Origin of the sequence: Flagellimonas iocasae (assembly GCF_042682725.1) — a bacterium.
GTDB classification, from domain to species: Bacteria; Bacteroidota; Bacteroidia; order Flavobacteriales; family Flavobacteriaceae; genus Flagellimonas; species Flagellimonas iocasae.
This window is the reverse complement of sequence record NZ_JBHUHU010000005.1, coordinates 919,328-970,991: the sequence shown is the minus strand read 5'-3', so window position 1 is coordinate 970,991 and position 51,664 is coordinate 919,328. Positions and strand designations below refer to the sequence as shown.

The 51,664-nt window shown below is 42.0% G+C and carries 42 protein-coding genes and 2 tRNA genes (1 of these 44 only partly in view); 30 read left to right on the top strand and 14 right to left on the bottom strand.

From position 1 onward, the window contains the following. Positions 1-125: 125 nt before the first annotated feature. Both ACFSJE_RS18200 and ACFSJE_RS18195 read right to left on the bottom strand, forming a co-directional pair. Positions 126-1,061, bottom strand: a complete 936-nt coding sequence (locus ACFSJE_RS18200) for a hypothetical protein (RefSeq protein WP_379832296.1) — start codon at positions 1,059-1,061, stop codon at positions 126-128. 10 nt (positions 1,062-1,071) lie between these two features. Continuing rightward, positions 1,072-2,019, bottom strand: a complete 948-nt coding sequence (locus tag ACFSJE_RS18195) for a hypothetical protein (protein WP_379832295.1) — start codon at positions 2,017-2,019, stop codon at positions 1,072-1,074. A 339-nt stretch (positions 2,020-2,358) separates the two neighbouring features. Here ACFSJE_RS18195 and ACFSJE_RS18190 point away from each other — a divergent pair, with 339 nt between their 5' ends. Together ACFSJE_RS18190 and ACFSJE_RS18185 are read left to right on the top strand one after the other, a co-directional pair. Continuing rightward, positions 2,359-3,096 carry a LytR/AlgR family response regulator transcription factor gene (locus tag ACFSJE_RS18190; protein WP_379832294.1) on the top strand — a complete coding sequence of 246 codons (738 nt, stop codon included), beginning with the start codon at positions 2,359-2,361 and terminating at the stop codon, positions 3,094-3,096. Beyond that, entirely contained in the window at positions 3,089-4,627 is a 1,539-nt protein-coding gene (locus tag ACFSJE_RS18185) for a sensor histidine kinase (protein ID WP_379832293.1), read from the top strand. Before ACFSJE_RS18190 ends, ACFSJE_RS18185 begins: the two co-directional genes overlap by 8 nt. Positions 4,628-4,673: 46 nt before the next feature. On the opposite strand, the gene ACFSJE_RS18180 is transcribed toward ACFSJE_RS18185, so the two are convergent. The 3 genes from ACFSJE_RS18180 to ACFSJE_RS18170 all read right to left on the bottom strand — a co-directional run bounded on the left by ACFSJE_RS18180 (position 4,674) and on the right by ACFSJE_RS18170 (position 12,114). Beyond that, positions 4,674-6,140, bottom strand: a complete 1,467-nt coding sequence (locus tag ACFSJE_RS18180; protein WP_379832291.1) for a glutamate synthase subunit beta — start codon at positions 6,138-6,140, stop codon at positions 4,674-4,676. A gap of 8 nt (positions 6,141-6,148) precedes the next feature. Further along, positions 6,149-10,654, bottom strand: coding sequence for a glutamate synthase large subunit (gene gltB, locus ACFSJE_RS18175; protein WP_379832290.1), 4,506 nt, complete (start codon positions 10,652-10,654; stop codon positions 6,149-6,151). Between the two features lie 317 nt (positions 10,655-10,971). Continuing rightward, on the bottom strand, positions 10,972-12,114 hold the full coding sequence (locus ACFSJE_RS18170) for an acyl-CoA dehydrogenase (protein ID WP_379832289.1): 1,143 nt from the start codon (positions 12,112-12,114) through the stop codon (positions 10,972-10,974). Between the two features lie 233 nt (positions 12,115-12,347). On the opposite strand from ACFSJE_RS18170, the gene nhaD reads away from it, so the two are divergent. From nhaD to ACFSJE_RS18095, 15 genes are all read left to right on the top strand, one after another. Then, positions 12,348-13,733: a sodium:proton antiporter NhaD gene (gene nhaD, locus ACFSJE_RS18165; protein ID WP_379832288.1), complete on the top strand. Its 1,386-nt coding sequence runs from the start codon at positions 12,348-12,350 to the stop codon at positions 13,731-13,733. A 57-nt stretch (positions 13,734-13,790) separates the two neighbouring features. After that, positions 13,791-14,483: a MotA/TolQ/ExbB proton channel family protein gene (locus ACFSJE_RS18160; protein WP_379832287.1), complete on the top strand. Its 693-nt coding sequence runs from the start codon at positions 13,791-13,793 to the stop codon at positions 14,481-14,483. 9 nt (positions 14,484-14,492) lie between these two features. Beyond that, positions 14,493-14,879, top strand: a complete 387-nt coding sequence (locus tag ACFSJE_RS18155) for an ExbD/TolR family protein (RefSeq protein WP_379832286.1) — start codon at positions 14,493-14,495, stop codon at positions 14,877-14,879. Then, positions 14,879-15,763 carry an energy transducer TonB gene (locus tag ACFSJE_RS18150; protein WP_379832285.1) on the top strand — a complete coding sequence of 295 codons (885 nt, stop codon included), beginning with the start codon at positions 14,879-14,881 and terminating at the stop codon, positions 15,761-15,763. The genes ACFSJE_RS18155 and ACFSJE_RS18150 overlap by 1 nt, the downstream gene beginning before the upstream one ends. After that, entirely contained in the window at positions 15,763-16,974 is a 1,212-nt protein-coding gene (locus tag ACFSJE_RS18145) for a bifunctional folylpolyglutamate synthase/dihydrofolate synthase (protein ID WP_379832284.1), read from the top strand. Before ACFSJE_RS18150 ends, ACFSJE_RS18145 begins: the two co-directional genes overlap by 1 nt. Before the next feature lie 74 nt (positions 16,975-17,048). Then, a tRNA-Val gene (locus ACFSJE_RS18140) sits at positions 17,049-17,123 on the top strand. A gap of 159 nt (positions 17,124-17,282) precedes the next feature. Then, positions 17,283-17,591, top strand: a complete 309-nt coding sequence (locus tag ACFSJE_RS18135; RefSeq protein WP_379832283.1) for a hypothetical protein — start codon at positions 17,283-17,285, stop codon at positions 17,589-17,591. Between the two features lie 157 nt (positions 17,592-17,748). Then, a complete protein-coding gene (locus ACFSJE_RS18130) occupies positions 17,749-18,312 on the top strand; it encodes an RNA polymerase sigma-70 factor (RefSeq protein ID WP_379832282.1) in 564 nt (187 codons plus the stop codon). 110 nt (positions 18,313-18,422) lie between these two features. Next, positions 18,423-19,376: a FecR family protein gene (locus ACFSJE_RS18125; protein WP_379832281.1), complete on the top strand. Its 954-nt coding sequence runs from the start codon at positions 18,423-18,425 to the stop codon at positions 19,374-19,376. A 199-nt stretch (positions 19,377-19,575) separates the two neighbouring features. Beyond that, positions 19,576-22,779 carry a SusC/RagA family TonB-linked outer membrane protein gene (locus ACFSJE_RS18120; protein WP_379832280.1) on the top strand — a complete coding sequence of 1,068 codons (3,204 nt, stop codon included), beginning with the start codon at positions 19,576-19,578 and terminating at the stop codon, positions 22,777-22,779. A gap of 20 nt (positions 22,780-22,799) precedes the next feature. Further along, positions 22,800-24,545 (top strand): RagB/SusD family nutrient uptake outer membrane protein, encoded by a 1,746-nt coding sequence (locus tag ACFSJE_RS18115; RefSeq protein ID WP_379832279.1) that lies wholly within the window; start codon positions 22,800-22,802, stop codon positions 24,543-24,545. Positions 24,546-24,627: 82 nt separating this feature from the next. Beyond that, positions 24,628-25,761 carry an alkaline phosphatase gene (locus ACFSJE_RS18110; RefSeq protein WP_379832278.1) on the top strand — a complete coding sequence of 378 codons (1,134 nt, stop codon included), beginning with the start codon at positions 24,628-24,630 and terminating at the stop codon, positions 25,759-25,761. Beyond that, positions 25,754-27,523, top strand: coding sequence for an alkaline phosphatase (locus tag ACFSJE_RS18105; protein ID WP_379832277.1), 1,770 nt, complete (start codon positions 25,754-25,756; stop codon positions 27,521-27,523). The genes ACFSJE_RS18110 and ACFSJE_RS18105 overlap by 8 nt, the downstream gene beginning before the upstream one ends. 93 nt (positions 27,524-27,616) lie before the next feature. After that, positions 27,617-28,027, top strand: coding sequence for a 6-carboxytetrahydropterin synthase (locus ACFSJE_RS18100; protein WP_379832276.1), 411 nt, complete (start codon positions 27,617-27,619; stop codon positions 28,025-28,027). Positions 28,028-28,057: 30 nt separating this feature from the next. Beyond that, positions 28,058-28,132: transfer RNA gene (locus tag ACFSJE_RS18095), tRNA-Val, on the top strand. A 94-nt stretch (positions 28,133-28,226) separates the two neighbouring features. Here ACFSJE_RS18095 and ACFSJE_RS18090 read toward each other — a convergent pair. Further along, positions 28,227-28,388: a hypothetical protein gene (locus tag ACFSJE_RS18090; protein WP_379832275.1), complete on the bottom strand. Its 162-nt coding sequence runs from the start codon at positions 28,386-28,388 to the stop codon at positions 28,227-28,229. 153 nt (positions 28,389-28,541) lie between these two features. Here ACFSJE_RS18090 and ACFSJE_RS18085 point away from each other — a divergent pair, with 153 nt between their 5' ends. From ACFSJE_RS18085 to ACFSJE_RS18075, 3 genes are all read left to right on the top strand, one after another. Beyond that, positions 28,542-28,760 carry a helix-turn-helix transcriptional regulator gene (locus ACFSJE_RS18085; protein ID WP_379832274.1) on the top strand — a complete coding sequence of 73 codons (219 nt, stop codon included), beginning with the start codon at positions 28,542-28,544 and terminating at the stop codon, positions 28,758-28,760. A 137-nt stretch (positions 28,761-28,897) separates the two neighbouring features. Then, complete coding sequence (locus ACFSJE_RS18080) at positions 28,898-29,758, top strand: DUF6882 domain-containing protein (RefSeq protein ID WP_379832273.1); 861 nt, start codon at positions 28,898-28,900, stop codon at positions 29,756-29,758. 148 nt (positions 29,759-29,906) lie between these two features. Continuing rightward, on the top strand, positions 29,907-30,449 hold the full coding sequence (locus ACFSJE_RS18075) for a hypothetical protein (RefSeq protein WP_379832272.1): 543 nt from the start codon (positions 29,907-29,909) through the stop codon (positions 30,447-30,449). Between the two features lie 87 nt (positions 30,450-30,536). Here ACFSJE_RS18075 and ACFSJE_RS18070 read toward each other — a convergent pair whose 3' ends face one another. After that, a complete protein-coding gene (locus ACFSJE_RS18070) occupies positions 30,537-31,811 on the bottom strand; it encodes a UDP-N-acetylmuramoyl-tripeptide--D-alanyl-D-alanine ligase (protein ID WP_379832271.1) in 1,275 nt (424 codons plus the stop codon). 63 nt (positions 31,812-31,874) lie between these two features. Beyond that, on the bottom strand, positions 31,875-33,530 hold the full coding sequence (gene gldJ, locus ACFSJE_RS18065) for a gliding motility lipoprotein GldJ (RefSeq protein WP_379832270.1): 1,656 nt from the start codon (positions 33,528-33,530) through the stop codon (positions 31,875-31,877). A gap of 385 nt (positions 33,531-33,915) precedes the next feature. Between gldJ and porV the strand changes: the two genes are divergently transcribed. From porV to ACFSJE_RS18035, 6 genes are all read left to right on the top strand, one after another. Next, positions 33,916-35,061, top strand: coding sequence for a type IX secretion system outer membrane channel protein PorV (gene porV / locus ACFSJE_RS18060; protein WP_379832269.1), 1,146 nt, complete (start codon positions 33,916-33,918; stop codon positions 35,059-35,061). A 75-nt stretch (positions 35,062-35,136) separates the two neighbouring features. After that, positions 35,137-35,628: a cytidine deaminase gene (gene cdd / locus ACFSJE_RS18055; protein ID WP_379832268.1), complete on the top strand. Its 492-nt coding sequence runs from the start codon at positions 35,137-35,139 to the stop codon at positions 35,626-35,628. An 80-nt stretch (positions 35,629-35,708) separates the two neighbouring features. Further along, positions 35,709-36,707: a pyruvate dehydrogenase (acetyl-transferring) E1 component subunit alpha gene (gene pdhA / locus ACFSJE_RS18050; RefSeq protein WP_379832267.1), complete on the top strand. Its 999-nt coding sequence runs from the start codon at positions 35,709-35,711 to the stop codon at positions 36,705-36,707. A 4-nt stretch (positions 36,708-36,711) separates the two neighbouring features. Then, positions 36,712-38,358 carry a pyruvate dehydrogenase complex dihydrolipoamide acetyltransferase gene (locus tag ACFSJE_RS18045; RefSeq protein ID WP_379832266.1) on the top strand — a complete coding sequence of 549 codons (1,647 nt, stop codon included), beginning with the start codon at positions 36,712-36,714 and terminating at the stop codon, positions 38,356-38,358. Between the two features lie 107 nt (positions 38,359-38,465). Further along, positions 38,466-39,461 (top strand): M28 family metallopeptidase, encoded by a 996-nt coding sequence (locus ACFSJE_RS18040; protein WP_379832265.1) that lies wholly within the window; start codon positions 38,466-38,468, stop codon positions 39,459-39,461. 98 nt (positions 39,462-39,559) lie between these two features. After that, positions 39,560-40,243 carry an SDR family NAD(P)-dependent oxidoreductase gene (locus ACFSJE_RS18035; protein ID WP_379832264.1) on the top strand — a complete coding sequence of 228 codons (684 nt, stop codon included), beginning with the start codon at positions 39,560-39,562 and terminating at the stop codon, positions 40,241-40,243. A 2-nt stretch (positions 40,244-40,245) separates the two neighbouring features. Here ACFSJE_RS18035 and ACFSJE_RS18030 read toward each other — a convergent pair whose 3' ends face one another. Further along, positions 40,246-42,636 (bottom strand): alpha-L-rhamnosidase-related protein, encoded by a 2,391-nt coding sequence (locus ACFSJE_RS18030; protein WP_379832263.1) that lies wholly within the window; start codon positions 42,634-42,636, stop codon positions 40,246-40,248. Between the two features lie 97 nt (positions 42,637-42,733). On the opposite strand from ACFSJE_RS18030, the gene ACFSJE_RS18025 reads away from it, so the two are divergent. Genes ACFSJE_RS18025 through ACFSJE_RS18015 form a run of 3 tightly spaced genes read left to right on the top strand, consistent with a single transcriptional unit; the run spans position 42,734 to position 45,913 of the window. Then, entirely contained in the window at positions 42,734-43,357 is a 624-nt protein-coding gene (locus ACFSJE_RS18025; RefSeq protein ID WP_379832310.1) for a SprT-like domain-containing protein, read from the top strand. Between the two features lie 15 nt (positions 43,358-43,372). Further along, positions 43,373-44,452, top strand: a complete 1,080-nt coding sequence (locus ACFSJE_RS18020; protein WP_379832262.1) for a mannose-1-phosphate guanylyltransferase — start codon at positions 43,373-43,375, stop codon at positions 44,450-44,452. A 6-nt stretch (positions 44,453-44,458) separates the two neighbouring features. Further along, positions 44,459-45,913 carry a DUF389 domain-containing protein gene (locus ACFSJE_RS18015; protein ID WP_379832261.1) on the top strand — a complete coding sequence of 485 codons (1,455 nt, stop codon included), beginning with the start codon at positions 44,459-44,461 and terminating at the stop codon, positions 45,911-45,913. 44 nt (positions 45,914-45,957) lie between these two features. Here ACFSJE_RS18015 and ACFSJE_RS18010 read toward each other — a convergent pair whose 3' ends face one another. Together ACFSJE_RS18010 and ACFSJE_RS18005 are read right to left on the bottom strand one after the other, a co-directional pair. Then, on the bottom strand, positions 45,958-46,725 hold the full coding sequence (locus tag ACFSJE_RS18010) for an ABC transporter ATP-binding protein (RefSeq protein ID WP_379832259.1): 768 nt from the start codon (positions 46,723-46,725) through the stop codon (positions 45,958-45,960). Continuing rightward, positions 46,725-47,462, bottom strand: coding sequence for an MlaE family ABC transporter permease (locus ACFSJE_RS18005; protein WP_379832258.1), 738 nt, complete (start codon positions 47,460-47,462; stop codon positions 46,725-46,727). Before ACFSJE_RS18005 ends, ACFSJE_RS18010 begins: the two co-directional genes overlap by 1 nt. Before the next feature lie 120 nt (positions 47,463-47,582). Between ACFSJE_RS18005 and pafA the strand changes: the two genes are divergently transcribed. Continuing rightward, positions 47,583-49,259: an alkaline phosphatase PafA gene (pafA, locus tag ACFSJE_RS18000; RefSeq protein ID WP_379832257.1), complete on the top strand. Its 1,677-nt coding sequence runs from the start codon at positions 47,583-47,585 to the stop codon at positions 49,257-49,259. A gap of 16 nt (positions 49,260-49,275) precedes the next feature. Here the strand turns inward: pafA and ACFSJE_RS17995 are convergent, their stop codons facing one another. From ACFSJE_RS17995 to ACFSJE_RS17985, 3 genes are all read right to left on the bottom strand, one after another. Beyond that, positions 49,276-50,685, bottom strand: a complete 1,410-nt coding sequence (locus ACFSJE_RS17995) for a PKD domain-containing protein (protein WP_379832256.1) — start codon at positions 50,683-50,685, stop codon at positions 49,276-49,278. 185 nt (positions 50,686-50,870) lie between these two features. After that, the gene (locus tag ACFSJE_RS17990) at positions 50,871-51,374 is read right to left on the bottom strand and encodes a GNAT family N-acetyltransferase (protein WP_379832255.1); all 504 of its coding nucleotides are present in this window, start codon (positions 51,372-51,374) and stop codon (positions 50,871-50,873) included. 55 nt (positions 51,375-51,429) lie between these two features. Beyond that, a protein-coding gene (locus tag ACFSJE_RS17985) for a glycosyltransferase family 2 protein (RefSeq protein WP_379832254.1) crosses the window boundary here: on the bottom strand, positions 51,430-51,664 show its 3' end. 611 nt of this gene lie beyond the right edge of the window; only the last 235 of its 846 coding nucleotides appear in the window; the start codon falls outside the window, past its right edge; the stop codon is at positions 51,430-51,432.

The following is a 51,664-nucleotide window of genomic DNA, read 5'->3' as shown; positions in this document are numbered from 1 at the left end:
CCACACCAGGTGGGAGAGTAGGTAGCCGCCTTCCTCGAAAGCCCCTCACGATAAGTGAGGGGCTTTTTTTATGGCCAAAATTATGGCCTTGGTGTTTATAATTTCCTTTTGAGTGGCGGACAACTTTAGTTTTTAGAAGGATCTAATCCCATTTCAATAATATCTTGTCCTAACATTTTCTTTTCAAAGGCAGCAGGTAGATTCACTTCGCAGTCTTCATACATAAATTTCACATAACCTTCCCCTGACCCAAAGTTGGGATTGTCCTTCATGTTGATTTTGATTTCTGCCAAGCGATCTTCTCCATCAAATAGAATATAGCTTCCCTCATAACCTTCCGCGGTTACATTGAATTTTGTGCAATTGGCACTTCCGCGGCAAGGAGTGGTGAATTCTTCATAATCTCCATTTCCAAAATCATCTGGGGAATAGATAAAGGCAAATTCAACCAGCATGAAAGCATTGATTTTTAAATCTTTGTCTCTGAACTCTTCGGTCACCTCCATAAATCGGTCCATAGGAAGTTTATAAGCACTGATGATCATGGTGGGTGCCATCATGGACATGGCTCCAAGAGAAAGAAGGTTCGATTTTTCATAACGTCCCTCATGTTCATTATAGGAAATAAAATACCCCTCACTATCATTGAAGGCATGGGCAGGTTTACCTGTATTTTGATCGGTCCAAATCATTTTCATGGCCAACTCATCGGAATCAAAATAACTGGTTGTTGAGGATTGCTTCTCATCGTCATAAGTTTCCACAATCACATCGGCTGTGTAAAAGGCGCGTTTCGCCGCTGTGTTTATGCTTTTTGAAGGATTTTCGTAAGAAGTGACCTTTGGCTCGGCTCCATCATCATTGTTCTTAGAGCCATCTCCTTTGCCCGATATGGCGTCAATACTTTCATCGGTTCCCTTGGATACTTCTTCATCAGTCCGATTTAGTATGGTACGTTCTGCGGCTTGTTCTGCTTTCTTTTTGAGTTTTTTGAGAAATTGGGCCTGCGTTTGGGCTCCTAGAAATAACAGTAGAACGGTAATGATGTATCTGCTTTTCATCTCCTTGATTTTAAGGTTCTATGGTAAAAGTGTGCATCAGCTTTTTCTGGTCAACTGCTGGTACTTCGGAGATGAGCACATAATTTCCTGGGCTCAAATCTGCTTCGAAAAAGCCGTGTGATCCTCCAGAAAGATTATTCATGCCGCCCAAAAATGTAAATCCTTCAGGTGCAGGGGTACGTAATCCATCAGGGTTCATCCAGTTCATCCATTGAATCAGGGAATCCAATGAAGCGCCATCCTCGTATTTTACAAGGTTTATGTCATGACCCACAAAATGCTCCCAAATTTTTTGATCTAAAAAGTTGGTTCGGATAACTTGCTTTCCAGACATGATGCTATCGCGGAGTACAATACCGTCTATACTAGAAATTTCTACCGTAACCGTGGGTGTTGGAGGTTGTAGTTCAGTACTTTCCTCTTTTACAATTACCTCTTTTAACATGCCATGTGAGGTATGCCATTCCCCATTGAACATTTTCACATAACATTCCATAACGTAGGTACCGGGTTCCAGATACACTGTGCTCTTGGCGGTATATTGGGGAGAAATAAAACCAGTGCCTCCCATAAATGTTATCTGTTGAAACCACTCCGGCAACTTGCCAAAAGCGGCTACGGCATTCTCCATGTCGCCTTCCATGATCAATTTCATGCCCTCGTCAAAGGGAGGCAGTACTTCGGCCTTGGTATCCATGACCGTTTTGCCTTCTGGATACAAATCAAGGAGCACAAAATGTACTTCGGGAGATTGGTTCTCATAGACCAAGGTATTCCAGCCCGAATAAAGGGTGTCAGCAGAGAAGAATTCCATGCTTTTGGTCAAGATACTGACCTCTCCCATTTTTAAGGGTGAAATTTTGGCGGTTTCAAATTCTTCAGTGGAATTATTTTTTTCTTTTGGTTTACACGAGGCAATCAGTAAAATTAGTAGTGATAGTAATAGTGGTGTTCTCATAGGAATGCGTTATTAGTTGTTTTGGTTTCAATTGATTTGACAATTGTTCTATCATTCAGAATATTGCCAAGTCAATAGTTTGATTCAAATAGATTCTGGGGAGAACTATTCCAAATCTAAAAATGGAATGTTGGTTTTTGGAACAGATTATATCAATGTACTGAATTGGTATGTATTTGAAAAACAATATTTTATAATTGGTAAAATTTGAGTTATGGATAGAAAATATCCAATTCTTGGTTATATGTGCCCGGTTATGTGTCCAAATGGTCCAATTATGTGATTGCTTCAGGGATTGAGGGGTAAATGATTATCTTTAAAAGACTTAACTAAACCAAAATGATCAAGGCCATTATTGTTGATGATGAGTTTAATGCCATCAAGAACCTTAAATGGGAAATTGAACGATTCTGTACGGATGTGAAGGTATTGGACACTTTTACCGACCCTGTTGAGGCTATCTCCGCTATCAACTATTTAAAGCCAGATTGCGTGTTCCTTGATATTGAAATGCCTGAAATGGATGGTTTTGAAATGTTGAACATGCTCAAATACAGAAGTTTTGACCTGATCATTACCTCTGCGTACGACAATTATGCCATAAAAGCATTTCGGCAGCATGCTATGGATTACCTGTTAAAGCCTGTGGATTCGGATGATTTAATCGAGGCTATTGACAGGATTAGGGCCAACAAGCAAAAAAATATATTAGGCTCGGAGTTAAAGGGCTTGTTTGAAGAATGGCGGGATGCTGAGGAAAAGCGAATGGCGCTGCCCATGGCGGGAAAAACGCTTTATGTAGATCGTAATGATATACTGTACTGTAAATCGGATGGAAACTACACCGAAGTTTTCTTTGAAAATGGTGGAAAAGAGGTATTCAGTAAGCGATTGAAGGATTTGGAAGATATGTTGGGGAAAGGATTCTATAGGGTACATAATTCTTATGTAACACGGTTGAATGCCATCACGGAATTTGTGAATCAGGATGGGCAATACCTTGTGCTTTGTGATGGTACCCATGTACCCGTGTCCCGATCCAAAAAGGGAGAATTGTTGCAACTATTAAATGGCTGAGGGGGTATTGGAACAAAGTTATCTGGAATACTTTTATTATTATCCATTCCAAAATGGTTTCCTCACCTTTACCCTGGGGTTTCTTTTTAGTCTTACCGTATACCACTTTCTTTTGTATTTTCAACAGAAGGATACGTTGTATTTGTATTACAGTGGGTATACTTTTTTTATAATCCTGTCCCAATTAATTCACATTCCAGACGGATTTTTATTTCAACTCTTATACCCAATAGAAATTGTTGTGAACTATCCGATGGTCTATACTGAGGCCTATTATATTCTCTATTTTGTTTTTGCCTTTAAATTTTTGAATGTCAAGGAGCAGTTTCCCAAATGGCACAATACCTGCTTCAAGATTTTATATGTGGTAATTGGTTTTTGCGTGCTCAAACTGGTTATTTACATGTTCACTGGTGATTACTTTTATTTGGATTTTGGGTATTTGATATTCACAGTTTTGATGAGCATTTTGGGGATTATTACCTATATCCCATTTTTTAAGATGCGAAGCCCTGTCAAATATTATTTAATCATTGGGTCTATGATTTTGTTTGTTTTTTCTGTGATTTCATTAGTGATTTATGAAGGTTTGGAAGGAGCAGGTATGTCGATTGAGGCGGCTTATAGCATTTTATACACAGGTTATATTTTGGAGAATGTTCTTTTTTCTTTGGGATTGGGGCATAAACAAAAATTGATTTTGGATGAACGCAATCGTTCCCAAGAAAGACTGATCACCCAGTTTAAGGAGAATGAAGAGCTTCGGTTGAAGGTACAGACACAGTTGGAAGAAAATGTGAAGGCGATGGAAATTAAGGCCGAAGCAGAACGACTAAAGGGCCTTAAAACACAGTATGATAAGCAACTGGCCGAACTCAAACTGTTGGCATTACGAAGCCAGATGAACCCGCACTTCATCTTTAATTCGTTGAACTCCATTAAACGGTACATCATTGATAACGACAAGGAGAAGGCGGTTTACTATATGAACAAGTTTGCCAAATTAATACGGCGAATTTTGGCTTCAACCATGGAAAAGGAATCCAGTTTGGCCGATGAGCTGGAGACCATGGAACTTTATGTGAACATTGAAAATCTTCGGTTTAACCAAGAAATTGCATTTAGTATTCAGGTTGATACAGAAATCTCACCAAACGGATTAAAAATACCTTCACTGTTGTTGCAGCCCTTTTTGGAAAATGCCATTTGGCATGGATTGTCCCCAAAGAAGAACGATATGCAACTTCAAATAGCCATACACAAACCTAGCGATTCCCAAATACAAATTGAAATTAAAGATAACGGCATTGGACTGCTAAAATCCAGGAAAATCAAAGAGCGAAAAGTGCATAAAAATGACTCAGTCGGCATTTCCCTATCACGTGAACGACTGGAACATTTTTCAAAGAAATATTCGAGAAAGGGAACTATTAAAATCACTGATTTGTATGAGTTGCAATCCAATAGTTCCGGCACTCAGGTAGTCATCACTTTACCCATAAAGTTGAAAGGCATAAAAAAAACTCCCTAAACCAAAAGTTCGGGGAGTTCTGCGTTTGTTTAGGAGGGGATTTATCTTAAACTCGGGGTAAATCTCCGTCTCCCTTAAGAGGCAAATCGGATTTTCCCATTAAATAAGTGTCCACGTGGTATGCCGCCTGTCTTCCTTCAGAAATGGCCCATACAATCAATGACTGGCCTCTTCTCTGGTCGCCGGCCACAAATACACCGGGCACATTGGTTTTATAATCTGCTGGTGAAGCCTTGATGTTGGTTCTTGGATCCATTTCCAATCCCAATTGGTCAGAAATTGAGGTTTCGGAACCTGTAAACCCAAGGGCCAACAAGGCCAAATCACATTCCCATTCTTTTTCGGAGCCTTCCACTTCCTTTAAAACTGGACGTTGACCGGGCTTTGTTTCCCAAACCACTTCCGAAGTGACCAAACCTTTTAGATTGCCTTTGTCATCACCTACAAACTTTTTGGTAGAGATGCTAAAAACACGCTCGGCACCTTCTTTGTGTGAAGAACTGGTACGCAAACGCATCGGCCAGAAAGGCCATGGCTGTCCTTCAGGACGGTCTGGGGTTCCTTTGGGCATAATTTCAAAGTTGGTCACGGAAACCGCTCCGTGTCTAATGGATGTTCCAATACAATCCGAACCAGTATCACCACCACCAATAACAATTACTTTTTTGCCTTTAGCGGTCAATTCTTCTCCTTCATAGGGGATACCATCTACCTTGCGGTTGTTTTGTGGCAAGAAGTCCATGGCTTGGGTCACTCCTTTCAAATCTGAACCTGGAATGGGTAGATTTCTTCGTACAGTAGCACCACCACAGAGTACCAAGGCATCAAATTCTTTTTGTAAATCCTTCGCACTTACATCAACCCCAATATGGACACCGGTTTTAAATTGAATGCCTTCTTTTTCCATCACCTCAAGACGTCTATCGATGACATTTTTTTCCATTTTAAAATCGGGAATACCATAACGTAGCAGGCCACCAACTTTTTCATCACGTTCAAATACAGTCACTTCGTGCCCGGCACGATTAAGTTGTTGGGCAGCAGCCAATCCAGCAGGCCCGGAACCAATAACAGCAACCGTTTTTCCTGTTCTTTTGGCAGGTGGCTCCGGTGTGATCCATCCATTTTTAAAAGCGGTCTCAACAATATTTTTCTCGATGTTCTCTATGGAAACGGGAGGTTCGTTGATACCCAAAACACAAGCTTCTTCGCAGGGTGCAGGACACAATCTGCCCGTGAATTCCGGGAAGTTGTTGGTGGAGTGCAATATTTTAGCTGCCTTTTCCCATTTTCCTTGATAAACGGCATCGTTAAAATCTGGAATTAGATTGCCCAATGGACAACCACTGTGGCAAAAAGGGATACCGCAATCCATGCAACGGGCACCTTGGTTCCGTAATTCTCCTTCTTTAAGAGGTTTTGTAAATTCCTTATAGTTTTTGATACGTTCTTTGACCGGGGCGTATGCTTCGTCCTTTCTGTCAAATTCCATAAATCCAGTAGTCTTTCCCATGTCTCAAATTATAAGGTTTGCATTTTTTCTTGTTCCAATCGAATTAGCGCTTGTCGGTATTCTTCTGGGAATACTTTAATGAATTTTGGCAGGTATTCTTCCCATTTTTCCAAAATTTCCTGCGCCAATGGGCTCAATGTGGCATTGTAATGGTTTTCAATGAGCTCTTTCAATTGTTTTACATCATTATCTTCTTCAACAGGAAGCAGATTCAATTCTGCACCGTTGCATCGCTTCTCAAAAGAACCATCTTTGTTCAAAACGAAGGCGATACCACCACTCATTCCTGCTCCAAAGTTTCTTCCAACTGCACCTAGGATTACCGCCACACCACCGGTCATGTACTCACATCCGTGGTCTCCGATACCTTCAACAACCGCTTTGGCTCCTGAATTCCGTACACAGAAACGCTCACCTGCTTTACCATTGATGTACGCCTCACCCGAAGTGGCCCCATAAAGAGCTACGTTACCGATAATGATATTCTCCTCTGGCTTGAAGGTGGATTTAAACGGAACTTTCACGATCAATTTGGCTCCAGACAGTCCTTTGCCCAGATAATCGTTCGTGTTTCCATTTACGATCATGGTAAGTCCCTTGGTGGCAAACGCCCCAAAACTTTGTCCGGCAGAACCGGTGAAGTTTAATTTCAACGTATTGTCTGGAAGGCCTTCGGCCCCATAAATTTTTGAAATTTCGTTGCTGATGATGGCGCCTACCGATCTGTCTGTGTTATGAATTGGAAAATCCAAAGATGTCTTTTCCTTTCTAAACAATGCTGGGTGGGCCTTGGCTATGATATCAAACTCAATGGATTTACTGATATCATGCTCTTGCTTTTCCGTGTTGTATAGTTTGGTCCCTTCGGGAACATCAATTTGATACAAGATTGGACTCAAATCAATTCCAGCGGCTTTGTAATGTTCAATTGCCTTGTTCCTGTCGAGTTTTTGAACTTGTCCTACCATTTCATTGATGGTGCGGAAACCAAGTTTCGCCATAATTTCACGAAGTTCTTGTGCCACGAAGTACATGTAATTGACCACGTGTTCTGGCTTTCCTTTGAACTTTTTACGTAACTCTGGATTTTGCGTTGCGATACCTACAGGACATGTATTCAAGTGGCAAACTCGCATCATAATACATCCGGAAGCTACCAAAGGTGCGGTGGCAAAACCAAATTCTTCCGCCCCCAACAAACAGGCCACGGCAACATCCCGACCGGTTTTCAATTGACCATCGCACTCCAAAACCACACGGTTTCTCAAATCGTTGAGCACCAAAGTTTGCTGGGCCTCTGCGATTCCCAATTCCCATGGAAGGCCAGCATGTTTTAGGGAAGTCAAAGGTGATGCTCCTGTACCTCCATCAAAACCGGAGATAAGGATGACATCGGCCTTGGCTTTGGATACCCCGGCAGCAACAGTACCTACTCCAACTTCAGAAACCAATTTTACATTGATCCTAGCATCCCTGTTCGCTGATTTAAGGTCATAAATCAATTGGGATAAATCCTCAATGGAATAAATGTCGTGGTGCGGTGGAGGAGAAATCAAACCTACATACGGCGTTGAATTCCTTGTTTTGGCAATGGCAGGATTCACCTTTGGACCAGGCAATTGACCACCTTCTCCTGGTTTGGCACCCTGCGCCATTTTAATTTGTATCTCTTGTGCGTTGGTAAGGTAGTTGGACGTAACCCCAAATCTACCCGATGCCACCTGTTTGATGGCACTGTTTTTCCAATCGCCTGTTTGACTTCTATAAAAACGAACCGGATCCTCACCGCCTTCACCTGAATTGCTCTTTCCGCCAATTCGGTTCATGGCAATCGCAAGATTTTCATGGGCCTCCTTACTGATACTTCCGTAGGACATTGCGCCCGTCTTGAACCGTTTTACGATTTCGGTCCAAGGCTCAACTTCTTCAAGTGGAATGGGGTCATAGTTCGAAAACTCGAACAATCCACGGATGGTCATTAGGTTTTTAGACTGCTCATTCACCAATTGGGAATACTCCTTGTAAGTTTCCGGCTCGTTATCGCGCACCGATTTTTGAAGTTTGGCGATAGTCAACGGATTGAACATGTGCTTTTCGCCATTTCTTCTCCAACGGTACTCACCACCAATCTCAATATCCAGATTGGCCGCTAATTCCTGGGTTTTGAATGCTTTTTTGTGACGTTTGGCTATTTCCTTCTCAATTTCATACAGGCCAATTCCCTGAATACGCGTAGGCGTGTTGGGGAAATACGTGTCCACTACTTTGGTGTTGATACCAATGCATTCGAATAGTTGAGATCCCCGATACGAATTCAGTGTGGAAATCCCAATTTTGTTCATCACTTTAAGGATGCCTTTGCCAATGGCTTTGTTGTAATTTTTAATGGCTTCCTCAAAAGTGTATTCTGTAATATTGTTTTCTTGGATTTGCTCTCCGATAATTTCATTTACCAAATATGGGTTGATGGCACTCGCACCGAATCCAAACAATAAGGCAAAATGATGTACTTCTCTTGGCTCCGCAGATTCAATAATGATACTAAGCTTGGAACGCTTGCCTAACTTTCGCAAACCGCTGTTTACGTAAGAACAGGCCAGCAATGCTGGAATAGCAGCCATTTCAGTACTCACCATTCTATCGGATAAGATAATGATGTTGGCTCCTTCATCAATGGCATCAAACGCCTGTTGAAGGATAGACTCCAAGGCCTCTTCCAATCCGTTGTGGCCTTTTTCCACTTCATACAACATGGAAATGGAGACCACCTTATAATCTGGGCTGGAGTCGTAATTTTTTATTTTATCCAAATCCTCTTTGGAAATTACAGGATTTTGGATTTTGAGTTTTCTACAATGAAGTTCATTGATGTTAAAGATGTTCTGATCACTTCCCAATGTAAGACTGATGTCCGTAATCAACTCCTCGCGGATACCATCCAACGGTGGATTGGTCACTTGGGCGAACAATTGTTTGAAATAGTTGTAGATCAACTGTGGACGCTCAGACAATACGGCAATTGGCGTATCAGAACCCATGGAGCCAATCGGCTCTTTGCCACTTCCGGCCATGGGCATGATAATGGTGTTGATATCCTCCAAGGTGTATCCGAAAGCAGCCCTTCGGGTATCCAATGGAAATTCACCGAAGAACACGGGGCAATCATTATAAGGAATGTCCCTAAGATGTACCAAATTATTTTTTAACCATTTTTGATACGGATGTTTTTTGGCGATGGATTCCTTGATTTCCTCATCGTTCACAATTCGGCCCTCTTCCATATTCACCAAGAACATCTTACCAGGCTCCAATCGCCCGTGGAATTCAATATCTTCTGGATCAAGCTCCAAAACCCCGGTTTCAGAGGACATAATCACATATCCTTTTTTGGTCACGGAGTATCTTGATGGACGCAATCCGTTTCGGTCCAATACAGCACCAATGTAATTTCCATCTGTAAAAGGAATGGAAGCTGGACCATCCCAAGGCTCCATTAAACAAGAGTTGTACTCGTAGAATGCCTTTTTGGATTCAGACATCTCTGTGTTCTTTTCCCATGCTTCGGGGACCAACATCATCATAATTTCTGGAAGGGAACGGCCAGTCATCAGCAATAATTCCACTACCATATCCATACTGGCGGAGTCTGATTTTCCGGGCAGTACAACGGGCAATATTTTTTTGATGTCCTCACCAAACCATTCGCTTTTCATGAGCTCTTCTCTGGAACGCATGCGCGAAACGTTTCCTCTTAGTGTATTGATTTCCCCGTTGTGACACATGTAGCGGAACGGTTGGGCCAAATCCCAAGTAGGGAAGGTGTTGGTGGAGAATCTTTGGTGTACCAAAGCCAAACGAGTCACTACCCTTGGATCTAAAAGGTCTTCATAGTACCTGCTGATATCCTTGGGCATTAACAGTCCTTTAAAAATGATGATTTTGGTGGAAAGGCTGGGCAGATAAAAGAATTTGCTTTGGGAAAGCTTGCTTTCTATGATGGTATGCTCGGTAATTTTTCTAGCGATGAACAGTTTAAGATTGAACTGGAAATCGTCCAGTGACTCACCCCTGGCAATAAACACCTGTTTTAGATAGGGCTCAGTTTCCGCTGCGATCCTTCCGGGTACGGAACGATTTACGGGAACATCTCTCCAGCCCAAAAGCTGAAGTCCTTGCTTTGCAATATTTTCTTCCAGTACAGAGATGCAGAAATCCCTCTGGTTTTCTTTTTGGGGAAGAAAGACGTTACCTACGGCATATTCACCGGCTTCAGGTAGTGTAAACTTGCATACTTCGACAAAAAAATCATGAGGGATATCAATCAAAATACCTGCACCATCACCTGTTTTACCATCGGCACTAACAGCTCCACGGTGTTCCAATTTATCCAAAATCTCAAGAGCTTTGTGGATAATATCGTTGGATTTTTTTCCTTTTAGGCTACAAATGAAGCCAGCACCACAGTTATCGTGCTCAAACTCGGGTAGATATAAACCTTGCTTTTCCAATTTCATCATTATGGTATTTCTTCAAAAATATCAAATCTGATGAATAAAAAACAGGGTTTTCAATCAATCTCGTATAAAAAACCAACGTAATGATTGAAGGGTTAAAAAATATTCAATATCAGAATTTTACTAATGTTAAATTATGATTATCACAAAGTGAAGTTATGGAATTCCGATAACCCAGATTAAAATGAGGGGTGTTGGTTAGATTTGTCTTAAATTTTTCTTAAACCTCACTCTATTTTGGGGAGTACTTGCAAAAAATCAAAATTTTGGAGCAAGAGGTCCCTTTTTTGAGGGGGTGGTTGAAAATTGCTGATTTTTCAATCTTTTAAAACGCTTCTGGATATGACGATTTTTTGGATTTCCGAGGTTCCCTCATAGATTTGGGTAATCTTGGCATCCCGCATCAACCGCTCTACGTGATAGTCTTTTACGAACCCGTTTCCTCCATGAATCTGCACGGCTTCTATGGTGGTTTCCATGGCCACTTCCGAGGCATATAATTTTGCCATTGCCCCTGAAAGCGTGTAATCTTTTCCAGCATCCTTTTCACAGGCAGCTTGGTACACTAGATTTCGGGCTGCCTGAATTTTGGTATGCATATCTGCCAATTTAAAAGCGATGGCCTGATGATTGGCAATTTCAGTTCCAAACGTCTTTCGTTCTTTGGAGTATTTTAAAGCAAGTTCATAAGCGCCCGCAGCTATTCCCAGAGCTTGGGCGGCTATGCCAATTCGTCCTCCGGCCAAGGTTTTCATGGCGAACTTAAACCCAAAACCGTCTTCGCCAATACGGTTTTCTTTGGGTACTTTTACATCATTGAAAATAAGGGAATGCGTGTCGCTTCCTCGTATGCCCAGTTTATTTTCCTTAGGACCAACCTCAAAACCTTCCATGCCTTTTTCCACAATCAGGGCGTTGATGCCCTTATGTCCTTTTTCAATATGGGTTTGGGCAATGACCAAAAAGACCTCTGCGCTACCCCCGTTGGTAATCCAGTTTTTGGTGCCGTTAAGAATATAATGGTCACCTTTGTCAATGGCGGTGGTTTTTTGCGAAGTGGCGTCGCTTCCCGCTTCGGGTTCCGAAAGGCAGAAGGCGCCAATGATTTCGCCGGTGGACAGTCGACTCAAATACTTTGCCTTTTGGGCTTCCGTTCCAAAAGTTTGCAATCCCCAACAGACCAGAGAGTTGTTTACGGAAACCATGACTGAGGCAGAAGCATCGACCTTTGAAAGCTCTTCCATGGCCAAAACGTAGGAAAGAGTGTCGAGTCCGCTCCCGTTGTATTTTTCGTTGACCATCATGCCCATAAAACCCAATTCGCCCATTTTTTGAACCAATTCAAAAGGGAATTTTTGTGCATCGTCCCTTTCAATGACCCCCGGTAAAAGTTCGTTGCGGGCAAAATCTCTCGCTGCCTGCTGAATCATTAACTGCTCTTCGGAAAGTGTGAAATCCATAAAACTGAAAAATAACCAAAAATATAGCGCAAATATAGTTCTATGGTGGCAATTTTACATAAAAGTATGTCAATAAATGAGAATGATTCAAAGTTTTTCAAGAATTTAATAAACCCTTTTTTTTCTTTTAGAATAATTTATTAAGTGAAGATTATGCGGAAAAACTCATTTTGAATATCTTTAGCGCAATTGAGAACTACTTCAAAAAAAATACAAAATAAACCAAGCTTAACATGGAGACCCTTCTGATTGTCATTTTTGTCATTGGATATTTGGCAATAACCCTCGAACATAATTTAAAGATAGACAAACTTATTCCAGCATTGGCCATGATGGCTGTAATGTGGGCACTGATGTCCTTTGGGATTGATGGGTTTACCAGCTGGTTCGATTCTAGTGAGCATGCCTTGTTGGAAGGTTTTGGGAACTTTAACCATGCCGAGAAATTGGAGCTCCTTGAAGAGACCTTGTTGCACCATTTGGGCAAGACCTCAGAAATTTTGGTCTTTCTGTTGGGAGCCATGACCATTGTGGAAATCATAGATTACTTTGATGGGTTTGCTACCATAAAGACCTATGTGAAGACGCGAAGCAAAAAGAAAATCCTTTGGATTTTTTCCTTTTTGGCCTTTGTGCTTTCTGCTATCATTGATAACCTTACCGCTACAATCGTTTTGATATCGATCCTTCAGAAAATTATCAAGGACAGAGATACTAGACTTTGGTATGCAGGTTTAATAATTATTGCCGCCAATGCAGGAGGTGCTTGGTCACCAATTGGTGATGTTACCACAACCATGCTATGGATTGGTAAGAAAGTAACAACCGCTAACCTTATTGAGCATTTGTTGCTGCCTTCTTTGTTATGTATGGTGGTGCCTTCACTTATCGCATCGTTTTTGCCTGTTTTCAAAGGGGAAATTGATGTAGAGGATGAGGAACCTTCCAAGTCCAAATTTGGAGCGACGATGCTATATCTAGGTTTGGGAGCTATCATTTTCGTGCCTATTTTTAAGACGATTACCCATTTGCCTCCTTATGTGGGAATGATGCTATCCTTGGCGGTAGTGTCTACCTTTGCTGAGATTTATAGTAGCTCAAAATTCTCAATTTCCAATGTGGATGAGGAAAGTGATGCCGCATCGCACCACAGTCCAGTACATAGTGCATTGACCAAAATTGAATTACCCAGTATTTTATTCTTCTTGGGTATTTTAATGGCAGTTGCGGCTCTGGAATCCCTTGGGATGCTGTTCAATTTTGCAGAAGGATTGAAGCAAGGAATGCCTTTAATGGGTACCGAAATGACCAGTAGCCATGTTTCGGATTTGGTAATTTTATTGCTAGGTGTAGGTTCTGCGGTAATTGATAACGTACCATTGGTTGCGGCCAGTTTGGGTATGTTCTCTGAGCCCATGAACGACCAATTGTGGCACTTCATTGCGTACTCCGCCGGAACAGGGGGTAGTATGTTGATCATTGGTTCAGCAGCTGGGGTTGTGGCCATGGGTATGGAGAAGATAGATTTCTTCTGGTATCTCAAAAAAATCTCATGGTTGGCCTTGATCGGCTTTTTGGCTGGAGCCATTTGCTTCATGATAATGCGAAATTTGTTCTAAAAAATACTTTAGCTCAAAAATCTCCGTTATTATTGCATAATAAATTGGGGATTTTATATGATTATTTTTCAAGAAGTAGCGGAAGGTGTTGAGGCTGGGGCCTCTATTTCCGAAGAAAAAACACTTTCCGTAATAGATCTTATCGTTAATGGAGGTACAGGAAGCATTGTAATTATTTTAGTGCTTTTTGTACTTCTATTTGTAGCACTTTACATTTATTTTGAACGCATCTTTGCCATAAAGGCAGCATCCAAGATTGACAAAAACTTCATGAACCAGATTCGTGATCACATCATGAATGGGAAGTTGGAAGCAGCTAAAATCTTATGTGCCCAAACTGATTCTCCAGTGGCACGTTTGACCGAAAAAGGGGTTTCCAGAATAGGAAAACCGTTGACTGACATTACCACTGCCATTGAAAATGCCGGAACACTGGAAGTCTACAAATTGGAGAAAAACGTGAGTGTATTGGCTACCGTAGCCGGAGCTGCGCCCATGATTGGTTTCTTGGGAACCGTAATTGGTATGATTTTGGCATTCCATGAAATGGCAAGTAGCGGTGGACAGGCTGAAATGGGTTCGTTGGCATCCGGTATTTATACAGCCATGACCACAACAGTGGCAGGTTTGGTAGTAGGTATCATTGCCTATATCGGATACAATCATTTGGTGAACCGAACCGATAAAGTGGTGCACAAAATGGAGGCCAACGCCGTAGAGTTTTTGGATTTGTTGAATGAACCTATATAGGATTTCAATATGAAGTTGAAAGGAAGAAACAAAGTCAGTCCAGATTTCAGTATGTCGTCTATGACGGATATTGTATTTCTGTTGCTGGTGTTTTTCATGTTGACATCCAACGCGCCCAACGCTCTGGATTTGCTGTTGCCAAAGGCCAAGGGAAAATCCACCAATACGCAGAATGTTTCAGTCACCATAGACAAGAACCTGAAATATTTCGTGAACAACGAGCAGATTAACAAAGAATACATTGAAATTGAATTAAAAAAGGCACTTGAAGGTCAAGACAAGCCGACTATTATCCTACGGGCGGAAGAAAGCGTAGCCATAAAAGAAGCGGTCAACGTTATGGATATCGCCAATAGGAACAACTACAAGGTTATCTTGGCTGTGCGGCCAAAATAATGCCATTTTTAGACACGAGACACAAGAAAAAATCATTTACGCTCACCACTCTTCTGTTGAGCGTACTGCTCCTATTGCTTTTTTACATAGGACTCACCTATATGGACCCACCTATTGAAAACGGGATAGCCGTTAACTTTGGAACCATGGATTTTGGTAGTGGTGAAGTTCAACCTAAGGAAAAGGTACGTTCAGAGCCTCAAAAGGTAGTTTCGGAACCGGTAGAACAAGTTCCACAAGAGCAACCTCAGGAGAAAGCCGTTCAAGAAGAACCAGAACCTGTGGAAAAGGTCTTGACGAATGATAATGAGGAGTCCATCCTTATAAAGCAACAGCAAGAAGCCAAGCGCAAAGCAGATGAAGCGGCCAAAAAGGTACGGGAAGAAGCGGAACGTATTGAGCGTGAAAAAAGAGAAGCTGAAGAGAAAAAACGCCAAGAACAAGAAGCCAAAAAGAAAAGTTTGGACGCTTTGATAGGCGGAATAGGTCAATCTGATGGAACGACCACTGGCAGCGAAGGCGATGATGACAGGGCTGGCGATAAAGGACAACCTGATGGTGATCCTTATGCCACTAGCTATTATGGAACACCCGGAAGTGGCAGTGGAGGCGGAGGATATGGCCTCAATGGAAGGTCATTGGTCAATAGTGGCAAAGTACGCCAAGATTGCAATGAGGAGGGACGTGTTGTGGTTAGGATTACCGTTGATAGGTCAGGTAAGGTGATTGATGCCGTACCAGGCGTCAAGGGAACCACAAATACAGCACCATGCCTTTTGGAGCCCGCGAAAAAAACAGCACTTAGCCATCGATGGAATACTGATTCCAATGCGCCTTCGCAGCAAATCGGTTTTGTTGTGGTCAACTTTAAACTGGGGCAATAGTGACCTATAAGGAGACGCTGGATTGGATGTTCTCACAACTCCCCATGTACCAGCAGAAAGGTATTGTGGCATTAAATGCCAAGCTGGACAACATCATTGAATTCTCCACTCTTTTAGGAAATCCAGAGAAGAAATTTAAAAGCATTCACGTGGCCGGAACCAATGGAAAAGGTTCTTCGAGCCACATGCTGGCGTCCATTTTGCAGGAAGCGGGCTATAAAGTGGGGCTCTACACTTCTCCACATCTAAAGGATTTTCGGGAACGTATAAAAATCAATGGTCAAATGGTCAATGAAACGTTTGTGGTTGATTTTATTGCAGAACACAAGGCCTTTTTGGAATATAAAAAACTTTCATTTTTTGAAATGACGGTGGGGATGGCCTTTACCTATTTTGTAGAGGAAAAGGTAGACATCGCCATAATAGAAGTAGGATTGGGCGGACGACTGGATTCCACAAACATTATCACTCCCGAAGTTTCCCTTATCACCAATATTGGGTTGGACCATACCCATATTTTGGGCGACACATTAGAAAAAATAGCCTTGGAAAAGGCGGGAATTATCAAACCTGGGGTTCCCGTGGTCATCAGCGAGCGCCAACCGGAAACGGAGATGATTTTTACTTTAATTGCCCACCAACTCCAATCAAAAATAGTTTTTGCCGATACACTGGAAGTGCACAACTATAAGACGGATTTGCTCGGAGATTATCAAAAGCAGAATAGTAGAGGGGTGGTTGCTGCAATTCAACAATTGGAGGCATTTGAGGTTTCGGAAAAAGCAATTGAAGCGGGATTGCAGAAAGTTGTCCAAAATACAGGATTAATGGGGAGATGGCAGATTCTACAGGAAAATCCAATGGTTGTTTGCGACACGGCCCATAATAAAGAAGGATTGCATTATGTGCTGAAGCAGATAGCCAAACAGAAGTATGACGAACTTCATATGGTGCTGGGATTTGTAAATGACAAAGATGTTACGTCGGTATTGAAACTTTTTCCGAAGGAAGCCAAATATTACTTCGTAAAACCAAATATTTCCAGAGGAATGGAAGTTGGGCAGTTATCGGAGTTGGCTAAATCTCAAGGAATTGAAGGTGAAAGTTTCAACTCGGTAGAAGCCGGATTTAAAGCAGCTTTGGCTAAGGCAAACACCAATGATTTTGTGTATGTAGGAGGCAGCACATTTGTTGTAGCAGAAATAGTATAATTTTTTTCGATTTTTTCTTTTTTGTATCAGAAAAAGGATGCTATATTTGCACTCCATTTGAGAAAAATGGAATAGGGCGCTTAGCTCAGCTGGTTCAGAGCACCTCGTTTACACCGAGGGGGTCGGGGGTTCGAACCCCTCAGCGCCCACAGAAAAAGAAAAGGCCTTCGAGTAATCGGAGGCTTTTTTATTTGACACCCTTCACATCCCTGTATCCGTCCTTTTTTAAAGTTGCACCAATGTTAATTTAACGTTTCTTAATTGTAAAATAATCGGGCGGTTTACCTAACTTCGCAAAAAACGAAACAGTGAAAATCAATTGGAAATCCACTGAAGGAAGCAACAAAACAACGCCTCTACAACTACTTAACTTGGAATACGCTGTACAACTGCAGGTCATCAAGATATTGATTAAAGAAGTTGAGCATTTAGTGCAGTACCAATCACTGATTGTGGTGGAGGTTGACCCAAAAAATGGAGCTGTTGCCATAAATGAAGAAACACCGGAACCACTTTTCTCCATACTTCAAAGAAACTTTCATGGGTTCGATTCAAAAGTGGAAAAGGCTTTTTCAATCGGAGAAAAGGAAAAGCTGCCTTCTTTTATTTCTATTTAAGGGATTTTTCTTGTTTTCCAATCGATTTCATCCCATTCCCTGACCAAATACTGTCGATGCGCACAAGTGCTTTTAGCTAATTAAAAGCCATTTTCAACACGGAAACTTTACAATATCATAATATCTGTCCGTACGAATTTTTATGAAATTTGTGCTGATGAGAGAAGGCTATAACGAGAAGGTTTCTCTGGAGAAGCTCGCCAGGCAAATAAGCAATTCGGACAGGAACGCGTTCAATACCCTGTTTGATTTGTTATGGGAACCCATGTATACCTATGCCTCTGCGCTCATCATGGATGACTCCATTGCAAAGGATTTGGTCCAAGAAGTTTGGATAGATTATTGGCAACGCCGCGAAGACTTGGATATTCAGCGGATACGCCCCTACCTTTACAAGGCCATTCGCTACAAGTGCTACAATACCCTTCGTGATACAAAGTTCAACGAGACCCAAATTGAGGCGGCCAATTCCGTTTATGTGGCTTCTGAAGTTGAAATGGAGGAGGATTTGGACGAATTGTACATCCGAATTCATGATACTATTGCCAGTCTCCCCGCAAGGTGTCAGGAAGTTTTTAAACTGAGTCGGATAAACCATATCAACAACCGCGAGATTGCCGAAAAATTGAATATTTCACAGCGTTCCGTGGAAAATCAGATATCATTTGCCCTTAGAAAACTTCGGAAGGACCTTTCCATTGTTAAGTTTTTTTCCTTCTAAATCCCTGTTTCTTTACCTAAAGGTTAACAACATTAAGTAATCATCAACTTCACTTTTTTTGATGTGCGTAGGTGTGTGTTCCCGGTACTCTTAGGTGAAACGAGAACACAATGACCGAACAGGACATTAAAAGATTGATGAAAAAATACCTAGAGGGTACTCTTACCAAAAGAGAGGAATCCCTTTTGGAAAAGTTCGACAGCAATCTTTTAAAAAGAAATCAAAAGCAAGCAGTCCAAAGTGATGTCCAGAGGCGTCACATCAAAAGAAAACTTGCCAAGCAAATCCAGCAAAAACCAAAAAGCCGAGCTCAAAAATGGTTGGGGATGGCCGCAACCTTGGCCTTATTGCTGTCCGTAGGATATTTTACCTACAACCAGTTTCATCAGGAACCTGCTCCGCAACCTATTGTAGAAATGGTCAAAACCACGGAGTGGGGTAAAAAAATGAACATTACCCTGCCAGACGGCACCGAAGTACGATTGAATTCGGGGAGTACGCTCAAATTTCCAGATCGGTTTGAAGGAAATACGCGGGAAGTGGAGCTTATTGGCGAAGCCTTTTTTAACGTTACCAAGAATCCGAACAAGCCCTTCATTATAACCTCCGGAGAAGTGAGCACCACGGTTTTGGGAACCTCCTTTAATGTCAACACCTACCCTGAAAATCAACAAATAGCCGTTACGGTCGCTACCGGTAAGGTAAAAGTGGCCTCAAAGGATGCGGAAGTTCTATTGGGACCCAACGAACAGGGCGTTTTTGACAAAGGGACCAAGCGCATTTCAAAAGAACAAACCAATGTTGAGGCATTCCTGCATTGGAAAAATGGCGTGTTGCATTTTGAAGATGTTACCCTCAACAAGGTGATGGAATCCTTGGAGCGCTGGTATGGCGTAAGCTTTGTTTTTGAAAATCCAAATTTTGGCGGTTGCCATCTTACGGCCAGTTACGACAACGAAATGCTGTCAGCGGTATTGGAGAGCATCATATTTACCAAAAAAGGACTGGCATACGAATATGTGGGGGACAAAAAAATACTGATTAAAGGAAAATGCACTGACTAATACATAAACCAACTAAAAAGATGTAAAGCGTATGAAATAAACCTCTACAAAAAAAAGCAGTCTGCAACACTTTGGCGAGCGGAAACAGACTGCTGGCAGTTTAACAATTACAAATTCTTATAACCATTAAACATTATGTGAAATTATGAATTCACTGACTATTAAACAATTTATCAAATTGACTTTCCAAACATTTTGCTTGCTGATTGTCCTTGCACTGTTGAATCCAGTGCTTGCCGCTGATGCCAGAGGGCAGAAATTGGACAATTTTAAAGTTAACCTTTCGGTTGACGATGCCACGGTAATCGAGGTGTTGCAACAAATAGAGGAACAAACGGAATTTAAGTTTGTCTACGACCGAAAAGTAAAGAGGTTGCAAAAAACCTATGACATTGCCTACAATGGAGTTTCTCTTCGTTCCATTTTGGAATTGATGGCCAAAGATGCCAATCTAACCTTTAGAAGAATCAACCATACCATTTCCATCGACGTAAAACCCGAAGCTCCCAAAAGAGTTGTTGAAGTGGAGTTTGTAACCGTTACCGGTACCGTTACCGATGAGTACGGAGTTCCGTTGGCGGGAGCATCCGTGGCTGAAAAGGGAACTGCAAACGGTACCATTACCGATTTTGATGGAAACTTTTCCATTGATGTGGAAAATGATGCGGTTCTTGAAGTGTCTTACCTAGGATTCAAGCCGCAAGAAGTAGCCGTAAACGGTCGCACTACCATCAATATTCAATTGCTTTCCGATGCCACATTGTTGGATGATGTCGTCGTAGTTGGGTATGGTACGCAAAGAAAAACCGATGTAACGGGTTCCATTGCTTCTGTGGCCAGCGAAGATTTCAATAAAGGAATTGTGGCCAACCCAGGTCAACTTTTACAAGGTAAAGTTGTGGGTGTAAACGTTTCCAACACCAGTGGTGAGCCAGGTGCCTCGCAGGATGTAATCATCCGTGGTGTAGGTAGTTTGCGTTCCGGGACCACACCTCTTTATGTGATCGATGGATTTGCACTGGACAATACAGGTACAGGAATTGCTTCGAACCCATTGAACTTCATCAATCCACAGGATATAGAGAGTATTGATGTGCTTAAAGATGCCTCGGCCGCTGCCATTTATGGGGCAAGAGCCGCTAATGGTGTAATTGTGATCACCACCAAAAAAGGAAAAGCTGGAAGAACCCAAATGGATTTGAGCGTTACTACCGGTTTTTCAACCTTGGCCAATGAGGTCGATGTATTCAGCGCCGATCAATTCCGTAGGGAAGTGGTTGCTGCTGGAGGTAACTTGGATGACGGCGGTGCCAACACCAACTGGCAAGATGAATTGACCAGAACCGGTGTTTCCACCAACGTGAATTTTTCGGTAAGTGGTGCTTCTGATAAATTTTCATACCACAGTTCCCTTGGCGTAAATGATCAAGAAGGGGTATTGCGCGGAAGTAACCTAAAAAGATACTCCGGTCGTGTAAACTTGACCCAAAAAGCATTGAACGATCGCTTTAAAGTGGAGTTCAACATGACGGCCAGTAGAACAGAAAACCTAAGACCAGATTCTAGGGCCATTGTTGGTGATATGTTGCAACTCAACCCAACGTATCCAGTTTATGGGGAGAATGGCGAACCCGTTTTACTGGAGAACAGACTCAACCCATTGACACGTGAGCAGATTTATAGTGATGCTGCCGTTAACCACCGAATCCTGGCCAATATTGCACCTTCTTTGGAAATTGTAAAAGGACTGACTTACAAATTGAATCTTGGGGTTGATTATTCTTCAACCGAAAGAGATGTGCAGTACAAACCTTATTCTTTGTTGGAAGGATACATCAACGGTTCGTTGAACTCCATTTACACCACCAATAAAAACTCTTTGGTGGAAAACACCTTGACCTACAATTACGCTACCGATATGCACAATTTCACCATTTTGGCAGGACATACCTATCAAGAAACCTATGTGCACCAAAAGGCGTTTGATTTGGAAGGCTTTTCAGATAATGGTATTGACCCAAAATATCAAGATCAGATTAGTGGTGAGAACACACAGACCTACATGAACACTTTTGCTACGAAAAATGAGCTGCAATCGTTCTTTGGAAGGGTCAACTACGGATTCGATAATCGATATCTTTTGACCGCCACCATGCGTGCTGATGGTTCCTCAAAATTTGGAGGTAACAACAAATACGGATATTTCCCATCCGTGGCTTTGGGTTGGAACATTATGAACGAGGATTTCATGAGTTCAAACAATGCCATCAATAACCTAAAACTTAGAGCAAGCTGGGGTAAAACAGGAAATCAAGAAATCCCATCCAAGATTACCAAATTGAGCTACACGGATAGTAAGGATGGAAACGATTCTTATCCTATCAATGGGGACGAAGACTCACTTGAGGATTATCCATACGGAACCATCTTTACCCGTTTGGCCAACCCAGACATTCAATGGGAGGTTTCCACCCAAACTGATATAGGTCTTGATTTTGGCTTTTTCAACAACAGATTGTCCGGTACCTTGGATTATTTCAACAAGGTTTCAGAGAACATTTTGTTGGAGGTTACGCCCACCGACCCTGTTCAGCCTACAGATAGGTATTGGACCAACATTCCAGATATGCAGATTAAGAACAGCGGTTTTGAATTTGCCTTGGATTACCGAAGTGATGCCAGCGGTGATTTTACCTATAATATTGGTGGTAACATTGCCTACACCAACAACACCGTGGAAAATTCACCCTACGCGGTGTTGACTACAGGTGCCGCACAAGGTGCTGGGCAAACAGATGCAACGATCAACGGTAACATCAACGGAGAGGCCATCGGTTCATACTACATGCAGGAGTTTATGGGAATCGGAGATGATGGGCTTAGCCTTTTGTCTGAAGACCGCAGGGTTGTTGGAAGTGCTTTGCCAGATGTGGTGTACGCTTTTTACATCAATCTTAACTACAAGAATTTTGATCTAGGATTGAATTTTAACGGGGTGGCAGGAAACATGGTGTACAATCACACTGCAATGTCCATGTTTACCAAAGGTTTGTTGGCGTCCAATTTCAACACCACAAGCTTGGCTTCCGAGTTCCCCAATGAAGATATCACCAACTCAAACTCCGTTTCAACACGGTATTTGGAAAAAGGTGATTTCTTGAGGTTGAACAACGCCACATTGGGTTACAATCTTCAGCCCGAAGTAGTGGGACTGGGAGGTCTTGTGAATAATATCCGTTTGTCAGTGACCGGTCAAAATCTATTTGTGATCACGGATTACAGCGGATTTGACCCAGAAATCAATTCCAATTTGACCATAGATGGTATCCAAACCTTTGGAATTGACTACTTCAACTATCCAAAAGCAAGAACCCTTGTATTTGGGCTAAACGTATCATTCTAATCAAAAAAAACATGCTTCAAATGAAGAATAAAATAATAATCGCACTTTTCGGATTTGGTTTATTGGCAAACATAAACTGTACCGATTTAGAGGAAGAAGTTATAGATGAATCCCTGGAGGGCAGCGGACAAGCTGAATTGATCAGTGGTGCCATTGCCCCAGCTTACGGTCAAGTAGCATGGGTTTGGAGACATACCAACTACTACGGTTTGCAGTTGATTGCCGCTGACGAGGCTATTTTGCCCTACCGTGGTGGAACCGACTGGTATGATGGTGGTAAATTTCTGGAGACCCACAGTCATACCATTTCCCCAGCCAATGATTTGGTAGGAAGCTCTTGGAACGAGGTCACCAAAAACATTTCAAGAACGCTATCTGCAATCGAGGTGTTGCGCCCACTTGCCGAAGCTGGTGATGCAGAAGTGCAGGGAGCCCTTAATGAGATGATTGCCCTTCGGGCCTATATGAACATGCTTACCTTGGATGCTTGGGGATTGGTCTTCAAAAAGGAAACTTCCGAAGAGCTTTCCGAAATTCTTAGGGGACAAGATGCCATTGACTATATTGAAAGTGAATTTTTATCCGTGGTGGATGACATCAATACCAACAGAGCTCCAGGAAGAATTACCCAAGCTGCTGTTTGGGGCTTTTTGGCCAGATTGAATTTGAATGCTGCGGTATACCGTGATCCGTATGGTACACCAAATTTCACCACTGAGGATATGGATCGTGTCATTGAATACACCGATAATATAATTAATTCCGGGAATTTCTCATTGTCACCTGAATACTTTGATTTGTTCGATGATGACAACAATAGCAATCCAGAATTGATTTTTGCAGCGGACCAGCGCGGGGTAATGCGTAATGAACACAGCCGTTGGGCATACTGGTCATTGGCCGGTTCTTGGTTTCCAAGACCTGAGTGGCCCAGCGCCGACGGTACCGATGGTCCTGCCATCACTTCCGATTTTTACCAAACTTGGGTAGATGCCAATGAGGGTGTTGATCCTGCTGAAGCGGATTCTCGGTTCTTTAAAATGAATCAGATGATTCCTGCGGAGTTGCAAGACTTGACCGGAGTTACCCCTGAAAATGATGAAGATCATTACTATTGCATCGCTGCTGATGATTTTGAAATCAATCGTGGCATCATTCGAGGAACCATTTGGGGTCCCAGAAAGGATGATGGCGGTTCTTTTTATACCTGTGATGGAGGTTATCGCATCTATCCTGTGATTCAAACCAAAGGAAACGGTCCTGATAAAGATGTGGACTATGTGAGCCACACCTTGCAAGTGGATTTTTCCAACGAAGGTAGATTGCACCGAAACGGATACCGTGTTTCCAAATATCAGTTTAGCCATAGCTCGGACAATGGTAACAACTACAGCAGTGTCGATTTGGTTTTCATGCGTTTGGCTGAAATTTATTTGATGCGCGCTGAGGCCAAATTGAGAAAGGGAGACAATCCTGGTGCTTTGGTCGACTTGAATACCGTAAGAACCTCAAGAACTGCCCGTCCAGACCAAACCCCAGACGCTTTGGGGGCCATTGATTTGGACATTCTTTTCCGTGAGCGTGGTTTTGAATTGTACTGGGAAGGTTTCAGACGTACGGACCAAATCCGATTTGGCCACTACGAGGACACTTGGACAGAGAAAACAGATACAGACGTACATCACAGATTGTTCCCCATACCTCAGGATGCCATTGATGGGGCATCCAATTCACCAGGGTATTTGGAGCAGAACGAAGGCTATTAATCAGGTGTATTTTGCAGAGAACGCGGCAAGATGGTTTTACCTCTTGCCGCTCTCGTTTTAATTCATTCGTAAAATTGTATACATGAGATTTTCATTTCAAAAACTGATGTCGGTGGGGTTGTTACTGGGAATTATAGGTTGCACCACCAAGCAGGTTGAGGAAAAGCCGGCCCAAGACGAACCTGTAAGCATCATTCTAATGATTGGTGACGGAATGGGGGTGCCACAAGTGTCTTCAGCCTATTATTTTGGTGAGGGTGAGCCTAATTTTTCCCGATTCAAACAAATAGGGTTTCATAAGACCTCAGATAAAAGCCATAGAATTACAGATTCTGCGGCAGGTGCAACAGCTTTTTCCATTGGACAGAAAACGTATAAGCGTGCCATTGGAGTTTCTGTGGATACCATTCCACAAGAGACCATTCTGGAGCATCTTCAAAAGCAAGTTTACCAAACAGGACTCATTAGCCTAACCACGATTACCCATGCCACTCCGGCCAGTTTTTATGCCCATGTAAAAGATCGGGATTTGCATGAAGACATCGCGAAGCAGTTGACAACCGCCAAGGTGGATTTTATTGCGGGCGGAGGCCGAAATTATTTTAGAAATAGAACCGATGGCAAGAATCTTTTTGAAGAATTTGAGACGCAAGGTTATCATTTGGATACGCTTCAATTGTCTGAACCGGTCTTGGGTCAGCGCAATGCTTATATTTTGGCTGATGAGGGGATTCCTTCCAAAATTGAGGGGCGTGGCGAATTCTTGAGCGAGGCCACTTCAAAAGTGTTGCATTATTTTGAAGGGAACGACAAGCCATTTTTTATGATGGTGGAAGGTTCGTACATTGATTGGGGTGGGCATGCTGAAAATGCAGAGATGATGATTTCAGAAGTGCTGGATTTTGATAAGACCTTGGGCGTTGTCTTGGATTTTATTGAAGAACACCCCAACACCCTACTTGTGGTGACCGCCGATCATGAAACCGGCGGCGTCAGCATTGGAAAATATTATGATATTGATGAAAGTACAGGGCAACAAACCGAAGTTCCGGACAAGGTCACCGTATATTTTAACGATAGTCAACACAGTGGGGAGCTTATTCCTGTCTTTGCCCAAGGAAAAGGGGCGGAGAATTTTCAGGGAATCTATGAAAACAATGAAATTTACCATAAAATACGTAGCGTGTTGCATTCTAAAACTGTAGAAAATGAATAAAAGAATTCTGCTTATCCTTATCGCTTTTTTGGTATTGATGGGGGTTGGAGCACTTCAAGCCCAAGACTACAAAGTACATTCACACAACGATTATGCGCAGGAGCTTCCTTTTTGGTATGCGTACAGCAATGGGGCAGCCTCCATTGAAGCCGATGTTTTTTTAAAGGACAACGAGCTTTTTGTGACCCACAGCGAGGATGAAATTGTGCAAAATCACACCTTTGAGAAACTCTATTTGGATAGGTTGCAAAGCTTACTTCAATCTGGAGAGCTTCGGGAATTGCAATTGCTCATCGATGTGAAATCTGGAGCGGAAGAAACATTGAAAAAATTGGTTGAGGTCTTAAATGGATATCCCCAGTTATTGGAATCTGGTAAAGTCCGATTTGTGATTTCAGGAAACAGACCCAAACCAGACGCTTATAGAAACTATCCAGATTTCATTGGGTTCGACCATCAGAATCTGGATGAATTGAGTGCCATTTCACTTGAAAAAGTAGCCTTGGTCAGCGTGAGTTACAAAGACTATTCCGTTTGGAATGGTTATGGACGAATGACCGCTCCAGACTTGGAAAAGGTGAAAATAGCCATAGAAAAGGGCAAAAAAGTGGGAAAGCCATTCCGTTTTTGGGCCACACCAGATACCAAAACCGCTTGGGCGCGTTTGGCAAAGCTGGGGGTGGATTACATCAACACGGATGAACCTGCTCTGGCTAAGCAGTATTTGGACCATCTGGATAAAAATACTTTCAAAAAGGAAAGTCCAGTGGCAGTGTATCAACCAAAATACGAATACGACCCCAATGCAAAACCGAAGAATATCATTTTAATGATAGGTGATGGCAATGGGCTGGCCCAAATATCTGCGGCGATGATTGCCAATCAAGGGAATCTAACCATGGCAGGAATCAAAACTATTGGTTTGGTAAAAACCGCTTCGTATGATGATTTAATTACGGATTCTGCCGCAGGAGCTACGGCTATGGCCACTGGAACCAAAACCAACAATAGGGCCATTGGTGTCGACCCAAATGGTAAAGCATTGACCAGTTTGGTCGATATTACCAGCGAGCATGGGTTCAATACCGCCATTGTGACTACCGATGCTATTTACGGAGCCACGCCTTCTTCGTTTTATGCGCACCGAGTGGAACGCGATGACACCGAAGGACTTGTAGAGGATTTAAAACAAAGTAAACTGGATTTCTTCATTTCCGGGGGACAAAATCAGGAAGGGTCCATTAAAGATGCTTTTACCACCCAACCTATGGAGTCGTTTGATTCGTTTCAGGAACCGACCGCCATTTATTTGGGGGAAAACAAGGTGCCATCCGTTCAAAATGGACGAAAAGATGCTTTTCCAAATGCGGTGAAAAAAGCCCTTGGGGTATTGGACTCTGAGGAAAAACCCTTTTTCTTGATGGTGGAAGGTGCCCAGATTGACAACGGTGGGCATTCCAACAGCACTAGCGACATTGTTGAGGAAATGCTCGATTTTGATCAAGCCATTGCAGAAGCGTTGCGTTTTGCTGATACCAATCAAAACACTTTGGTGGTCATCACTGCAGATCATGAAACTTCTGGTTTTGGAATTGTGGGCGGAAACCAAAGCGAAGGTATGGTTCAGGGGGATTTTTTGACGGTAGATCATACAGGAATCATGGTGCCCTTGTTTGCCTACGGCCCCCAATCCCAAAATTTTGGTGGGATTTATGAGAACACTGAGATTTTTCAAAAGATAGTAAAGGCCATCCGTAACTAAGGGTGGCTTTTCCCTTTTATCAGTAACAGAATATCTGTCGATTTTTTCGTGGGGTCCTATTGTAAAAAGTATCTTTGCAAAAAGTTTGCTTTAATGATTGCCACGATTTGCAGAAAAGCTCATTTTAATGCCGCCCATAGGCTTCATAACCCTAATTGGAGTCAGGAAAAGAACATCGCCGTCTTTGGAAAATGCAATAGCCCCAATTATCATGGGCATAATTTTGACCTAGAGGTACGGGTTAGGGGCGAAGTGGACCCGGATACCGGTTTTGTGATGGACTTGGCGGTATTGGGAAGTTTGATTCAGGATGAGATTGAAGAGCGTTTTGATCACAAAAACCTGAATGAGGATTGCCCTGAGTTCGCTGATATATTTCCTACCACGGAATATTTTGTGAAAGTCATCTATGACATCCTTAAACCCAAGCTTGAAAAAGGCCAATTACTGCACATTACCCTGCACGAAACACAAAAGAATTCGGCAGAGTATGGAGATTGGTAACAAATTTCCGATATTGCACCGCTTTTTAATGGGATATTAGCTCAGTTGGTTTAGAGCGCTGTCTTGACAGGGCAGAGGTCACTGGTTCGAATCCAGTATATCCCACTACGGTAGTGGCTTTAGAGCGCTGCCTTGACAGGGCAGAGGTCGCTGGCCTGCCTGCCGTCAGGCAGGTTTGAATCCAGTATATCCCACTTTTCTACTCGTATTTAGCAATCTCTTTCCGTAGTTTTTGGTTACTGCGCTCCAAACGTTCGTTTTGGTGCCGTAAGTTACCTATTGCCTTTTGTAGGGCTTGTAGACTTTCTTGTTGTAGGCCAATGATTTGTTCCAGGTCTGATTTGGTGAAGCTTTTGCTCATAATTATGTTTTTAATCTCTAATAAAAACTTTAAAAGTTTATTTATCTCCTATAAAAGCATTTCAAAGTTATATAAAGATTTTTAAATCTCCCAATAAAGTATATTTTACTGCCTGTAACAGTTATTTTTCTTAATTATTTTTAATGCTCAATCATGGCATTTACAATGGATAAACCAGTTTACAATAGAATTAAAGCGGTTTTAGCCGAAAAGGGAAAAACGAATAATTGGCTGGCAGACGAATTAGATATGAATACAAATACTATTTCAAAATGGTGCCGGAATGATATGCAGCCACGGGTTGAAACATTGTTTCAGATTGCTAAAGCTTTGGATGTGGATGTACGTGAGCTTCTTGTGTCCACCAAATAAACGATCCCAATAAAGGATGATCAAATACATCGATTTTATTCCATTTTGGCGGTATATAGATGTATTTTATGCTCATATAAACAAGTTGTAGCTAATTATACGAAATGCACAAATTGACATTGACAATAATATTAACTATGTTTTCATTCATTTCTAAAGGTCAATCCGACTTGGAAGCTAAATTTTCAGAAGCCAACTCTGATATGAGTTTAAGAAATATGTACCATAGAATAGTCTGGAATATGCAACCGACAAATGAGTACTTATTTGACCAAACAAGAGGAGAAGTAAAGTACATAATTGAGGAAAACGGATATGAAGTAATTGCTAAACCAAAAGTTATTGGAACCTTTAACCTTGATGACAAAACGTTTCTATGGTCGGACAAAAATCCTTCAATAAATGTCAAACTAACCGATAAAATAGATTCGTTTAGAAAAACGTTGCCAAAGCAATATCAGAAGAATAAATTCAAAGCAGATACTGATTTTATTAAAAATTTACTCTCGTTGTTTAGTTTTTATATTGATGCTAATGCATATGATAATCAACGTCAAAATAATGCAATCATTTACTACGCGCTTTCAGAGGTTAGAATTTTTAAGGACGGCAAAGAAATTAAATTAATTAACCCTAAAAATCATACAATACCAATCCAAGCCCAACAACACATTGAACTGATAAAAAAATTTCACAAAGAAAAATTTGAAATAAACAAACAGTATAATGAAGATAAGATAAATTCAGACCAAGCTTTTGAGAAAATTAAAAATGTCCACCTAAAATATTGGCTAAACGAAGATTCTTACTTTTTCCCTGCTTTGTCATGGCCTTGTGATTTTGATGAAAACTCTATTCTGGAGTGGAAAGAATTTAAAATCGATGACAATAGACTTTTTGTAATGTACACGACTGATTTAGGATGGACTACTGAATCTTATGCTTATGAAATTGATTCAGATGCAAATGGAGATAAAATAATAATAAACGAATTTTAAAAATAACTAGCTACAACAACGGCTATAATTCAGCGTGGTGATAGTACTAAAACAAAGAACATTAATAATAATTAGCTTGATTTCTCTGCGGAATAGTCCTGCGGACGATTCCACGCCGAAATCATAGCCAAACCGTTGTATGCCATTTATGAAAAATCTGCTCCTCATAATATTTATTGCGACCACTTTTAACTTGACTCACTGCCAAGAAGAGTTTTCAAAACATTCATTGCAGTTCTATAAGAATAGTTCTGAAAGGAAAACAAAAGGTTCAGAAGTATGGATTGTTGTGGACGGGAAAATAGTAAAAGGGCAAAAAATTGGAGATTTGTATGCGTTCCCTAAGCTGGACAAAGAAGATTCTTTTCAATTAATTGTAAAAACAAATGGAATTGAAATTAGGACTGGGACATATAAGTCTTGGTATTTAAACAATGGCTCGTCTCTAATTGCTGGAAAATTGACCAAAATAGAAAAACTTCTATCAGTGGCGGAATACAATGGAATGGATAAGAACGAAGATGATTTTGATGTTTTTTCAAAACGATTTTTCATTGTAGATGATGTCTATACAATCGACATTGGCGATTATCAGAAAATCAAACGATTGGACTACCTAATTGTAAATCCAAATCAAGATGGCGATGGAGTTTATTCAATGACTCAACAAATAGTAAAACTCAAAAAATAAAAACGGCATACAACAAGGGATATAATTCATTATTTCCTCCTGCCTTGAGCTAATTTCCAATACTTAAAAGTTCAATAAACAAAGGGTTTACACCAAATCCAACACCCGCTCCAAAGCCATTCCTCTGCTTCCCTTAATCAACACCATGCCTTTTTGTAATGGATTTTTTTGGATGTGTTCCTTTAACCCATCAAAGGAGTCAAATTTGGCAAGTGGTGTTTTTGTGCCGTAGAAATTTTTTCCAACAAGAAAAACAGTTTGGAACCCAAGGCTTTCGGCCAAATCTGCAATAGTTTGGTGTTCTTCCGCAGCGGTTGGCCCCAATTCAAACATATCGCCAATAATAAGCGTTTTATTTTCGGCCTGCATGGCATTGAAATTCTCCAAAGCGGCCCGCATGCTGGTGGGGTTGGCATTGTAGGCATCGAGAATAATCTTCACCCCGTTTTTCTCTATGATCTGCGAGCGGTTGTTCTGCGGTTGATAGGACGCTAAGGCCGTTTTAATGTCTTCCAGAGGCACATTAAAATATTTGCCCATTAAAATAGCGGCACAGCAGTTGGGGAAATTGTATTTTCCAATAAGTTGGGTCTCCATTCGGGTTCCTTCCACTTCAAGAACCACATACGGATTGGCTTCAATGAATTTGATGTTGTAGTATTGGTGGTCTCGGGTACTGAACCCCATTTTTTTAATGTAGGACCCCAACTTTTCTAACTGAACAGGGTCGTCCGCATTCATAAAAATATATTTGTCATGCGCCATAAGGTGGTCATATAGCTCACTTTTTCCTTGAATGACGCCTTCCACACCGCCAAAGCCTTCCAAATGGGCTTTGCCAAAGTTGGTGATATAGCCAAAATCGGGCTGGGCAATGTTGCACAAAAACTCGATTTCCTTTTTATGGTTGGCCCCCATTTCAACAATGGCAATTTCCGTATCCTTTTCTATGGAAAGTAGGGTCAAGGGAACTCCGATATGATTGTTCAGGTTGCCTTTGGTGGCGACGGTCCTGTATTTTTTGGAGAGCACGGCATTGATCAACTCCTTGGTGGTGGTTTTTCCATTGCTTCCGGTCAGGGAAATGACCTTTGCATTGGATTTTTTCCGGTGGTAGGTAGCCAATTGTTGCAAGGTTTGCAATACATCATCACAAAGTATATGTCGCTCAGAGGTTTTGTATGCTTCTTCGTCAATGATGGCATAAGCCGCACCCTTTTCCAAGGCATCAGTGGCAAATTCATTTCCATTAAAATTAGGGCCTTTTAAAGCAAAAAAGAGGCAATTATCCGTGATTTTACGCGTATCTGTACAGATTACGGGATGCGCCAAAAAGAGCGCGTGAAGCTGTTCCATTGTCATAAATCGAAGATAAAAAAAAGCCCCGACCAAATGCCGGGGCTTTTAAAAATTTGTAAGCTGAATTTATCTCGCTTTTTTATGTCGTACTGTTTTGTTCTTGGTTTTGGATTTTGATCCAACCCTAGACATGGCACATCTAAATCCGATATCATCAGTGGCCATATATTGTGGCAAATATCTACGTTGTGCAGGGTCTAACCAATACGCTCTGTCTCTCCAAGAACCACCCTTGTATACACGCACTTCATCATTGATCAAAGAGGTTCTGTAGTTAGAGGTGTCATATTTTCTAACAAGTTTTCCGGTGGAATCACGCTCAGCTTCAAACTGAGGGGAGTCGTACATTTTTCTGTTGTCTTCCTCATCACTGAACCTGCTAAAGAATCTTGAAGAACCTGGGTCTCCATCTCTATATCCACGGTTATCACTCTTGTCAAAGTTGGTACGCAGATAGGTTTCTTCTTCACCCACGGGAACTTCTTTGATTTCACCAGGAAGATTCATGGCTACTATTTTTCCGTTAGGCAGGGTGTCGTAAACAATTTTGTCTTCCAAAATCTCAACTTTACCATCTTCGCCAATGGCTTTTTTCATGAAAACGTTTCCACGATAGTAGTTAAAGTCACTGATTTCATCATCCACGATAGGACGGTATACATCCGCTACCCACTCGCTAACGTTTCCAGCCATGTCATATAGACCAAAATCGTTGGGCTTGTACGATTTAACCTGGGCGGTGATATCGGCACCATCATCAGACCATCCTGCGATTCCGCCGTAATCCCCTTTACCTTGCTTAAAGTTGGCCAACTGGTCACCACGACCTACACGTTGTCCGTTTCGGGTATAATCTCCTTCCCAAGGATATTTTTTTCTACCTCTGTAGTTGTTGTATTCTCTTGAACCCACAAGTGCTTCAGCAGCATACTCCCATTCAGTTTCGGTAGGAAGTCTGTATTCTGGCATTATAACACCGCTACTTCTTTTTGCAAAAGCATTGATGGAATCACGTTTTTGTTTTCCTTGAAGTGAATCAATTTCACCACCATAAACGGATTCTGGGTTGTTCAAATAAGCTTCAGTACTAAAAGTCCCTTCAACCTCACCGTTCATTACCTTGTACTTGGTATCGTCGGCCAAATAACCTTCTCTTTCCAACATTAATTCGTTTACCCTATCGGTTCTCCACTCGGCATACTGCGTAGCTTGTACCCAATTGACACCAACTACAGGATATTCTGCATAAGCGGGGTGTCTAAGATAGTTGTTGGTCATGGTCTCGTTGAAGCCCAATCGGTTTCTCCATACCAAGGTATCAGGCAATGCGCCTAAATAGATATTGGCATAGGTAGGATTTTCTGGCGGATAAACTTCCTTTAGGTAATCCAAGTACTCTAAGTACATTACATTGGTCACCTCGGTTTCATCCATGTAGAACGATTGTACGTGTTGTTGGGTAGGTGTGTTGTTCCAATCGTGCATGATATCGTCCTGAACCTTACCTTTTGTAAAGGTTCCCCCTTCTACAAATACGGTTCCTGGAGGCGTTTCCTGCTCCTTAAAATCTGAATTGTATTGAAATCCACCCTCTTTGGCATTAATTTTCCATCCCGTGGCTCTGGAGACGTTTTTTGAGGAGGATGAGGAGTTTTTGCAGCTTGAAAAACTTCCCACTACAATGGCGCAAGAAAGGACAACTTTGATAAAGTGCTTTTTCATAATTTGGGCTTGAGTACTTTAAAACTTAGGGCTTAATACCCTTAGTAACTTCAATTTGTTTTGATTTTTTAAATCCTTCAATGGCATTAAAACGATGTTTTGGCCATAATATTTTGTGCTCATGAAATAATTGTAACAATACCGTTTTCAACAGTTGCTACAATTCTGTAACGCATCGTACTTTAAAATAGTATGGACTGGCCTTGATTTAACGGTTTTAAAGTGCTGCTGCCCTGATGTTAAAAACCCGTATAGTTATCTTAAGGTATAAATTGTGCAAAAAAACGATACCTTATTACAAGAATTTGCACAAAAGGGCGTTAACATGTAAACGTCTAAGATTGTTTTTGGACCTAAGAACTTTACTAAACGCTAAAAACTTAAAATGAAAAAGTTACTGATATTGGTAGTGCTCCTTGCTATGTCTGCGCGGTTGAGTGCTCAGCAAGAACGAGTAATTACAACGGCTGTTCCTTTTTTGACCATTGCTGCCGACGCTAGAGCTTCCGGTATGGGTGATATGGGTGTCGCCACTTCTTTTGATGCCTATTCACAACAATGGAACCCCGCCAAATATGCGTTTGCAACCCAAAAAATGGGGGTGGGCGTAAGTTATACCCCTTATTTGGAAACCATTGTCAACGATGTTTCCCTATTGAACGCCAATTTTTACAACAAGCTTAATGACCGAAGCGCTTTTGCTTTTGGTCTTCGTTATTTTGGTTTGGGTGAAATCGAATTGCGCCAGACCATTGATGAGGATGCAACATTGGTTAAACCCAATGAATTTGCCATTGATGGTTCATACTCCCTAAAATTGAGCCAAAGCTTTTCCATGGCCGTTGGAGGACGATTCATCAGCTCCAACTTAAGATTCCAAGATGGAACGCAAGATTCCCAAGCTGCAAATGCTTTTGCCATTGATGTGGCTGGATTTTTCCGATCTAGGGAAATTGCATACAGCAATTTTGATGGCCGCTGGAGAGCTGGATTTAATATTTCAAACATAGGAGGGTCCCTTCAATATGATGCAGGCGGACAGGAAAACTTTTTGCCGACCAACTTGAAGTTTGGAGGTGGATTCGATTTTATTTTCGACCAAGACAACGTTTTGGCGTTGAATACCGAATTCAATAAATTATTGGTGCCTACCCCACGGGATTTTAACGGAGACGGAGTAATTGGCCCAGAAGATAATGACGAATACCAGAACATTAGTTTCTTTAAAGGAATGTTCGAGTCTTTTGGTGATGCCCCTGATGGTTTCAGCGAGGAATTGAAGGAAATTACCTGGGCACTTGGCGCCGAATATCGATTTAGGGAAGCCTTTATGTTGAGAAGTGGGTATTTTAATGAAAGTCAGGATAAGGGTTCAAGAAAGTTCTTTACCCTGGGTGCCGGTTTTAAATTTAAGTCGGCCCAGATAGACCTATCCTACCTGTTCTCCACATCACAAGTGAAGAATCCATTGGAAAACACATTGCGTTTCTCGCTTACCTTTAATTTTGGCGAGGAATTTTATAACGATTAATCCGTACTAAAATAGTAGTGCAAAAGCCTGTCCTTTGGATGGGCTTTTCTTATTTTTGGTTAAGACGAAAGTCATATGGAGAAAAAACAGATCAGTTTTGAGCTTTCCATTTTTGAGAACATGGAAGAGCTTTCACAAAGTGAACAAAAATTGTTACAGGTCGCGGACCGAGCCCGTGAAAATGCCTATGCCCCGTATTCCAATTTTCAAGTTGGGGCTGCGCTTTTATTGGAAAACGGTGAAATTATTATTGGGAGCAACCAAGAAAATGCATCGTATCCTTCAGGGCTTTGCGCGGAGCGTGTGGCCGTATTCCAGGCGGGCGCCAGATTTCCGGGAGTGGCCATTAAAATGCTGGCGATAACAGTAGCTTCCAAAGAGCATTTGGTGGATTCCCCTGCCGCACCCTGCGGCAATTGCAGGCAATCCATCATGGAGTATGAGCAAAATCAAAAATCGCCAATAGTACTCTTGCTTAAAGCGGAAAAAGGACCGATATACAAATGCAATTCCATGGGTGATATTTTACCCTTGGCCTTCAACAGTTCATTTTTGGGGGATTCTTAAACCATTTCTTTTTCCAAAAGAGATATATATGTATTTTTGCTCTCCCCGCAACAAGGGAATTTCACATAATTGTATCGTTGATGAAAAAAATCACTAAAGAAGTTTACCTAAAATGGTACGAGGACATGTCGTTCTGGAGAAAGTTCGAGGACAAATTGGCCGCTGTATATATTCAACAAAAAGTTAGGGGTTTTCTCCATTTGTACAATGGTCAGGAAGCTGTTTTAGCAGGATCACTGCACGCCATGGACCTTACCAAGGACCGTATGATAACCGCGTATCGTAACCACGTACAGCCTATTGGGTTGGGTGTTGACCCAAGACGTGTTATGGCCGAGCTTTATGGCAAGGTTACAGGAACTTCAAAAGGTATGGGAGGCTCCATGCACATTTTCTCCAAAGAGCACCGCTTTTACGGAGGTCATGGAATCGTTGGTGGACAGATTCCATTGGGAGCTGGACTTGCCTTTGCCGATAAATATTTCAAAAGGGATTCAGTGACCCTATGCTATATGGGTGACGGAGCCGTTCGTCAAGGTTCATTGCACGAGGCGTTCAACTTGGCGATGCTATGGCAATTGCCCGTAGTGTTCATCTGCGAAAACAATGGGTATGCCATGGGTACCTCAGTGGCCCGTACAGCACACACCACAGATATCTGGAAATTGGGCTTGGGTTATGAAATGCCTTGCGGACCCGTTGATGGAATGGATCCTGCAATCGTAGCCAAGGAAGTGGACAAGGCCGTTGAGCGTGCCCGAACCGGTGGTGGACCAACCTTTTTGGAAATGAAAACCTATCGTTACCGCGGTCACTCAATGAGTGATGCACAACATTACCGTACCAAAGAAGAGGTTGAGGAGTACAAAAAAATTGACCCTATTACTCAAGTAAAAGATATCATTCTTGAAAAAGGTTACGCTTCTGAAGAGGACCTAAAAAAGATTGATAAAAGTGTGAAGGATTTGGTAAGCGAATGCGAGAAATTTGCCGAGGAATCAGATTTTCCACCAATAGAACAGCTGTACGAGACCGTATACGAACAAAAGGACTATCCATTTTTACAACATAAATTATAAGTAGATGGCAGAAGTAATCAACATGCCGAGGTTGAGCGATACCATGGAAGAAGGAACCGTGGCAAAATGGCTCAAAAAAGTAGGAGATAAAGTGGAAGAAGGAGATATTCTGGCCGAAATCGAAACCGATAAAGCCACCATGGAATTTGAATCATTCCATGAAGGAACACTGCTTCATATTGGGATACAAGAAGGAGATGGCGCCCCTGTTGATTCGCTTTTAGCCATAATTGGTGAAGAAGGAGAAGATATTTCCGCCCTGCTTAATGGCAGTGGTTCATCAGAATCCAAAAAGGAAACAGCCGATGCACCAGAGGCCAAGGCCAAAGAGGCACCGGCTGCAGAACCAGCCAGTGCGCCCGTTGAAATTCCTGAAGGCGTGGAAATCATTACTATGCCCCGTTTGAGTGACACCATGGAAGAAGGTACCGTGGCAAGTTGGTTGAAAAAGGTAGGGGATAAAGTTGAAGAGGGAGATATTTTGGCTGAAATCGAAACCGATAAGGCCACTATGGAGTTTGAGTCATTTTACTCAGGCACCCTTTTACATATTGGAATCCAAGAGGGTGAAGGCGCTCCGGTAGATTCACTTTTGGCTATCATTGGTCCAGAAGGAACAGATGTTGATGCCGTATTGAAGGCACAAGCGGGTGGAGGTTCATCTTCAAGTGCAGCTGCCAAAGAGGAAGCCGCTCCAAAGACAGAAACAAAGACCGAAGAAACCGCAAAGACTGAATCGGCCACTTCCCAAGACAGAAGCAGAATCTTCGTGTCGCCTTTGGCTAAAAAGATTGCTGAGGAAAAAGGAATCGACTTGACCAACGTTAAAGGTTCAGGAGATAACGGAAGAATTGTAAAGCGAGATGTAGAAAGCTATCAACCTTCACAGACCACCGCTACACCAGCAGCTGAAAAATCAGCTGGAACTGCTACCGCTCCTGTAGCTCCTATAAGCTTACCGGTAGGTGAAGAAAGTATGGAAGAAGTGAAAAACTCAACCATGCGCAAGGTCATTGCCAAGCGCTTGGGCGAATCCAAATTCACAGCACCTCACTACTATCTTACTATTGAGGTAGATATGGAAAATGCAATGGCTTCAAGGTCGCAAATCAATAATTTGCCCGATACCAAAGTATCGTTTAACGATATGGTGTTGAAAGCCTGTGCCATGGCCCTTAAAAAGCATCCTCAGGTCAACACCTCATGGAATGTGGACACTACAGTTTACAAACACCATGTGCACATGGGTGTGGCCGTTGCTGTGGATGAAGGATTGGTGGTGCCTGTTATCAAATTTGCAGACCAACTCAGTTTGACCCAGCTTGGAACGGCGGTCAAAGATTTGGCCGGAAGGGCACGAAGCAAGAAAATTGCTCCAAACGAAATGGAAGGAAGTACGTTTACCGTTTCCAATTTGGGAATGTTTGGAATACAAGAGTTCACTTCAATCATCAACCAGCCCAACTCGGCTATTTTATCCGTAGGTGCAATCGTGGAAAAACCCGTCGTCAAGAATGGACAAATCGTGGTTGGCAACACCATGAAGGTAACGTTGGCTTGCGATCATAGAACCGTGGATGGTGCTACCGGTGCACAGTTTCTTCAGACGCTTAGGGCCTATTTGGAAAACCCAGTGACCATGTTGGCATAACTAATTGTCCCTTTCGACTCCGCTCAAGGGACGGTTGACAACTTATTAAATGAAAGCATCCTTTTAGGATGCTTTTTTTATCTTTAGGAAATTCAAAAAACGAAAAGATGAAATTGTTCTTACATACATTTACCCTGCTATTTTTGATGACCTGCGGCGGCACCCAGATGGTTCAGACACCATCAAACGCAGCCGAGCGGAGCGTAAACCTCAATACTGCAAAGAGTACTGATGACTCCTTTACCAACTCAGAACGAATTGGTGATATCATGAATTATTTGGCTTCGGACGATTTAAAAGGAAGGGATGCCGGAAGTGAGGGTATTGAAATGGCGGCCAAGTACATCGAGAACTACTTCAAATCGTATGGGGTGAAGCCCTATTTTGAATCCTATCGGGATACCATTGCCAATTACAAAGATCCCGCCTATAACATTGTGGGCATTGTGGAAGGCAGCGACCCTGTGTTAAAGAATGAATTTATTGTGATTGGTGCCCATTATGATCACATTGGCACCATAGCTCCTGAAAATGGAGACTACATCGCTAACGGGGCCAATGATAACGCATCTGGGACTACATCCGTAATGGAAATGGCCCGTTATTTTGGAACCCATAAGACCAACAAACGTAGTTTGATTTTCGCGCTGTTCACTGCTGAAGAAAAAGGATTGTTGGGTTCAGAACATTTGGCCAAAAGATTGCACGAGCAAAACCTGAATTTGTATACCATGCTCAATTTTGAAATGACAGGGGTGCCCTTGCAAGGCAAGGATTATTTTGTGTACATCACGGGCTATGACCGCTCCAATTTGGCGGAAGTGAGCAATGCATACGCTAAGGAGAATTTTGTTGGATTCTTACCAACGGCAAAAGAATACAACCTCTATCAGCGTTCGGACAATTATGCATTTCACCAGGAGTTTGGGGTGCCATCGCATACCTTCTGTACCTTCGATTTCACCAATTTTGGACAGTACCACAAAGTGGGGGATGAGGTTGACCTTATGGATTTTGACCATATGGCTACTTTGGTGAACAAAGTATTGCCCGTAATTGAGGGAATTGCCAACGGTCCTGAAAATGAAATCAAGCTAAACTAGAAAATGTACCTTTGAGAGCTTGCACTGAGCGAAGTCGAAGTGGGACTTTAGGGGTGTAAGGATTTCCGACTTCTCGGGAATGACAAAATGAGTTAGATATGGCAAATGTTATTATCACGGGAACAAGCAGGGGCATTGGATATGAGTTGGTAAAACTTTTTGCCCAAGAAGGACACCATGTGCTCGCTTTATCCAGAAATGCCAAACCCATTGCGGATTTAAATCTGCCTAATGTCCACACATTTCCTTTTGATTTGGGCAGCCCTCGGGATTTTGAAAAAGTAACCGACTTTTTGGAAAAGGAGAAGTGGCATATTGTGGATGTACTCATCAACAATGCAGGGCGTTTGCTCAACAAACCCTTTTCGGAAATAACCTCTGCTGAATTTGAAGCGGTTTACAAAGTAAATGTGTTCGGTGTCGCCGAATTGACCAAAACTGTTTTGCCCCAGATGGGTCAAGGAGGTCATGTGGTCACCATCAGTTCCATGGGTGGAGTACAAGGCAGTGTAAAGTTTCCGGGATTATCGGCCTATAGTTCAAGCAAGGGAGCTGTAATTACCTTAACAGAACTTTTGGCCGAAGAACACAAAGAAACCGGCCCCAGTTTTAATGTGTTGGCCTTGGGTGCCGTACAGACCGAAATGTTGGAAGAAGCTTTTCCAGGTTACCAAGCGCCCATAACCGCATTGGAAATGGCATCCTATGTCAAGGAATTTGCCCTAACTGGGCAAAAACTCTATAATGGAAAGTTGCTACAAGTGAGCAACAGCACACCTTAGTTTTAGAACGAAACTTCAACCTTCATTCCCTCTGATTCAACCCACGAATCATTTTCCGAAGAGTGAAGAGTACCCTCCAAAATTTGGAGTTGTTCCAACTGACTTTTCGGAATTTTCAGTTTGATTTTCCACTCCAAATTGGTCTGCTCAATTTTGATGGTAGTTTTCCCGTCTTTTTTGGTGTAGAACATGGAAATTTCGTTGGCACCATCACCAATTTTTACGTTTTGCAAGGCGCAATCATCCCATGAATCGGGCATTAATGGGGAAATCACTACTTCTTTTTGTGAAGAGCGCGGCTGAATTCCAAAAAATTGATGAACAATGGGATAGGCAAAGCTGTAAATGTTCCACGCTTGGGTAATCATGCCATAATCCGGTGAAACTTCGTAGATGCTCCCTGGAAAGGCATAGCTAAAAGTGCGCGTCATCCGTTCTAAATAGTTTAGAGCTTCGTTGGGTCTGCCGTAGTTGTTTTCGGCCCTTGCCTGAACCCCAGTGGGCAACGTCATCACCGCACCCGTGTAAGAGAAAATTTTGGAACCTTTAAAAGAACCATCATCAGAACCAGCCGATTGGTCGCGGTCAATTCCTGTTACAAAAACCCCGAAGGGATTCACAAATTGTTCCGCAGTTTTCAAGGCTTTTAAAGCTTTCGAAGTATCGGCAATTCCCATTTCCATAGGTGTGTTCACCACCCAATTATGGTGCATCACAAAAGGTCTAGGTTTATTGGAGGGATGGGTTTTAATGAATTGTTTTGTGGCCTCGAGTTCTTCTACGGCCCAAGGTTTGTTCAAGGTGTCGGCGCGGATAATAGCATCCTCAATCAAATGCAACGCTTGGGTGTCGGTCCCAATAAAATCCGCGTAGGAATTGAAATTTTCAGACCAAAACTCCGTATTGATTTTTTGCTTGAGTTGGCCTGCAACTTCTTGGTATTTTGCCGCTAATGCATCTTTCCCCAATGCCTCGGCCATTTGGGATGCATCCGCAAAAGCCTTTTGTGAATAAGCGGCCACATCAATCATTTCACTGTCCAATCCATGTATTTCCATCATGCCAAAGCCTTCAGGAAAACCATTGCCGTCCAAATCATTTTCTTTCAGCAACCACGAAAGACCTTTTTGGATGGTTGGAAAGTATTTTTCTAAAAATGATTTATCCCCATTCCATTGGTAAATGCTCCATATAAGAGACGCAAATTGGGGTGTCTCATTGATATTTCCTTTGTTGAATACCGCTCCATTGGTGGACATTTCATGGATGATTTTCCCGTTGCCGTTCACATTGTTTGAGACACTGTCCAGCAAAGCAATGGTATTATAAACGGCATCGGTTTGACCAATCGCCATGTAGCCTTGAAGGGCATATTCGCTATCCACCCCAAACCACCATGGATAATCGGGAATTCCAGCGGTGATTCCGGTACCGACCTCAGGCACGGTCCGTACTAACCAATCACAGTTGTATTTTAACCATTCAAAGGCCTGCTGCATTTTTTTATCGGGGATGGTCAATTGGGTTTGATGGGCCAATTGCTGATATCGCTCTTTCTTTTCTTCCAACAGATGAGGCCAATCCGATTTTATCGTATTCAAAGTGGCAATTGCATTTTCTTTGGAGGTGTAGGAGCCAGAGATAACAAAATTGATACTTTTGGTCTCATTTGGAGCCAACGAAATCGTATAGTTCAATTGATTGGAAACCCCTCGGCCCCCATAGATGTTTTCAGCTTTGGATTTATCTGTGGGAGCAGTATCACTCGCATAACAAACAAACCAAGGATTGTTTTGGTCTTTCACTATCCAACCCTGAATAGCTTCCTCAAAAATAGATTCATCTTTGGAATCGGTCATGTTGGTGCGCTCTCCCAACCAGGTAGGCCTCAAATCCGAATGGCCCGTAAAACCCAAATCAAATGTGGTTGCCGTTGAAGCGTTGTTGGTCAATTCAATTTGAACTAAAAGTCCTTCCAAATCATCTGGGACGAATTGCCAGCGGTTCACAGAAATTTCCTTTGAAGGAACTGAAAACTGATGTGCATTGGCAAACGGATAGTTGGTAAACGTTTCGGCCTTGTTCAGCAGAAAGGATTCGTCTTTCCAACGGAGCTCAATGTCAAATCCATCCATCAATTTAATGGGATGGTCCCAAATACCGCCCATTTCACCTTTAATATGCCAACCAATTTCGGGGAAAGTACCATCTTGATGCCCGACCATATACACCCTGTTTCCAGCGGTGACAAACGGAGAAGCCAAATATTCAGCCTTACCGTTGATATGAGCGCTGTTTTCCATGAGATTTGAAAAAACCATTGGCTTTTTGGTTTCGGAACAATTCCAGAAAAGCAGTCCGAATAGTGCTATTTTATAGTTGGGCCATTTCATAAATTCAAATTTTGATAAAAATACGCAGATAAATTTTCTGGATTTATATGAGATTGATTTGTACCGTGTAACTTCGTATTCGGAAGAATATCTTGAATTGAACAGCACTTTACAGAAATATTTGCCGGAACGCGCCGTGGCTCCTTGTTTTGAATTGATAAAGAACCATGGGGTGCATCTAAAGATTGTCAATCATAGGGTTACGCGCCATGGCGATTATAGGCGAATGCCAAACGGAATGCATCAGATTACGGTAAATGCTTCGCTCAATAAATACCGATTTCTCATCACCCTAGTGCATGAAATAGCGCATCTGGTTGCTTTTGAACAGTATGGTCGTCGCATAAAGCCCCATGGGATGGAATGGAAGCGAACCTTTCAGCATTTAATGGTTCCATTTATTCGGCCAGAGGTCTTTCCATCGCAGTTGCTGCCCATTATTGCGAGCCATTTTAAAAATCCGAAGGCAAGTAGCAGTACGGATGCCCGATTGTCCATCGCTTTAAAAGCTTTCGATGTTGAAGAACGGACTCAAAGTTATGTGTACGAGTTGCCTGCGGGAAGTGTTTTTCGACTTTACAATGGCAGGTTGTTCAAAAAAGGAAATAAGAAGGTAAAACGGTATGAATGCGTGGAATTGTCCACAGGCCGATTATATTTGTTCCAGCCAAATGCAGAAGTGGAATTGGTAAGGGACAAACCTATTGAACCCCCATTCTAATTGAAAACGAATAGCATGAACAAGAATTATTACGCAGTTTTAATGGCAGGGGGTGTCGGTTCCCGATTTTGGCCAGTGAGTACAACAGCTAATCCGAAGCAGTTCCATGACATGTTGGGGGCTGGAAGGACGTTGATTCAGAAAACGTTTGACCGGTTGAACCGATTTATTCCTACAGAAAACATATTGATCCTCACCAACGAACGGTACAATGACTTGGTGTTGGAACAATTGCCAAAAGTAAAACCAGAGCAAGTGGTGTTGGAGCCGGCCATGCGAAATACGGCCCCCTGTATTTTATATGCTTCTTTGAAAATTCAGAAAATGAATCCCAATGCGGTCATGATTGTGGCACCTAGCGACCATTGGATTGAGGATGAACAAGCTTTTGAAAATGATGTCATTGCCTGTTTTGACAAATGCGAAAAAGAAGAGGTGCTCTGCACTTTGGGCATTCAACCCACTTTTCCCAATACAGGATTTGGGTACATAGAATTTGAAAAAGGAAGTGACGAAAAACTAAAAACGGTGTCCCAGTTTCGGGAAAAACCGGATTATGAAACGGCAAAAGAGTTTTTGGCCCAAGGTAACTTTCTATGGAATGCCGGAATATTTATGTGGAGCGTGAAGACAATTGTGGAAGCTTTTAAGAGTTATCAACCAGATCAATATGAATTGTTCGGTCAAGGAATTTCTTGCTATAATACCGCTGAGGAAAAGGCCTTTATCCAAGAAAACTATGCCAAGGCAGAAAACATATCCATAGATTATGCTATCTTGGAACAATCCAAATCCATTTACACCTTACCGGCAACTTTTGATTGGAACGACCTAGGTACTTGGGGCGCACTCTATGATAAGTTGGACAAAGACGAATCAAACAATGCCGTGGTCAATAGTAAGGCGCTATTGGAGAATGCCAGCGGCAATATGATTCGTTCCCCAAAGGGGAAAATTGTGGTCGTGGATGGATTGGATGATTATATTATTGTGGATAAGGAAGAAGTGTTGTTGATTTACCCTAAATCCAAACAACAGGATATTAAACAAGTTTTGAGTCAGGTCAAAGAAAAATTTGGCGATCAGTTTGCATAGATAAGTATGAGTGAAAATCAATTGGAAGGGGGTGCCACGCCAGGTCAGGATACCGGGGACGAGGTAAAAAAGGATTTTAAAGGGTTAATCGGCAGTGTTCGGAAGTTTCTTTCCGATCTATTGGAAATTCGGTCCAATACAGATGCTGCGGCTACCAAGGAATCCATTATCGCGGACATTCCTTTTAAGGGGCATACCTCTTGGATTTTGGTCTGTTCCATTTTTATTGCCTCCATTGGTCTCAACGCCAATTCAACAGCAGTTGTTATTGGAGCCATGTTGATTTCCCCGTTGATGGGCCCTATTTTGGGTATGGGGATGTCTTTGGCCATCAACGATATTGATACACTACGTAGATCACTCAAGAATTTCACCGTGATGGTGGTTTTGAGTGTGATCACTGCATTTTTGTTTTTCTACCTTTTTCCACTTCGTGATGAGTCATCCGAATTGTTGGCGCGCACAAAACCAGATATTCGGGATGTATTGATTGCTTTTTTTGGTGGACTCGCCTTGGTGATTGCCCGGGCAAAAAAAGGGACCATAGCCAGTGTGATTTTTGGTGTGGCCATTGCCACCGCGTTGATGCCACCCCTCTGTACGGTCGGTTTTGGACTGGCCATTGGAAAGCCGTGGTATGCCGCAGGAGCCATGTACCTGTTCACCATTAACACCATTTTTATTGGTTTGGCGACGTTTTTGGTCATCAAATTCTTGCGATTTCCCATGGTGCGCTATGCCAATTCGCACCGAAGAAGGCTCATTGCGCGCTTGGCGTCCATTACCGGTATTTTGGTGATGATTCCGGCTGGATTTACCTTTTATCAAGTTTTTCAAGAGTCGCTTTTTAAAAAGCAGGCCCAGGAATTTTTGAGAGATACCATTGAGGTCTATCAGTTTGATGGAGCAGGGCGGTATGTGGACAATTTGACCAAGATTGAATATGCAGATGACGGTACTTCGCTTATTGAAGTGGTCTGTATGGGGGATGAATTGATTCCGGAAAACGTAATCAACACTTGGAGAACCCAAAAGAATCAATATTCCCGACTTAAGGATGCCGAACTCCATATTATTCAGGGGGGTAAGGATGATTCGGAAGAAAAGTTCACTTATGTTAGCGAGCTTTATGAAAAGAACAAGGCAGAACTACTCAATAAGGATGAACAGATTCGACTTTTGGAAGCTGAAGTCGCCAGCTTGACCATGAATGCTGGGAAGCAGATTCCTTTTCAAGCCATTAGTGCCGAAGCAAAGGCCAACTATGAAAATTTAGCTGGTTTGGGCTTTTCCTATCAAATCCAAACCGATTTTAATAAGTTGGATACGGTCCCCGTTTTTCAGGTAAAGTGGAAAAATGGTGTATCCAACAACCAAAAAGAAGCAGATGCCAAAAAGATGCTAGGTTGGTTGAAGCTGAGGCTACAGGATTCAACACTGGTGGTAAAGGAGGTGGAATAATTTTTTGTTTTTTTTGACCCAAGACCCTAGACCCAAGACCCGAATTAGTTCCGTTCCTCAATGTACATCTGACGCACTTTTTTGAAGAGTTCTGAGGAATAGACAAAATCCGTTACTGCTTGGTTTTCGGTTTTAAAGATTTCCTTATTGGTGCCTTCCCATTCCTTTAAACCATTTTTTAGGAAAATGATTTTTTCCCCAATTTCCATCACTGAGTTCATGTCATGCGTATTGATGACGGTGGTGATATCATATTCCTGGGTAATTTCATGAATAAGGTTATCAATTAAGATAGCCGTTTTGGGGTCGAGACCCGAGTTGGGTTCATCACAGAACAGATACTTTGGATGCATCACAATGGCACGCGCAATGGCCACCCTTTTTTGCATTCCCCCAGAAATCTCGGCCGGGTATTTTTTGTGGGCATCGATAAGGTTCACGCGTTTCAACACAAAATCGACCCGATCCTGCATTTCGGATTTAGACTGATTGGTAAACATGTCCAACGGGAACATCACATTGCCTTCCACGGTCATGGAGTCAAACAAGGCACTTCCCTGAAATACCATACCCATTTCTTGCCGAAGATCACGACGTTCTTTTGTGGAAAGCTCAGAATAGTATTGTCCGTTGTAACAGATTTGTCCTTCGTCCGGCTCAAAAAGACCCAATAAGCATTTTAAGAAAACGGTCTTTCCTGAACCACTTTGCCCAATGATCAAATTGGTCTTTCCCTTTTCAAAGATGGTGGAAATGCCCTTGAGTACATGGTTGTCACCAAATGATTTGTGTACGTTTTCAACTTCAATCATCAGCCTAACAGTAATTGGGTTAATAGGTAGTTCAAGATAATAATGACCACACTGGTCCAAACAAAGGCCGTAGTACTGGCTTTACCTACTTCCAAAGCGCCTCCTCTCATATAAAATCCATGGTACGAGGGTACCGTGGCAATCACAAAAGCGAATACAATGGTCTTTATAAAGGCGTAGGTGACATGGAATGAATCAAAATCCAACTGAAGCCCTTTAATGAACTCCCCACTAGGAGCATACCCGCCGAAAACTGCAGCGACCCATCCGCCCAAAATACCCACAAACATGGAAATGGCCACGGCAAAAGGATAGATCATGGTAGCGACAATCTTTGGGAAAACCAGATAGTTCAGTGAGTTGATTCCCATAACCTCCAGTGCATCAATCTGCTCCGTGACCCGCATGGTCCCAATGCTGGATGTAATATAGGAACCCACCTTACCGGCCATAATTATGGAGGTGAAAGTTGGTGCGAACTCCAAAATCACCGATTGTCTTGTGGCAAAGCCGATGAGGCTCTTCGGTAAAAGAGGACTGTTTAAATTGAGCGCGGTCTGAATAGTGACAACACCCCCAATAAAAAAGGAGATAAATATGATGATGCCCATAGCTCCATAAATGAGATCATCAATTTCCTTTAGGATCAAAGATTTCATGATGGGCCATTTGGTAGGCTTTTTAAATACTTCCCATATCATGATGAAGTACTTTCCAATCGCTTCAAGATATTTCATGCGCTTAAATTGGACTTGCGGGCATAAAAATAAGAATATTGTTAAGCTTTTAACCTTCATTTAAAATTTAAAACAACATAAATGAATAGCTTTGCTAGCGTTTTTTGTTAAATCCAACCCATGAAGAAAACCCATATTATTTTCTTGTCCCTCGCATTATGCATTGCCACTGCAAGTTATGGTCAGCGTAAAAAGAAGAACGTGGAAGAGGAGACTCCCATAGAAATAGCCCAGTCTCCCAAGTTGGTAGTGGGTATTGTGGTGGACCAGATGCGCTATGATTACCTGACGCGCTTTTGGAACCATTATGGCGAAGGTGGATTCAAACGATTGGTGAATGATGGGTTCAATTGCAAAAACAATCATTTTAATTACGCGCCTACAAGCACGGGGCCTGGGCACACTTCGGTTTATGCAGGAACCACGCCTGCTACGCATGGAATCATAGGAAACAATTGGTACGATAAGGAAACAGGTGAAGAGGTGTATTGTGCAGGTGATGATAGCTATCAATCGGTAGGAACAACTTCCGATGCCGGAAAAATGTCCCCGCACCGCATGCTTACCACAACCATTACCGATCAGTTGCGTTTGCATACCCAACAACGGGGGAAAGTAATCGCCGTTTCGCTAAAAGATAGGGGAGCTGTGCTGCCCGGAGGACATTCGGCCAATGCCGCCTATTGGTTTGAAGGGGAGAACACCGGAAACTGGATCACTAGCTCCTATTACATGGATGCCTTACCGCAATGGGTGAACGATTTCAACACTTCAGACAAAGCAGAGTCGTATAAAAAACCGTGGACAACCCTCAAACCCATTAACACCTATGTTGAAAGTGGTTTGGATGCCAATACGTATGAAGGTTTGTTGAAAGGTGAGACCACAACGGCTTTTCCACATGATCTTCCAAGCTTGTGGGATGCCAATGGCCAATTTGAATTGCTCCGCAAAACACCATTCGGGAATAGTATTCTTGCAGACTTTGCCCTAGCCGCATTGGAAGGGGAGGATTTGGGTGCAGATACCATAACCGATTTCTTGGCCATCAGCTTCTCCAGTACGGATTATGTAGGCCATTTTTTTGGAGTGAATTCCAAAGAGGTGCAAGATACCTACATAAGACTCGATCAAGACTTAGCTCGAATTTTTGCCGCTTTGGATGAAAAAGTGGGAGATGGGGAGTACACCGTGTTTTTAACCGCGGATCATGCCGCTATAAATGTTCCAGCGTATTTGGCCGACCAAAAAATACCTGCCGGTTATTTGGATATAGCTGGTATGCAGGAAGAATTCAACGAGTTCTTGCAGTACAAATACGGTACAACGGATGTGGTGAAAAACATTTCCAACAACCAAATATTCTTGGATCACAAGATTTTGACCAATTTGGATATTGATTTGGATGACGCTGAAGAGGATATCGCCAAGGAGTTGCTCACTTACGAAGCTGTGAACCAAGTATACACAGGTCATCAGATGTGGGCGAACGATTATAGTGAAGGAATTCCGTACATCTTACAGAATGGCTATAACCAAAAACGTTCAGGGGATATCTTATTTGTGCAAAGACCTGGTTTTATCTTTTCTTCAGGAAGAACAGGCTCAACCCATGGCTCGCCCATGATTTATGACACCCATGCCCCATTGCTTTTTTATGGTAAGGGAATAAAGCAAGGCAGTACGGTGAATAGAACGGAGATTCCCGATATTGCACCTACCCTAGCCGTTTTGTTGGGCATTGCGTTCCCCAATGGAACTACTGGGAAACCGATTGGGGAGGTATTTTCCAAGTAAAGAATACTCGCTAAGTTTAATTTAGATTAATCGCTTTCAAATCTATATTGACGGAGCCGATAAAGATTCCATAAGTAGAAAGCTCCTCAGATCCTCTAGAATATTTGGACAAATAACCAGATGCAAAAAATAGTTGATTTCCTTTTCTAATTAATTGGGGAGTTGATTTACCATTGAATCTGAGAGACTTTAATAAGTTCCCATTAGAATCAAATTTTTTAAGATAATCTTCAGTTGATAGGATAAATCCACCCTCTTCGAGGCAAATAATTCCTTGGTTGTGATATACATTGGACAAAGAGACCATTTTTTGTTCCTCACCTTCCGGATTAATAATCCTGAACTCATCATGGCTATATAAAACCAGATTGCCATTAGAGAGTTTTTTTATATGAAATGAATCGTTAAGATTGTTGAAATTTGTAATATGTATTTCAGTTTCAAATGTTTTGAAGCTGATAAAATCAAAGTTTGAGTCTAATAAAATAACTAATGGTTTATAATCGGTAAATGTATTAATCCCAGTTGGTGTGGATACACCACCAAAAGCAATGTAATTGTTATCCACCTCAATAAGATCTCCGATAAAACCTTGTTCTATTTGATTGAACACTTTAAATTCTTTCATTTGTCCAAGGCCATCTCTTATTTCAAGATAAGGCCTTCGAAAGTAAGAAAAGTTTTCATTTTGTTCATCTGTGACAGATTTGGAGCCAAAGAAAACCAAGTTGGTGCCAGCTTGTATTGATCCGTAGATTGGTTTTGATGAACTGTATGCTGCATTTTCTTTTGTCCATTCATCATCGAACCATATTTCATTTGAACCAATTCTATCACTCATGGATTCAACTGTATGGATAATTTTTTTGCCATTGTTGAGTAATCTTAATGATGTGTGGGATGAATTGTAATAGCGGTCATGAAGATGCCTTTTTGTTATATTGAATGAATCATCCAGTTCTACATAGTTGAAGTTTCTTAACTCATTTGAGATTGAATTACTGTAACGTTCTATGTAGTAGAATTTACCGTCTACTATACCAAAATCAGTAGGTAAGATATAGTCGCCATCTATAAGAGGAGGATGAATATAATTGTTGTCAATTGGGTTTACATTTATAACCATGGAGGTTGACTTTACTTTACCATCTGGGGATGTTATTCTTAATATAATTGTGTATTCTCCTGGGAGTTCATATGAAATGTTGGGGTTGGCGTCATTACTAGTTATCCCGTTTCCAAAATCGAATTCATATGAAGTTGCTTCAACAGAACAATTGCTAATTTCTACAGTTTCACCAACTTCTACATCGGTTGCATTTATATTAAAACAAGCAATACTCTCAGGGGCTTTATTGCTTTCCTTACTACAGGAAGTGTAGAATAAAATTAATAGTAATGAAAGTGTTTTCAGATTTATCTTCATTTCGACATGGCTTTTCTTGTGTGTAAGAAAGTGGTTTTGCCAATGAATGAAGCTTATAAATTCATGAACACCTATTTTCAATTGATAAATGACTATTAACCGACAACAATGGGATATATAATCACATCATTTGTGATTGTTTGGAGGGTATTTAGTTAGGAAGTTTTTTCGATTAAATTTGATTTCTACCTTTTGCCAAGAAACAACTGCATAAAAATCAAATCCAGCCATTGGTCAAATTTGTACCCAACTTCTTTGAAGGTGCCGATTTCTTGGAAGCCAAATTTTTTATGGAATTCATAGCTGCTTTGGTTTGAGGCATCTACTCCTGCAATCATGGTGTGGTAGTCCTGCTCGGTGGCCAGTCGAATTAATTCAGCCATGATGCGTTTGCCAATTCCCATTCCCCGAGCATCCTGGTGTGTGTAAATGGAATGCTCAACGCTGAATCGGTAGGCATCCCAAGGCCTAAAAATCCCAAAAGAACCAAATCCAACTACGTTCCCCTCTTTTTCAGCCACGATGACAGGCATTTCGTCCTGAGTTTTCTTCTCAAACCAAGCCAATTGCTGCTCAAAGGAACGCTCTTTGTAGTCATAGACCACAGTTGAGTTTAGAATTTCATGGTTGATGATCTCCAAAATGGAATTTACGTCCTTGGTTTTAGCGTTTCGAATTGTAATATTCATTGAGAAAAGTTGGCGTCTTCACAAAGATAGGATAGGGAGAGTTACTTTTTAAAATTCAGCCTAGTTTTGACCAAATTCCTTTCCATCGATAAGCCCTGATAAACTTACCCTCGCCTTTTGAAACGTATCTAGGTTGCCTTTGAAAGAATGCCTTCAGATACCCAAATACGGCTTGAAGATACAATCGTATACTTCTCGCCTGCCAAGCCATTTTTAATGCAGCAATCTTGGTGAGTACAATGCCATAACGCATTTTGTACATCGCCTCTCCTTTTGACAAATAGCTTTTG

Excerpts from the sequence above, each read along its gene's own strand:
- ACFSJE_RS18010 (WP_379832259.1), bottom strand. The coding sequence starts at position 46,725 with ATGATTGAAGTTGAAAACGTACACAAATCATTTGGTGACAACCATGTA.
- ACFSJE_RS17995 (WP_379832256.1), bottom strand. The coding sequence starts at position 50,685 with ATGAAGATAAATCTGAAAACACTTTCATTACTATTAATTTTATTCTAC.
- ACFSJE_RS18130 (WP_379832282.1), top strand. The coding sequence starts at position 17,749 with ATGAGAGAAGGCTATAACGAGAAGGTTTCTCTGGAGAAGCTCGCCAGG.
- ACFSJE_RS18085 (WP_379832274.1), top strand. The coding sequence starts at position 28,542 with ATGGCATTTACAATGGATAAACCAGTTTACAATAGAATTAAAGCGGTT.
- ACFSJE_RS18170 (WP_379832289.1), bottom strand. The coding sequence starts at position 12,114 with ATGGATTTCACACTTTCCGAAGAGCAGTTAATGATTCAGCAGGCAGCG.
- porV (WP_379832269.1), top strand. The coding sequence starts at position 33,916 with ATGAAAAAGTTACTGATATTGGTAGTGCTCCTTGCTATGTCTGCGCGG.
- ACFSJE_RS18150 (WP_379832285.1), top strand. The coding sequence starts at position 14,879 with ATGCCATTTTTAGACACGAGACACAAGAAAAAATCATTTACGCTCACC.
- ACFSJE_RS18110 (WP_379832278.1), top strand. The coding sequence starts at position 24,628 with ATGAGATTTTCATTTCAAAAACTGATGTCGGTGGGGTTGTTACTGGGA.
- pdhA (WP_379832267.1), top strand. The coding sequence starts at position 35,709 with ATGAAAAAAATCACTAAAGAAGTTTACCTAAAATGGTACGAGGACATG.
- ACFSJE_RS18045 (WP_379832266.1), top strand. The coding sequence starts at position 36,712 with ATGGCAGAAGTAATCAACATGCCGAGGTTGAGCGATACCATGGAAGAA.
- ACFSJE_RS18090 (WP_379832275.1), bottom strand. The coding sequence starts at position 28,388 with ATGAGCAAAAGCTTCACCAAATCAGACCTGGAACAAATCATTGGCCTA.
- ACFSJE_RS18035 (WP_379832264.1), top strand. The coding sequence starts at position 39,560 with ATGGCAAATGTTATTATCACGGGAACAAGCAGGGGCATTGGATATGAG.
- ACFSJE_RS18075 (WP_379832272.1), top strand. The coding sequence starts at position 29,907 with ATGAAAAATCTGCTCCTCATAATATTTATTGCGACCACTTTTAACTTG.
- gldJ (WP_379832270.1), bottom strand. The coding sequence starts at position 33,530 with ATGAAAAAGCACTTTATCAAAGTTGTCCTTTCTTGCGCCATTGTAGTG.
- ACFSJE_RS18115 (WP_379832279.1), top strand. The coding sequence starts at position 22,800 with ATGAAGAATAAAATAATAATCGCACTTTTCGGATTTGGTTTATTGGCA.
- nhaD (WP_379832288.1), top strand. The coding sequence starts at position 12,348 with ATGGAGACCCTTCTGATTGTCATTTTTGTCATTGGATATTTGGCAATA.
- gltB (WP_379832290.1), bottom strand. The coding sequence starts at position 10,654 with ATGAAATTGGAAAAGCAAGGTTTATATCTACCCGAGTTTGAGCACGAT.
- ACFSJE_RS18105 (WP_379832277.1), top strand. The coding sequence starts at position 25,754 with ATGAATAAAAGAATTCTGCTTATCCTTATCGCTTTTTTGGTATTGATG.
- ACFSJE_RS18015 (WP_379832261.1), top strand. The coding sequence starts at position 44,459 with ATGAGTGAAAATCAATTGGAAGGGGGTGCCACGCCAGGTCAGGATACC.
- ACFSJE_RS18160 (WP_379832287.1), top strand. The coding sequence starts at position 13,791 with ATGATTATTTTTCAAGAAGTAGCGGAAGGTGTTGAGGCTGGGGCCTCT.
- ACFSJE_RS18185 (WP_379832293.1), top strand. The coding sequence starts at position 3,089 with ATGGCTGAGGGGGTATTGGAACAAAGTTATCTGGAATACTTTTATTAT.
- ACFSJE_RS18040 (WP_379832265.1), top strand. The coding sequence starts at position 38,466 with ATGAAATTGTTCTTACATACATTTACCCTGCTATTTTTGATGACCTGC.
- ACFSJE_RS18005 (WP_379832258.1), bottom strand. The coding sequence starts at position 47,462 with ATGAAATATCTTGAAGCGATTGGAAAGTACTTCATCATGATATGGGAA.
- ACFSJE_RS18195 (WP_379832295.1), bottom strand. The coding sequence starts at position 2,019 with ATGAGAACACCACTATTACTATCACTACTAATTTTACTGATTGCCTCG.
- ACFSJE_RS18200 (WP_379832296.1), bottom strand. The coding sequence starts at position 1,061 with ATGAAAAGCAGATACATCATTACCGTTCTACTGTTATTTCTAGGAGCC.
- cdd (WP_379832268.1), top strand. The coding sequence starts at position 35,137 with ATGGAGAAAAAACAGATCAGTTTTGAGCTTTCCATTTTTGAGAACATG.
- ACFSJE_RS18180 (WP_379832291.1), bottom strand. The coding sequence starts at position 6,140 with ATGGGAAAGACTACTGGATTTATGGAATTTGACAGAAAGGACGAAGCA.
- ACFSJE_RS18070 (WP_379832271.1), bottom strand. The coding sequence starts at position 31,811 with ATGACAATGGAACAGCTTCACGCGCTCTTTTTGGCGCATCCCGTAATC.
- ACFSJE_RS18125 (WP_379832281.1), top strand. The coding sequence starts at position 18,423 with ATGACCGAACAGGACATTAAAAGATTGATGAAAAAATACCTAGAGGGT.
- ACFSJE_RS18020 (WP_379832262.1), top strand. The coding sequence starts at position 43,373 with ATGAACAAGAATTATTACGCAGTTTTAATGGCAGGGGGTGTCGGTTCC.
- ACFSJE_RS18100 (WP_379832276.1), top strand. The coding sequence starts at position 27,617 with ATGATTGCCACGATTTGCAGAAAAGCTCATTTTAATGCCGCCCATAGG.
- ACFSJE_RS18155 (WP_379832286.1), top strand. The coding sequence starts at position 14,493 with ATGAAGTTGAAAGGAAGAAACAAAGTCAGTCCAGATTTCAGTATGTCG.
- ACFSJE_RS18080 (WP_379832273.1), top strand. The coding sequence starts at position 28,898 with ATGTTTTCATTCATTTCTAAAGGTCAATCCGACTTGGAAGCTAAATTT.
- ACFSJE_RS18030 (WP_379832263.1), bottom strand. The coding sequence starts at position 42,636 with ATGAAATGGCCCAACTATAAAATAGCACTATTCGGACTGCTTTTCTGG.
- ACFSJE_RS17990 (WP_379832255.1), bottom strand. The coding sequence starts at position 51,374 with ATGAATATTACAATTCGAAACGCTAAAACCAAGGACGTAAATTCCATT.
- pafA (WP_379832257.1), top strand. The coding sequence starts at position 47,583 with ATGAAGAAAACCCATATTATTTTCTTGTCCCTCGCATTATGCATTGCC.
- ACFSJE_RS18190 (WP_379832294.1), top strand. The coding sequence starts at position 2,359 with ATGATCAAGGCCATTATTGTTGATGATGAGTTTAATGCCATCAAGAAC.